At 64.5% G+C, this 55,769-nt stretch carries 59 protein-coding genes and 1 pseudogene (2 of these 60 only partly in view); 30 read left to right on the top strand and 30 right to left on the bottom strand.

The window, feature by feature from the left end:
• Positions 1–911, top strand: partial view of a serine/threonine-protein kinase gene (locus EYZ64_RS16155; RefSeq protein WP_135454702.1) — the end only. It extends 937 nt beyond the left edge of the window; 911 of the gene's 1,848 nt are visible here — the last part of the coding sequence; its start codon lies off the left edge, out of view; its stop codon occupies positions 909–911.
• A 1,148-nt stretch (positions 912–2,059) separates the two neighbouring features.
• Positions 2,060–2,326, top strand: a complete 267-nt coding sequence (locus tag EYZ64_RS16145; protein WP_409544905.1) for a hypothetical protein — start codon at positions 2,060–2,062, stop codon at positions 2,324–2,326.
• A 20-nt stretch (positions 2,327–2,346) separates the two neighbouring features.
• Here the strand turns inward: EYZ64_RS16145 and EYZ64_RS16140 are convergent, their stop codons facing one another.
• Positions 2,347–2,919, bottom strand: coding sequence for a phage baseplate assembly protein V (locus EYZ64_RS16140; protein ID WP_135454699.1), 573 nt, complete (start codon positions 2,917–2,919; stop codon positions 2,347–2,349).
• Positions 2,920–3,163: 244 nt separating this feature from the next.
• On the opposite strand from EYZ64_RS16140, the gene EYZ64_RS16135 reads away from it, so the two are divergent.
• Complete coding sequence (locus tag EYZ64_RS16135; protein WP_135454697.1) at positions 3,164–3,958, top strand: LLM class flavin-dependent oxidoreductase; 795 nt, start codon at positions 3,164–3,166, stop codon at positions 3,956–3,958.
• A 129-nt stretch (positions 3,959–4,087) separates the two neighbouring features.
• On the opposite strand, the gene EYZ64_RS16130 is transcribed toward EYZ64_RS16135, so the two are convergent.
• Positions 4,088–4,861, bottom strand: coding sequence for a TetR/AcrR family transcriptional regulator C-terminal domain-containing protein (locus tag EYZ64_RS16130; protein ID WP_135454694.1), 774 nt, complete (start codon positions 4,859–4,861; stop codon positions 4,088–4,090).
• A gap of 510 nt (positions 4,862–5,371) precedes the next feature.
• Here EYZ64_RS16130 and EYZ64_RS16125 point away from each other — a divergent pair.
• The 4 genes from EYZ64_RS16125 to EYZ64_RS16110 all read left to right on the top strand — a co-directional run bounded on the left by EYZ64_RS16125 (position 5,372) and on the right by EYZ64_RS16110 (position 8,163).
• Positions 5,372–5,551, top strand: a complete 180-nt coding sequence (locus tag EYZ64_RS16125; protein WP_135454692.1) for a DUF6131 family protein — start codon at positions 5,372–5,374, stop codon at positions 5,549–5,551.
• 165 nt (positions 5,552–5,716) lie between these two features.
• The gene (locus EYZ64_RS16120) at positions 5,717–6,121 is read left to right on the top strand and encodes a hypothetical protein (protein ID WP_135454690.1); all 405 of its coding nucleotides are present in this window, start codon (positions 5,717–5,719) and stop codon (positions 6,119–6,121) included.
• Positions 6,122–6,308: 187 nt separating this feature from the next.
• Entirely contained in the window at positions 6,309–7,481 is a 1,173-nt protein-coding gene (locus EYZ64_RS16115) for a carboxylate-amine ligase (protein WP_135454688.1), read from the top strand.
• 136 nt (positions 7,482–7,617) lie between these two features.
• Positions 7,618–8,163, top strand: a complete 546-nt coding sequence (locus EYZ64_RS16110; protein ID WP_167857853.1) for a DUF5994 family protein — start codon at positions 7,618–7,620, stop codon at positions 8,161–8,163.
• Between the two features lie 168 nt (positions 8,164–8,331).
• Here the strand turns inward: EYZ64_RS16110 and EYZ64_RS32445 are convergent, their stop codons facing one another.
• The 3 genes from EYZ64_RS32445 to EYZ64_RS16095 all read right to left on the bottom strand — a co-directional run bounded on the left by EYZ64_RS32445 (position 8,332) and on the right by EYZ64_RS16095 (position 10,205).
• On the bottom strand, positions 8,332–8,535 hold the full coding sequence (locus tag EYZ64_RS32445; protein ID WP_135454686.1) for a hypothetical protein: 204 nt from the start codon (positions 8,533–8,535) through the stop codon (positions 8,332–8,334).
• Between the two features lie 52 nt (positions 8,536–8,587).
• A complete protein-coding gene (locus EYZ64_RS32440; RefSeq protein WP_135454684.1) occupies positions 8,588–9,127 on the bottom strand; it encodes a DUF5994 family protein in 540 nt (179 codons plus the stop codon).
• 223 nt (positions 9,128–9,350) lie between these two features.
• Positions 9,351–10,205, bottom strand: a complete 855-nt coding sequence (locus EYZ64_RS16095) for a phytanoyl-CoA dioxygenase family protein (protein ID WP_135454682.1) — start codon at positions 10,203–10,205, stop codon at positions 9,351–9,353.
• A gap of 45 nt (positions 10,206–10,250) precedes the next feature.
• Here EYZ64_RS16095 and EYZ64_RS16090 point away from each other — a divergent pair, with 45 nt between their 5' ends.
• Complete coding sequence (locus tag EYZ64_RS16090) at positions 10,251–10,826, top strand: TetR/AcrR family transcriptional regulator (protein ID WP_135454680.1); 576 nt, start codon at positions 10,251–10,253, stop codon at positions 10,824–10,826.
• A gap of 27 nt (positions 10,827–10,853) precedes the next feature.
• Here EYZ64_RS16090 and EYZ64_RS16085 read toward each other — a convergent pair whose 3' ends face one another.
• Positions 10,854–11,240, bottom strand: coding sequence for a hypothetical protein (locus EYZ64_RS16085; protein ID WP_135454678.1), 387 nt, complete (start codon positions 11,238–11,240; stop codon positions 10,854–10,856).
• A gap of 156 nt (positions 11,241–11,396) precedes the next feature.
• Here EYZ64_RS16085 and EYZ64_RS16080 point away from each other — a divergent pair, with 156 nt between their 5' ends.
• Positions 11,397–12,482: an SDR family oxidoreductase gene (locus tag EYZ64_RS16080; RefSeq protein ID WP_135454676.1), complete on the top strand. Its 1,086-nt coding sequence runs from the start codon at positions 11,397–11,399 to the stop codon at positions 12,480–12,482.
• A 4-nt stretch (positions 12,483–12,486) separates the two neighbouring features.
• Here EYZ64_RS16080 and EYZ64_RS16075 read toward each other — a convergent pair whose 3' ends face one another.
• The 3 genes and pseudogenes from EYZ64_RS16075 to EYZ64_RS16070 all read right to left on the bottom strand — a co-directional run bounded on the left by EYZ64_RS16075 (position 12,487) and on the right by EYZ64_RS16070 (position 13,694).
• The gene (locus EYZ64_RS16075) at positions 12,487–12,849 is read right to left on the bottom strand and encodes a metallopeptidase family protein (protein ID WP_135454674.1); all 363 of its coding nucleotides are present in this window, start codon (positions 12,847–12,849) and stop codon (positions 12,487–12,489) included.
• Positions 12,850–12,885: 36 nt separating this feature from the next.
• Positions 12,886–12,975, bottom strand: a pseudogene (locus tag EYZ64_RS32435) (phytanoyl-CoA dioxygenase family protein); the annotation flags it as partial.
• Between the two features lie 38 nt (positions 12,976–13,013).
• The gene (locus EYZ64_RS16070; protein ID WP_135454672.1) at positions 13,014–13,694 is read right to left on the bottom strand and encodes a TetR family transcriptional regulator; all 681 of its coding nucleotides are present in this window, start codon (positions 13,692–13,694) and stop codon (positions 13,014–13,016) included.
• A gap of 122 nt (positions 13,695–13,816) precedes the next feature.
• Between EYZ64_RS16070 and EYZ64_RS16065 the strand changes: the two genes are divergently transcribed.
• The 3 genes from EYZ64_RS16065 to EYZ64_RS16055 are packed head-to-tail and all read left to right on the top strand — an operon-like array spanning position 13,817 to position 17,070.
• Positions 13,817–14,845 (top strand): NADP-dependent oxidoreductase, encoded by a 1,029-nt coding sequence (locus EYZ64_RS16065; protein WP_135454671.1) that lies wholly within the window; start codon positions 13,817–13,819, stop codon positions 14,843–14,845.
• Positions 14,842–15,936, top strand: a complete 1,095-nt coding sequence (locus EYZ64_RS16060) for a phosphotransferase (protein ID WP_135454669.1) — start codon at positions 14,842–14,844, stop codon at positions 15,934–15,936. Before EYZ64_RS16065 ends, EYZ64_RS16060 begins: the two co-directional genes overlap by 4 nt.
• 15 nt (positions 15,937–15,951) lie before the next feature.
• The gene (locus EYZ64_RS16055) at positions 15,952–17,070 is read left to right on the top strand and encodes an Rv3169 family protein (RefSeq protein WP_135454667.1); all 1,119 of its coding nucleotides are present in this window, start codon (positions 15,952–15,954) and stop codon (positions 17,068–17,070) included.
• A gap of 27 nt (positions 17,071–17,097) precedes the next feature.
• Here EYZ64_RS16055 and EYZ64_RS16050 read toward each other — a convergent pair whose 3' ends face one another.
• On the bottom strand, positions 17,098–17,697 hold the full coding sequence (locus EYZ64_RS16050; protein ID WP_167857852.1) for a hypothetical protein: 600 nt from the start codon (positions 17,695–17,697) through the stop codon (positions 17,098–17,100).
• A 91-nt stretch (positions 17,698–17,788) separates the two neighbouring features.
• Positions 17,789–18,178 carry a hypothetical protein gene (locus EYZ64_RS16045; protein ID WP_135454662.1) on the bottom strand — a complete coding sequence of 130 codons (390 nt, stop codon included), beginning with the start codon at positions 18,176–18,178 and terminating at the stop codon, positions 17,789–17,791.
• A 371-nt stretch (positions 18,179–18,549) separates the two neighbouring features.
• Here EYZ64_RS16045 and ripB point away from each other — a divergent pair, with 371 nt between their 5' ends.
• Both ripB and EYZ64_RS16035 read left to right on the top strand, forming a co-directional pair.
• Complete coding sequence (ripB, locus tag EYZ64_RS16040) at positions 18,550–19,194, top strand: NlpC/P60 family peptidoglycan endopeptidase RipB (RefSeq protein WP_286174971.1); 645 nt, start codon at positions 18,550–18,552, stop codon at positions 19,192–19,194.
• Positions 19,195–19,236: 42 nt separating this feature from the next.
• Positions 19,237–19,635, top strand: coding sequence for a hypothetical protein (locus tag EYZ64_RS16035; protein WP_286174970.1), 399 nt, complete (start codon positions 19,237–19,239; stop codon positions 19,633–19,635).
• A gap of 2 nt (positions 19,636–19,637) precedes the next feature.
• On the opposite strand, the gene EYZ64_RS16030 is transcribed toward EYZ64_RS16035, so the two are convergent.
• From EYZ64_RS16030 to EYZ64_RS16020, 3 genes are all read right to left on the bottom strand, one after another.
• Entirely contained in the window at positions 19,638–20,576 is a 939-nt protein-coding gene (locus EYZ64_RS16030; protein ID WP_135454658.1) for a M56 family metallopeptidase, read from the bottom strand.
• Entirely contained in the window at positions 20,573–20,962 is a 390-nt protein-coding gene (locus EYZ64_RS16025; RefSeq protein WP_135454656.1) for a BlaI/MecI/CopY family transcriptional regulator, read from the bottom strand. The genes EYZ64_RS16030 and EYZ64_RS16025 overlap by 4 nt, the downstream gene beginning before the upstream one ends.
• Positions 20,963–21,084: 122 nt before the next feature.
• Positions 21,085–22,602: a multicopper oxidase family protein gene (locus EYZ64_RS16020; protein WP_135454654.1), complete on the bottom strand. Its 1,518-nt coding sequence runs from the start codon at positions 22,600–22,602 to the stop codon at positions 21,085–21,087.
• 379 nt (positions 22,603–22,981) lie between these two features.
• On the opposite strand from EYZ64_RS16020, the gene EYZ64_RS16015 reads away from it, so the two are divergent.
• Positions 22,982–23,914: a L,D-transpeptidase gene (locus tag EYZ64_RS16015; protein WP_502702973.1), complete on the top strand. Its 933-nt coding sequence runs from the start codon at positions 22,982–22,984 to the stop codon at positions 23,912–23,914.
• 31 nt (positions 23,915–23,945) lie between these two features.
• Here EYZ64_RS16015 and mgtA read toward each other — a convergent pair whose 3' ends face one another.
• The 5 genes from mgtA to EYZ64_RS15990 form a co-directional block, all read right to left on the bottom strand.
• Positions 23,946–26,567 carry a magnesium-translocating P-type ATPase gene (gene mgtA / locus EYZ64_RS16010; protein ID WP_502702972.1) on the bottom strand — a complete coding sequence of 874 codons (2,622 nt, stop codon included), beginning with the start codon at positions 26,565–26,567 and terminating at the stop codon, positions 23,946–23,948.
• 263 nt (positions 26,568–26,830) lie between these two features.
• Positions 26,831–28,132 (bottom strand): TrpB-like pyridoxal phosphate-dependent enzyme, encoded by a 1,302-nt coding sequence (locus EYZ64_RS16005; RefSeq protein ID WP_135454652.1) that lies wholly within the window; start codon positions 28,130–28,132, stop codon positions 26,831–26,833.
• Complete coding sequence (locus EYZ64_RS16000; RefSeq protein WP_210115516.1) at positions 28,129–28,923, bottom strand: rhomboid-like protein; 795 nt, start codon at positions 28,921–28,923, stop codon at positions 28,129–28,131. Before EYZ64_RS16000 ends, EYZ64_RS16005 begins: the two co-directional genes overlap by 4 nt.
• 43 nt (positions 28,924–28,966) lie before the next feature.
• Positions 28,967–30,337 (bottom strand): bifunctional lysylphosphatidylglycerol flippase/synthetase MprF, encoded by a 1,371-nt coding sequence (locus EYZ64_RS15995; protein WP_135454650.1) that lies wholly within the window; start codon positions 30,335–30,337, stop codon positions 28,967–28,969.
• A gap of 205 nt (positions 30,338–30,542) precedes the next feature.
• A complete protein-coding gene (locus EYZ64_RS15990) occupies positions 30,543–31,067 on the bottom strand; it encodes a CGNR zinc finger domain-containing protein (protein WP_135454648.1) in 525 nt (174 codons plus the stop codon).
• Between the two features lie 64 nt (positions 31,068–31,131).
• Between EYZ64_RS15990 and EYZ64_RS15985 the strand changes: the two genes are divergently transcribed.
• Positions 31,132–32,550, top strand: a complete 1,419-nt coding sequence (locus EYZ64_RS15985) for an MFS transporter (RefSeq protein ID WP_135454646.1) — start codon at positions 31,132–31,134, stop codon at positions 32,548–32,550.
• A 128-nt stretch (positions 32,551–32,678) separates the two neighbouring features.
• Positions 32,679–33,524, top strand: a complete 846-nt coding sequence (locus tag EYZ64_RS15980; RefSeq protein WP_135454644.1) for an alpha/beta fold hydrolase — start codon at positions 32,679–32,681, stop codon at positions 33,522–33,524.
• On the opposite strand, the gene EYZ64_RS15975 is transcribed toward EYZ64_RS15980, so the two are convergent.
• Positions 33,521–33,700 carry a hypothetical protein gene (locus EYZ64_RS15975; RefSeq protein ID WP_135454642.1) on the bottom strand — a complete coding sequence of 60 codons (180 nt, stop codon included), beginning with the start codon at positions 33,698–33,700 and terminating at the stop codon, positions 33,521–33,523. The genes EYZ64_RS15980 and EYZ64_RS15975 overlap by 4 nt on opposite strands.
• A gap of 160 nt (positions 33,701–33,860) precedes the next feature.
• On the opposite strand from EYZ64_RS15975, the gene EYZ64_RS15970 reads away from it, so the two are divergent.
• Both EYZ64_RS15970 and EYZ64_RS15965 read left to right on the top strand, forming a co-directional pair.
• A complete protein-coding gene (locus EYZ64_RS15970; protein WP_135454640.1) occupies positions 33,861–34,382 on the top strand; it encodes a nuclear transport factor 2-like protein in 522 nt (173 codons plus the stop codon).
• A 355-nt stretch (positions 34,383–34,737) separates the two neighbouring features.
• Entirely contained in the window at positions 34,738–35,046 is a 309-nt protein-coding gene (locus tag EYZ64_RS15965; RefSeq protein WP_135454638.1) for a hypothetical protein, read from the top strand.
• Between the two features lie 63 nt (positions 35,047–35,109).
• On the opposite strand, the gene EYZ64_RS15960 is transcribed toward EYZ64_RS15965, so the two are convergent.
• Positions 35,110–35,988 carry an ESX-1 system-associated protein gene (locus EYZ64_RS15960; RefSeq protein ID WP_135454636.1) on the bottom strand — a complete coding sequence of 293 codons (879 nt, stop codon included), beginning with the start codon at positions 35,986–35,988 and terminating at the stop codon, positions 35,110–35,112.
• 408 nt (positions 35,989–36,396) lie between these two features.
• Here EYZ64_RS15960 and EYZ64_RS15955 point away from each other — a divergent pair, with 408 nt between their 5' ends.
• Together EYZ64_RS15955 and EYZ64_RS15950 are read left to right on the top strand one after the other, a co-directional pair.
• Positions 36,397–37,245 (top strand): alpha/beta fold hydrolase, encoded by an 849-nt coding sequence (locus EYZ64_RS15955; RefSeq protein WP_135454634.1) that lies wholly within the window; start codon positions 36,397–36,399, stop codon positions 37,243–37,245.
• A 15-nt stretch (positions 37,246–37,260) separates the two neighbouring features.
• Positions 37,261–38,325, top strand: coding sequence for an isocitrate/isopropylmalate dehydrogenase family protein (locus EYZ64_RS15950; protein WP_135454631.1), 1,065 nt, complete (start codon positions 37,261–37,263; stop codon positions 38,323–38,325).
• A 3-nt stretch (positions 38,326–38,328) separates the two neighbouring features.
• Here the strand turns inward: EYZ64_RS15950 and EYZ64_RS15945 are convergent, their stop codons facing one another.
• Positions 38,329–39,717 (bottom strand): purine-cytosine permease family protein, encoded by a 1,389-nt coding sequence (locus tag EYZ64_RS15945; RefSeq protein ID WP_135454629.1) that lies wholly within the window; start codon positions 39,715–39,717, stop codon positions 38,329–38,331.
• Positions 39,718–39,837: 120 nt separating this feature from the next.
• Between EYZ64_RS15945 and EYZ64_RS15940 the strand changes: the two genes are divergently transcribed.
• The 5 genes from EYZ64_RS15940 (at position 39,838) to EYZ64_RS15920 (ending at position 45,745) form a co-directional block, all read left to right on the top strand.
• Positions 39,838–41,307, top strand: a complete 1,470-nt coding sequence (locus EYZ64_RS15940) for an MFS transporter (RefSeq protein WP_135454626.1) — start codon at positions 39,838–39,840, stop codon at positions 41,305–41,307.
• Between the two features lie 281 nt (positions 41,308–41,588).
• Positions 41,589–42,767 (top strand): ABC transporter ATP-binding protein, encoded by a 1,179-nt coding sequence (locus EYZ64_RS15935; RefSeq protein WP_502703016.1) that lies wholly within the window; start codon positions 41,589–41,591, stop codon positions 42,765–42,767.
• A gap of 61 nt (positions 42,768–42,828) precedes the next feature.
• Positions 42,829–44,022, top strand: coding sequence for a polyamine ABC transporter substrate-binding protein (locus tag EYZ64_RS15930; protein ID WP_135454624.1), 1,194 nt, complete (start codon positions 42,829–42,831; stop codon positions 44,020–44,022).
• 5 nt (positions 44,023–44,027) lie between these two features.
• Complete coding sequence (locus EYZ64_RS15925; protein WP_135454622.1) at positions 44,028–44,903, top strand: ABC transporter permease; 876 nt, start codon at positions 44,028–44,030, stop codon at positions 44,901–44,903.
• A complete protein-coding gene (locus EYZ64_RS15920; protein ID WP_135454619.1) occupies positions 44,900–45,745 on the top strand; it encodes an ABC transporter permease in 846 nt (281 codons plus the stop codon). Before EYZ64_RS15925 ends, EYZ64_RS15920 begins: the two co-directional genes overlap by 4 nt.
• Before the next feature lie 2 nt (positions 45,746–45,747).
• On the opposite strand, the gene EYZ64_RS15915 is transcribed toward EYZ64_RS15920, so the two are convergent.
• Genes EYZ64_RS15915 through EYZ64_RS15900 form a run of 4 tightly spaced genes read right to left on the bottom strand, consistent with a single transcriptional unit; the run spans position 45,748 to position 48,103 of the window.
• Positions 45,748–46,104 carry a hypothetical protein gene (locus EYZ64_RS15915; RefSeq protein WP_135454617.1) on the bottom strand — a complete coding sequence of 119 codons (357 nt, stop codon included), beginning with the start codon at positions 46,102–46,104 and terminating at the stop codon, positions 45,748–45,750.
• 19 nt (positions 46,105–46,123) lie between these two features.
• Positions 46,124–46,957 (bottom strand): EamA family transporter, encoded by an 834-nt coding sequence (locus tag EYZ64_RS15910; RefSeq protein ID WP_135460047.1) that lies wholly within the window; start codon positions 46,955–46,957, stop codon positions 46,124–46,126.
• 35 nt (positions 46,958–46,992) lie between these two features.
• A complete protein-coding gene (locus EYZ64_RS15905; RefSeq protein WP_135454616.1) occupies positions 46,993–47,610 on the bottom strand; it encodes a TetR/AcrR family transcriptional regulator in 618 nt (205 codons plus the stop codon).
• A gap of 19 nt (positions 47,611–47,629) precedes the next feature.
• Entirely contained in the window at positions 47,630–48,103 is a 474-nt protein-coding gene (locus EYZ64_RS15900; RefSeq protein ID WP_135454614.1) for a hypothetical protein, read from the bottom strand.
• Between the two features lie 172 nt (positions 48,104–48,275).
• On the opposite strand from EYZ64_RS15900, the gene EYZ64_RS15895 reads away from it, so the two are divergent.
• The 4 genes from EYZ64_RS15895 to EYZ64_RS15880 all read left to right on the top strand — a co-directional run bounded on the left by EYZ64_RS15895 (position 48,276) and on the right by EYZ64_RS15880 (position 50,962).
• Positions 48,276–49,634, top strand: coding sequence for an aromatic ring-hydroxylating oxygenase subunit alpha (locus tag EYZ64_RS15895; protein WP_135454612.1), 1,359 nt, complete (start codon positions 48,276–48,278; stop codon positions 49,632–49,634).
• Positions 49,635–49,675: 41 nt separating this feature from the next.
• Positions 49,676–50,140 carry a hypothetical protein gene (locus tag EYZ64_RS15890; RefSeq protein ID WP_135454610.1) on the top strand — a complete coding sequence of 155 codons (465 nt, stop codon included), beginning with the start codon at positions 49,676–49,678 and terminating at the stop codon, positions 50,138–50,140.
• Between the two features lie 94 nt (positions 50,141–50,234).
• On the top strand, positions 50,235–50,462 hold the full coding sequence (locus tag EYZ64_RS32775; RefSeq protein WP_502702971.1) for a hypothetical protein: 228 nt from the start codon (positions 50,235–50,237) through the stop codon (positions 50,460–50,462).
• Complete coding sequence (locus EYZ64_RS15880; protein ID WP_286174965.1) at positions 50,459–50,962, top strand: GtrA family protein; 504 nt, start codon at positions 50,459–50,461, stop codon at positions 50,960–50,962. The genes EYZ64_RS32775 and EYZ64_RS15880 overlap by 4 nt, the downstream gene beginning before the upstream one ends.
• On the opposite strand, the gene EYZ64_RS15875 is transcribed toward EYZ64_RS15880, so the two are convergent.
• The 4 genes in view from EYZ64_RS15875 to EYZ64_RS32235 are tightly spaced (each overlapping or abutting the next) and all read right to left on the bottom strand, a layout consistent with a single transcriptional unit that may run on beyond the window.
• The gene (locus EYZ64_RS15875) at positions 50,953–52,170 is read right to left on the bottom strand and encodes an acyl-CoA dehydrogenase family protein (RefSeq protein WP_135454608.1); all 1,218 of its coding nucleotides are present in this window, start codon (positions 52,168–52,170) and stop codon (positions 50,953–50,955) included. The genes EYZ64_RS15880 and EYZ64_RS15875 overlap by 10 nt on opposite strands.
• On the bottom strand, positions 52,167–53,537 hold the full coding sequence (locus EYZ64_RS15870) for an LLM class flavin-dependent oxidoreductase (RefSeq protein WP_135454606.1): 1,371 nt from the start codon (positions 53,535–53,537) through the stop codon (positions 52,167–52,169). Before EYZ64_RS15870 ends, EYZ64_RS15875 begins: the two co-directional genes overlap by 4 nt.
• Positions 53,534–55,243: a dipeptide ABC transporter ATP-binding protein gene (locus tag EYZ64_RS15865; protein WP_135454604.1), complete on the bottom strand. Its 1,710-nt coding sequence runs from the start codon at positions 55,241–55,243 to the stop codon at positions 53,534–53,536. Before EYZ64_RS15865 ends, EYZ64_RS15870 begins: the two co-directional genes overlap by 4 nt.
• A protein-coding gene (locus tag EYZ64_RS32235; RefSeq protein ID WP_135454602.1) for an ABC transporter permease crosses the window boundary here: on the bottom strand, positions 55,240–55,769 show its 3' portion. It continues 337 nt past the right edge of the window; only the last 530 of its 867 coding nucleotides appear in the window; the start codon falls outside the window, past its right edge; it ends in the stop codon at positions 55,240–55,242. The genes EYZ64_RS15865 and EYZ64_RS32235 overlap by 4 nt, the downstream gene beginning before the upstream one ends.

Below are 55,769 nucleotides of genomic sequence, written 5' to 3'. Positions count from 1 at the left end.
AGCGGAGTAGCTCACCGGAGACCAAGCGGTTGGCCATGCTCACGATCCTGGGCACTGCCCAGGGGGTGCAGAAGCAACCGTCCGGACCTGACAGCGACGAGGAGGTCTGGACCTTCCGCGTGGAGCGATACGAGTCGACCGGTGAAGCGCACACCGTCGTGCCGGTCGAGCTACGCGGCAACTCCATTACGGGCGAACTCTCCGACGGGGATGTGGTGGAGGTCAGCGGCCCCTGGGATGACCGAACGCTCTTCGCCGACTCGGTGGTCAATCATTCGGCCGGGACTCGCGGACGCCGCCGGCGCACCTCGTTCGAAGTGAGGTCAGGTAAGCGCCGCCGTGCTTTGACGTCTCGTCCCGTACGCATCGTCTTGGTTCTGGCCGTGATCGCGATGATCGTTGCCATGTCCGTCCTTCTCATTCGCGGTTTGGGCTCGTCGTCGCACAGCGCACCGGGGCCGATCGTGACGCCCGAGACAGCGACGGTGTTCTCCCCCGGCGGCTCACCAGACCATCCGGATCAGGCGGGTCTGGCCATCGACGGCAACCCGGACACGTCGTGGCCCACCGACATCTACCAAGATGCTGCGCCGTTTCCCGCCTTCAAAGAAGGCGTCGGCCTGCTACTTCAGCTCCCCTCGCCGACCGCATTGAGCGAGGTCACGATCGACGTGCCCAGCACCGGAACAGAGGTCCAGATTCGTGCGGCCGACAGTGCCCATCCGAACAGCCTGTCCGACACAACCGAGCTGACGCCGACAGTGGCGTTACAACCCGGGCAAAACACCATCACCGTCGATAATCAGACGGAAACCTCCAATGTGCTGGTGTGGATTTCGAAGTTGGGCACCCTCGACGGGCAGAGCCGCACCAATATCTCAGAGGTCATGCTGCGGGCCCCAGGCGATTAGTGCGCGGCTGCGTGGCTCCGTTGGCCGACGCCGCCCATATCGTGCTGATGACGTTGATCGGCCTCTCGCGTTCCTCGGGGTTGGGCGACGGGCCACCTGCGCGATCACACCTTCGAGGGTCGCCTATTACGTCGCCACGACGAATAGCCTTGTGTTGGCAGGGGTTACCCCAGAATGACGATTCGTCCGCGGTCGACGGCTCGAACCGTGCGTCCACTGGTCTTCGCCATGCCTGGGGAACTGCCGGGGGTTCGTTCCTCACATACTGCCGTCGCGAGGATATTTCGCCTACTGCAGGCTGACGAGGCCGTATTCAACACGGTGATTGATGGATGGCGCGACCAAATTCGCGCTGACCTGCGTTCCCAGGGCACTTCTGACAGAAAACACCGCGGTTCCATATGTTCGACGCTGTGGCAATGTCCACGCGTCTGCAATTCAATGCGAATACAGGTCTGCTGAACCTCTTGATTTGTCAATTCCCCGCCGCGGGATACTCAGCGATTGCACATGAGGTCGACATACGCCGTTGTATAGCGCACGAGATTATTCACCCTGCCAGTCGGGCCCCGCTGCACCCAGGAATGCTTGACGTCAGTGCCCTGCCGCACAGCGGTCACCGTGCACTGGTCCATGGGTGCGTTACCGACCTTGTTGAGGATCACTCGGAATCCCTGTGCCTCTAGCTCACTGATTGTCGCTTGCGCCGATGTCTGACCTGTCGGCGCTGCCAGTGCCGGAGCGGATAAGCCCAATCCCAATGCAGCCGCAGCTGAGGCAACGACGACGCTCCCTACGATCCTGCCGCTCGACAATGTAATTCCCTTTCCAGCTTTCGTGAAGTGCACGCCTATTCCTGCGCTCCGCCTTTCTCTTGAGTTTAGTCGCGGTTGAATATAATGCGAGGAATTCATATGTGACGCATAAACGTCCACATAGACAATGCATAGCAAATTCATGTTGATTTCAGGTGCGACTACTGAACTGTGTGATCGCTGCGGCTGCGGTGCGAGACAGAAGCTGCCGGTAGAGCGCCGGTGATAACGTCGTGGCCCTCTACTTGACGAGGAGTCGGCCAGATGCCCACGGAGGCGCGACGGATACACCAGTGCAGCGCGCTGTACGTGCCGATCGCGCTCGTCTTGGCAATGACCGTGGGCTGCAGTGTCGAGTCGAGTCAGTCGGTCGCATCCAACGACTCGGTGACGACACTGCCTGTTCCGCCCAACATTCCACCCGTGCCGTTGCCCAGCGACATTCCGCCGATTCCGTTGCCGAGCGCCGTGCCCAACGTAGAGATGCCGAATGCGATCCCGCGTGAGCAACTTCCGGCCGACGTGCCGCATATCGAGTTGCCTGCCGATATCCCCGAGATCCCGCTACCTTCAGCCATTCCCCCGATCCCCTTCCCGTAGAGCTCCATGCCATCAATTCGTCACCGTGACATATCTGCTTCTACCGCAACGGCATTCGTGCGTAGGCGGCTGGCCTTGGGCCACATGATGTTGCCGACGCCGGGCGTGTAGGACGGTGATATCACGCCGTTGGTCGCGACCAACGTCGTGCAGGTGACCGTACCGCTGAAATTGGCCGCTGCTGCTTGGACGTTGACCACCGGCGCGGTAATCGTCAGGCCGCCATTGGATTCCAGGACGAGCTCGGTGCCGTTGGGGTGAAGCAACCGCACTTCCTGCGCGGGCTCGTCGATCACCACCTGATGCCCACTGCGCAGCGTCAAGGTCTGGACGGCAGGCATCGGCGGTTCTCGCCACAATCGACCGATCACACAGGGACGATTGGGATCGCCCGCCTCGAGCGCGACAAGCACCTCCGTTCCCACGGCCGGCGCCTCCTGCGCGAAACTCACGCCGAGCTGCGCGATTGGCGCCCACAGCGCCTGCCCGCCGGCATCGGCGGGCAAGGTGACCTTGACCCGTCCGGCCAGTTCCGGATCGACGTTCTCAGCTACGAGGCCGCGGTAGACCCCGAACACCCGGTTGTTTGTCATGTGATCGATGATCACGCGAGCAGTGCCGACGGGGCCGCGTCTTGCCCGAATTCGATGGAGGAAACGACAATTTGGTTTCTTTCCAGCTTGAGCGCCGCCTCTACGAGCGTCGAAACGTCACCCTGACCGTTCTCCCCCGGCATTTGTCGCATGTGTTTCGTCAAGTCGCTTAGCGCCGGCTGTAGTCACCAATTCTGGCTCCGCACTGTCCTGAGTTCCGGTCATCCACGGTTACGGTGGATCGGTGCGTCATGCGATTTATGTTCCGCTGTTCGGTGCGCTGTCTGATCCGTGTGCCCTTACGGAGATCGCGGCAGCTGCCGAACAGAGCGGCTGGGACGGTCTGTTCGTGTGGGATCACGTGTTGAGCCCGGTCGAGGGGCGATGGGAGATTGCGGATCCGTGGGTCATGCTCGCCGCTGCAGCGACGGTGACTGATCGAATCCGGTTGGGCCCTATGGTGACTCCGTTACCACGGCGGCGTGTGCTCAAGCTCGCACGCGAGACGGTAACCCTCGACCGGCTTAGCCGTGGACGCCTGATAGTGGGCTTGGGCACTGGTGGCGACATCGCGCGGGAGTATTCGGCGTTTGGCGAGGATGCTGATCCACGTCGGCTTAGCGATGTGCTCGACGACGGCACCGCGGCGCTGACGGCGTTGTGGGCAGGCGACACGGTGACTCACCGCAGGGCGATGATCGTCGAAGGTGTGGAAGCGATTCCAGGACCGGTTCAGCAGCCGCGCATCCCGCTGTGGTTCGGCACCGCACGCACCACAGGTAAACCGATCGATCGCGCTGCTCGATACGACGGCGTGTTTCCGCTCGGAGCAGACGCGGACGCCATCGGCCGTGTCGCCGACGCAATCGAGCACGCGCGTGGCGGCCGTGAAGGCTTCGACATCGCCGTCGCGGTTCGCCCAGGTGACGACTTGGACAGGTTCGCCACCGCGGGTGCAACCTGGGCGATGCACGCCTTTTGGCCCGGGCATCGCCCAGATCAGGTGCTGCGGGTCATCGACCGTGGGGTTCCTGTCTGACAGAAGCGGGCATATCCCCGACCTCTGCTATTGCCATCGTCGTCTTACCAAGTCCGTAAAAAGCCTGTGGGTCATACCTATTCGCACAGGACGAGGGTCAGTTTGGAACGATCAAAGTGCGGCATCGAGTCACGTCCGCCCGTGGTCGTTCTGCGGAGGCTCAGGGGTAGGCGCGGGGGCTGCGCCGGGGACGGTGAGTCGAGCGGCAAGTCCGCTGAGCAGAATGTCGAGTCCGCGGTCTAGTTCGGCCAGTCCGTCGTAGGAGGCCCAGGTTGGCGCAAGCTCACGAAGGTGCCGAAACTGGTCGATCGGAAGTCGGTGCAGTCCTAGCCGCAGGACGTGGTCGGTTTCCTCGGGGCGCTCGACGATTTCCTGCAGTTCGGTAAGTACGTGCCCGTACAGGAACCCGAATAACGCCCGGTAGACGTGCAGCGCATCCGCTCCGGTGAACCCGGCACCGATGAGCAGGGTGAGGACCGCTTCGAGGTGCCGCAGGATTCCTGGCGGCCGCATCCCGAGCGGTGTAGCCAGCGGGCGGGTGACCAACAACGGCACCACATTGGGGTGCGCGCGCGCCAGATCGCGGAACTCGTGGCCGAGCTTGCGTAATGCAGCGGCCCAATCCGGCGTTGTGGTGTCCAGCGGAAGCTGCTCGAAGACCATCTCGACGACCCCGTCGAGCACTGCAGCCTTGTTGGGCACATGCCGATAGAGAGCCATCGGGTCACGCCCGACCGCCTCGCCGAGCCGCCGCATCGAGAGCTTGTCGATGCCGTCGCGGTCGATAATCTCCAGGGCGCTGGCCAGGACCGCTGCGCGGGTGATCGGCCTGCTCTCACCGTCTGCCTCGATATTCCGAGCGGCGGGCGCGGGACCTGATGGACCCGCTGGCGGTTGGGCCATGGAACTGCCACCTTCCGGTATGTCTCCAGTGTTGACATCCACTGTAGGACTACGCCGTAGACATAGCAATCGGGAAAGCATGGATCTCAACCTGTCGACAGCATAGATCTATGACGTAGATATACGCTGTTGACAACCCCGTGGATCGGGCGTGTACTGGACTTCTAAGCATCAGTAGAGGCGCCGCCATGACCGTCATCGTTGGATGGTTGTTCTGCTTGCTCCGGTGTTCGCGGGGTCCACCGGGGCGCTGACCAACGCGGGGCCTACTCACCTATCGACCGCGAATCTCTCCGCTTTCGGCGACGACATCACGGGGCCGACGGGCACACCGCTCCTCGCGAAGAAATTCTCTGGACGCATGACCGGCAACACCCCCTGCGCGTTGAAGGGCACGCCGGCCAGGTCACAGGAATTGCAAAATTTGCAAGGGCAAAGGTCAAGACGCGTTTGAACACTGACCCCGGAGAACGTTCTCCCAAACATCTACACCGAAACTAGGTAAAGGCCATGATCATCCTCGGAATCATCATGATTGTTCTGGGGCTCCTCCTCCCCGGCCTCGTCCCCACATTCGCTTTCGCCCACGTTGTCCTGGTGATCGGGGTCATCCTGCTGGTCGTCGGCCTGCTCATGATGCTGATGGGCCGGACGGGTCACGCCATCGGCGGCCGGCGTCACTACTACTGACCGACCCGTGGGTCATGGCCGACGACATTGAGCCGAAGGCCGTGATTGCCCCCGCCCCCAACAGTCGAGGGCATGCCCACTTCGAGACTGGTCAGGCGAGATGCCCTCGGCCAAACCGTCACGCTGCGTGCAGAACACACGTTTCACTAATCCCAAGGAGCCGATATGGCTACCAGCAGTATCGTTTTCGTCGCCCTCGTAGTGTTCGCGACGATGGTGCCCATCGCTGTCTTCGCGTGGGTGGCGGGCAACAAACGCGACAAAGATCAATCTGCGACGCCCGACAACATCGACCAGTCCGTCAAACAGGGCCCACCGCAATTTCGACAGCGCGAGGGGTGGGCTGACGAGGCCACCGCCGCCCGTAACGCTCCGCGCAGTCCGAAGCCATCGTCTGGGCGGCCCCAGCACGAGGTCTGTCACGGCGGGACGGTCTCCAGCGCAACGAGGCACCGAACTCCCCTCAGCAGCTCAACGACCCAGTGGGACCGGGCGGACACGATGGATACCGTCCCCCAGGCATCGCACGCGCATATGAATGCCGACAGCAAGAAACGCCAAGACAATTGACAGTCTCAAGCCCAAGGCCTCGCTTGAAACAAACGTCGAACTCCGAACCTTGGCCGCGCAACGACTGGCTGATCCCTGGGTCTGAGCCTGCCGCCAGCCCCGGCCCGATATTGGTTTATCGGCGCGCGCAACGGCTATCCCATGGGATGTCTTCAGCGTCATTTCCGTTGCGTAGGCAGGAGCGGCGATGCCCCGGACCGTCGGCATAGAGGAAGAGTTCCACCTTGTCGACCTCTCGACCAGACGGCTGGCAACGCGGGCACCAGAGGTGCTGCACCTGTTGCCTGACGGTTATGTGGCCGAATTGCAGAGCTGTGTCGTGGAGGCGAACGGCAGTGTGGTCAGTACTCTTCCGGACCTCCGGGCTGATCTGACAGCGCGGCGCCGAGTCCTCGTCGATACCGCCGCCACTCTCGGGTTGGGAGTGGTTGCCGCAGGCGCGGTTCCGTTGTCGGTGCCCAGCGAGATGCAGGTGACCCAGACTTCCCGTTATCAGCAGATGCTTGCCGACTATCAGCTGTTGGCACGCGAACAACTGATCTGTGGGACCCAGATACACGTTGGAATCGACGACCGTGACGAGTCTGTCCTGGTGGCCGGCCGGGTGGCCGCCTATGTTCCCACTCTGCTTGCGCTGAGCGCGAGTTCGCCATTCTGGTCCGACGGATCTGATACCGGCTACAGCAGTGTCCGCACACTGGTATGGCAACGATGGCCCACCACTGGATTGGCGCCTCCGGCCACGTCAGCCGCGGAGTACGACACGTTGATCTCCAATCTCGTTGCGACCGGAGTGATCACCGATGCGGGGATGTCGTATTTTGACGTTCGCCCCGCCCTGCGAACTCCTACCTTGGAGCTGCGCGTATGCGATAGCTGCCCACGTGCCGACACCATCGTGCTCATCGCGGCGCTTTTCCGCGCGCTCGTCGAACGCGAAATCGAGGGACTACGCGCCGGGGTGCCTGCCGCCACAGTGGTCCCCCCGCTCGGCCGCGCCGCGCTGTGGCGAGCTGCCCGGTCAGGGCTGGAAGGCGACCTCGTGGACTTGATACATCCGGCGAGTCGCCCCGCGGGCGATGTGGTTACCGACTTGGTCCAGATGCTCCGCCCACAGCTGGAGGCATCCGGAGATTGGCAAGCCGTTGAGGAGTTGGCGCGCCAGGCGCTGGCAGACGGCAGCTCGGCGGCCCGGCAGCGTCGCGTCATGCGCATGAGCAACAGCCTGTTCGACGTCGTGGATCACCTCATCGCTGAGACGGCAGACATCGCGCCCCGTGCCCAAGGTGCGTGGGCAACACGGCATGACACGACTGACAGTGGTGAGAGTCTCGGCTCGCCTTTCCCAACGATCGCTTGACCGCGACCTGCATTCAGACTGGATCAGCGTAGGATCACAACTATCGGCGGTACTTCGTACACGCAACCATTTCGAGTGTGTCATCGCTGATTTGAAGGACAGGGCCGCGCCACGCGGTCCAGACGGGAGCGTCTCCATGACGCCACAGCAGACACGCAGAAATGATCAGAACTCCACCGTGCCGGCGCGTACGCCGCGCCTACGGTTAAAGCCCAAAGCACCACAAAGTGGCTATGTCGACGGGGCGTGGTGGCCGCACACAGATGACCTCAGCGCAGAGCTGCCAGACCTGCTGGCCGTGCTCTCGGTGCGCCTGGGCCGCATCGACCGGGTGCTGTATCACCTGAGCGCATGGGCGAACGCGCCACGAAAGCTCATCACCGGAGGGCGGGCGGTACGCCTGGATGGGTATCGGCGACAGCCGATCAACACCGTTGAAGTTCTCGGGCTCGACGGTGACCGGCTCACGCTACTGGTGATCCCGCCTCACACCGACGCCAACGACGCACACCGCACCATGATGACCGCGGCGCAACCCCACAATGCCGCGACCGTCGACGGATTGCTCATGATCAGCCAACGAGACCGGGACAGACGCACCCAAGCTTCCACTGCTCAAGAACGCTGGGAATCAGAAGGTGGAACTACGGTTTCCCCAGAGTTAGCGCAGCTACGCGGCTGACACCGAAACTTCCCAGGGGCCGGCATTCACCGGATGGCAAATTGCCTCCGGCGATGGATGTGTTGTGACGCATCAGGTTTGGTGGTCGAACTCTGACTAGGATCAGGGTCGGTCAAAGGAGCGAGCGAATCTCGAACCTGACTCAAGGCTCGCCTGGCAGTAGTCGAACTATGAGCGGTGATGAAATAGCCTGTGGGGCTTTCGCTTTTCGTCTCCGGCCACCTCAGTCCAGCCGCCCACCGGATAGGTCGCGGCCGGCATAGTTTCGGCTCGGATAACTTCTAATGACCCGTCGTTGTGTTTGACATAGCGATCGCCGAAGCGTGCAAACTCATCAGTGACGCCGTCGTTGCGGGTTACTTGTACAGTCATGGTCAAATCCGATCCCTGACGATATCGCCAGCGTCTTGTTCTTCAGAAGCCGTCACCGGATGGGCATCCGGGAACGCGCTGCGTGGTTTGATGTCTCTGATTCCCAGCGCTGCTGGGCAACGCTGGCCCGGTCCAAGCTGATCCGGACGCGCGGTTCGATCCCGAGAAGGCGGTCCACACGGGTCTCGTCGCTGGGATGCGCAGCCCTCATCATCGTCGCGTGCGCATCGGAGGCGTCCGCGTGCACAGCTATGACCAGCAAATCGAGTCGACGGAATCCAGGGCCTAGCAGACTGATTGTTGAAATCGGTTGGCGCTCATATCCGTCCAGCTTGACTGGAACGCCACCGGTGTCGAGCTTTCGGGGCGCGGGCCGCCAGTCAGACAATCGGTAGAGTACCCGTTCGACGTGTCCCAGCCTGACGGACAGCACCGCTAGTAGGTCGGGAAGTTCAGCGCTGAGGTCATCGCCGCGAGGCCACCACGCCCCATCGACAAACCCATTGCGTGGCGCCTTCGGTTTCAACCGCAATCTTGGAGTACGGGACGGGCCTTGCACCCGGTCCGAATTCTCAGCCGCTTGTAGCGTCATGTGGACGCTCCCATCTATGGCCGAGCCAAGCGGCCTATTGAATCGGTGCTCCAAACCCGGATGGGCAATCCGTATGACGGAACACCAACACGTTTAACGATACTCGCAGTCACACAAAAAAGCGACAGCCATGACCGCGTTCAGCCCGGTGCATTGGCATCTATCGATGCCCGCAGCGAAAACGCGTGGATCATAAAGTGATCGAACAAGTTTGGTGGCCACATCAGACCGACGGGGCGCCTGGTTCGAGTAGCCGCTTGGGGTGCATGCCATCGACCTGGCCGATGAACGGCGGGTGGATGCTGTAGCCCAGCATGCGCCGGATGTCCTCGGACACCGCCCGCACGGTGTCGCGGGTCATGGACAAGGTGAATGCCTCCTGCGGGCGCAACCACGGCTCGCAATACTGCGCCGTCAGCGCCAGGCGTGCGTTCGCGGATCGGTTGGCACCGCCGCCGTGCCACAGCGTCCCGAGAAAGAAGACGCACGACCCGGCGCTCATCACCACCGGTTCGCGTTCGGCGGGCTCGGGCTGCCGATCACCCCACTCATGGCTGCCCGCGACGATGTCGGTCGCACCGTTGTCGGCTGTGAAATCATCGATCGCCCAGATGGTGGCCGCGCCCAAGGCTTTTCGCGGTCGGGGCAGCGGATAGAAGCTGTCGTCGGTGTGCAACATCTGTGCCTGCTCCCCCGGCAGGATCCTGATGACCTGCAACATCGACAACAGGTAGTTCGGCATGAATAGCCGGTCCAGCAGTGCCAGCACGCGTGGATGATCGGCGATCCGGTCACAGCTGCGGGTCTTGTTCAACACGCTGTACACCCGCTGGGTGGCGTGGCCTTCGAACCCGTTGCGGCCCCGCCGATCCAACAGCGGCCCCACAGACTCCCGAATCGCGTCGAGTTCGGCAGTAGTGAGCAGATCAGGCAGGATCACGTAGCCGTCGCGCAGGACCGCCGCCAGATCCGCCTCGGCCACCGCATGGTCGACCTGCTCACCGCTGCTGCGGGTGCGCCGATAGGTGCCGGCCAGGTCGCCGGCCAACTCCGTCAACGAGGTCACTTCAGTGCTCATATCGCCCTCACCGAGACATAACTGACTTCTGTTATTCTTCGGACTATGGCACGGGCCCCAATCGGACGTCAACAACTACTCGATGCCGCCCGCGACGAACTCGTCCAGGAAAACGGTGTCATCGAGCTCAGCGGACTGACGCGCCGCGCCGGGCTCAGCACCGGCGCCCTCTATCACCACTTCGGATCGAAGAGTGGTCTCCTGACGGCGATCTACGACGGCTTCTACGACGGACTGCGCCACGCCATCGCCGACGCCCACCTCCCCACCGGCGACTGGGCCACTCGCGAACGCGACCGCACCCATCGCTTCGTCGCCTACCACCTCGCCGACCCGCTGGCGCCGATTCTTCTCAACCGCACCGCCAGCGACCCACAGCTCACCGAACTCGAAGCCGCCTATATTCACGACCTCATCGACAACGCCGCCACCAACATCCGCCACGGACAGCAACTCGGTGAACTGCCAACAGATCTGGATGCCGACAGCGCTGGTGCCTATGTCATCGGCGGCCTGCGCCACGGCATCGCACAACAACTCCGTGTCACCCCGACACCGAACCCCGACCAAGCCACACAAACACTTTGGCGCTTCACCGCCGCCGTCCTCGGCATCACGTAGCCCGACGGGACTGCATTACCAACCGCGTCAGCTCCGGTCGTCCTGACCGCGTCCGGTAAAGCGGTTCAGGGTGGAGATGCCCGGGATGTTGGTCAACATCCGGAAGACGTCGTTGCCCGTGTTGATCAACGATTCGAGTTGCGGCAGGAGGCGGTCCACCGTACGGAACATCGGGTCGGCCATGGCCATATACCGTTCGGTCCGATCGATCGTGGTGTTGAGCCGTTCGGTCGCGACGGCGAGGTTCTCCAGCAAATCGGGCAACTGCGCGGCGAGTTGAGCCGACGCCGGCGGAATACGCAGCGCACCGCTCGCCACCGCCTGTGCGGCTTCCACGGCGGACTGGGCCGTGCCGACCGCGGCTTGAGCGGCCGATTTGAGGTCGCTCGGTTTCGGTACCTTCTGGCTACTCATACTGGCAACTGTGCCCCACATCGGCCGCACAGTGGCCGATAACCAGCAACATTGAGCACTGTTGTCACCCTGTGCTCGCCGAAGGGCAAACTTGATCAATGGCGCCGCGGCGCTGAGCCCGCACACCGCCCGGATGTCCGAACGGAAGGAACCCCCATGAGCGCACCCCGGACCCCGATCGACCCGGACGCACCGGTGCTCGTGACAGGCGCCAGTGGTTACATCGGCAGCTGGATCGTCCGGTATCTCCTGGAGGCCGGCCACACGGTGCACGGCACAGTGCGCAACCCGCAGAAGACGTCCGGACTCGAGCACCTACACAAGCTTTCGGCTGACCATCCCGGCCGGTTGAAGCTGTTCAAGGCCGACTTGCTTGAGCCCGGTAGCTTCGACGAGGCGATGGACGGGTGTGAGCTCGTCATGCACACCGCGTCGCCGTTCCTGCTCTCTGGCTACAAGGATGCCCAGGAAGCGCTGATCCGCCCGGCGCTCGAGGGCACCCGCAACGTGCTGGACGCGGTCAACCGCACGGAGAGCGTCAAACGCGTGGTGCTGACCAGCAGCGTGGTCGCGATCTACGGAGATGCCCGTGAGACACGGGACGTGCCCGGAGGTGTCTTCACCGACGAACACTGGAACACCACCAGCAGTGTCGACCACCAGCCGTACCCCTATTCCAAGACCGTGGCGGAGCAGGAGGCCTGGCGGTATCAAAAGGCGCAGGACCGCTGGGACATGGTCACCATCCACCCGGGCCTGGTGCTGGGTCCTTCCCTGACCAACGCCAGCGACTCGGCCAGCCTGAGCACGATGAAACAGTTCACCGATGGCACCCTGCTCGCCGGTGCTCCCGCGTTGACCATGGGCGTGGTGGACGTGCGTGACGTCGCCGATGCCCACCTGCGCGCCGGGTTCACCCCGGAGGCCCACGACCGCTACATCGTCAACGCCGACTCGCTGAGCCTCCTGGAGATCGGCAAGGTGCTGCGCCGCCGTTTCGGACCGTTCTACCCGTTCCCGAGGATGACCGCACCCAAGGTGCTCGTGAAAGCCATCGCTCCGGCAGCCGGGCTGACGCGAAAGTTCGTCGATCGCAACATCGGATACCCGTTGGCATTCGACAACAGTCGTAGCCGCAACGAGCTGGGACTGGCCTATCGGCCGGCCGAGCAGACCGTCACCGATCATTTCCAGCAGATGCTCGACGACGGACTGGTGCGCCGGATGCCCGGCGGCCAGTGACACATCAGTAGCGATCGATCTCGATCAGTCGTTTGTCGCTGATCCCGAAGTGATGTGCGATCTCATGGAGCACGACGTGCCTGATCTCGAGGCGTAGACGATCCGCGTCGCCGGCGGCGAGTCGCGTGATCGGCCCCGTGAAGATGCTGATCTTGTCGGGGAGCGCTCCGCTGTAGGTGCTGGTCCTTTGTGACAGCGGTACGCCGCGGTACAGGCCGAGCAGCGGCTGGCCGTCGGGAGGCTCGTCCTCGACGACGATCTCGACGTTGCTGATTGCCGCACGCAGATCGGCCGGAAGCGACCTCAGCGCGGCGTTGATCGCCTCATCGAACAGGTCATTGAGACCCAGTCTCGAATCCGCGTCCATCTCTCCAATGGTGCCAGAATCGCGGCAACCATCACATCAGACGGGCTGGGCTCCCGGTTCGGGCAGTCGGTTGGGGTACATGCCGTCGACCTGGCCGATGAACGGCGGCTGGATGCTGTAACCCAGATGCTCGACGACGGGCCGGTCCGCCGGATGCCTGGTAGCTAGCCCGCGGGCTCCGACGGTAGTCCATATTGCACTGCAATGCCGTTGAGCAACATGGTCATTCGCTGTTGGAAGGTGGCTTCGCTGAACGGGTCATAACCGGACTGGGCGACGGCACGCAATGTCGGATAGTCGGTGGCGGGACGCTTGGCGAGAAGTTTGAAGATCCGGGCCAGCCACGGCTGTCCGCTTTCGGCATGAAGGTGTTCGCGATGCGCCTCGGTGACACTGCCGATCGCCATCGCGCTCACCGCCGCCCACACGGCCATCGCGTCGTCGGGCGCCAGTCCGTGCCCGGCGAGCGCCTCGACCGCATCGCCGTTGCATTCCATCTCCATTTCGTCGCGCACCCCGCCCGTGACGAACTTCTCCACCAATGCCGGCTCCGACGCCAGCACAGTCCGGATGTAGGACGCGTAACTGCGCATCCAGGTTGCCCAGTGCTCGCCGGCGTACCGCGGCGGCGGTGACATGACGAGTGCGCGCTCGGCGGCGAGGCGCAGCAGATCGTCCTGGTTCTTCACGTGGTGGTACAGCCCGGGAAGGCTGATGCCCAGATGCTCGGCGACCCGGCGCATGGTGACGTTCTCGCTACCGATCTCCAACACCGCCGCCACGATGGCACTCTGGTCGATTCGAGGCGGCCGGCCACGCCGCGGCGTTAGGTCGTTGGAGGTCACGGAATCCTCCTACCAGGCGGGACACTCTCGATCTGGGGGTTGACGTTAATCCATATGAGTTCTAAGAATCAATATGAAAATTCAGTCGACCACCTTGATCTGTCACAGAAATGAGCAGCAACATGACTGACGCCGCGCACCGCCAGAACCGTCAGGTCCTGTTGCGCCGCCGCCCCAATGGCCTGGTGTCTCCCGATGACACCGAGATGGTGACGGTGCCCGCTCCAGTACCCGCGGAGGGCGAGGCGCTGCTGCGCACCACCTATGTCGGCATCGACGCCGCCGCTCGCACGTGGCTGGACGGCGAGCCCGGCTATCTTCCACCCCTCGAGCTGGGCGAGGTCGTACGGGTGGCAGGTATCGGCGAGGTCGTCGAATCACGTTGTGATGCCTACAAAGTCGGTGATCTCGTCACCACCCTGACCGGACTGCAGGATTACGCGATCATCCGCGATGACCTGTTCAGCACGCTGGTGGTCGGATACACCGATCCGCTGGCCGTGATGTCGATCTACGGGCCGACCGGCGCGACGGCCTACTTCGGCATGAAGGGTGTCGGCAATCCGCAGGCGGGCGAGACCGTCGTCGTTTCGGCGGCCGCGGGTGCCACCGGGTCGGTGGCCGGCCAGATCGCCAAGATCGCCGGTGCTCGGGTGGTCGGTATCGCCGGAGGCCCGGAGAAATGCCGGGTCGTGGTCGAGGATTTCGGCTTCGACGCCTGCGTCGACTACAAGGCCGGCAACCTGACTGCCGCGCTGAAGGAAGCGTGCCCCAACGGGATCAACGTCTACTTCGACAATGTGGGCGGGGATGTTCTCAATGCGGTGCTGGCCAACCTTGCGCACAAGGCGCGCGTGGTGATGTGCGGCCTCATCTCCAGCTATCTCAACGGCGATCACCCCGGGCCGTCCAACTACGTGAACCTGCTCGCCACGGCCTCGACGATGCAGGGCTTCATCGCACTCGAAGAGTGGGCGCGCTTCGATGAGGCGTTCGCCGCGCTGCAGGGTTGGGAACAAGCGGGGCTGCTGGTGCACCGCGAAACCGTTTACGAGGGGCTGGAATCCAGCGTCGAGGCCCTCAACGGCCTGTTCAACGGCGCCAACATCGGCAAGATGCTGGTGAAGATCAACGAACCGGGCCAAGCGTGACGACGACGGATCCCGACCGGAGCGCGGTACCTGCACCGGGAGTTGTCGATACTGCCGACGAGGTCGACACGCACTGGCTCACCGCGGCACTGAACTCGTCCGGCATCGCTGCGACCGTGCGGCAGGTGACCTCGGAACGCGTTGGGACCGGTCAGATGGGTTCCTGCTCAAGACTGCTCATCGACTACTCCGACGGGACCGGGCCCGACCGGCTGATCATCAAGCTGCCGGCTACCGACGCCAACAGCCGGGCAGCCGGCACGCTCAGCTATAGCTGTGAAACCAGCTTCTACCGCGACTACGCACACCGGGTCGGTGCGCGGCTCCCCCGCTGCTACTACGTAGCCTCCGACGCGGAGGCCAACGGCTTCACGCTGTTGTTGGAAGATCTGGCCCCGGCCGAGCAGGGTGATCAGATCGCCGGCTGCACAGTGGATGAAGCCCTGGCCGCGGCGGTCAACGCCGCCGGATTGCACGCCTCCACCTGGAATGACCCCGCGGTGCGCGAGCTGGACTGGCTGATCCCCGACCTGACGGCAATGCCCGAGTTCGCAGCCGAGCTGCTGGCCAACGCCACCGACCAGTTCCTGCAGCGGTACACCCTGCAGCCCGAGACCGCCACGGTACTGCAGCGGTATTCCGACGAGTTCATGTCCTGGGCGGCCGGACGCCGAGAACCGTTCGCGCTGCTGCATGGTGACTATCGCCTGGACAACCTGCTGTTCGCCAAGGCGGGTGCCACCGATCCCGTGGTGGCGGTGGACTGGCAGGTCATGTCGACCGGCCTACCCCTGCGGGATGTCGCGCTGCTCGTCGCACCGGGGCTGTCAGTACCCGACCGCCGCGCCGGCGAGCGTTCGATCATCGAGGCCTACCACCGACGGTTGGTCGAACTCGGCGTCACCGGATACAGCCTCGAAAGTTGCTGGGACGATTATCGTTACGCGCAGTTCCAGGGGCCTTTCGTCACGGTGCTCGGTGCGCTGGTAGGCCAGCCCTCCGAGCGCGGCGACCGGATGTTCACGGTCATGGCCGAACGGTCGGCCACCGCGATCACCGACCTCGACGCGTTCTCCCTGCTGGGCAACTGAACAGAAACAGGACCGATGCTCACACCGTTTGACGACTTCCCCATCCATTCCTCGGCCGAGCCGGTCGCGACGCCGGCAAGCGCCGACCCCAACCACTACGACCGCTACTGGTTCAACGGTCATCAGCGCGACGGCGAGTTCTACTTCGGTGCGGCGATGGGACACTATCCGGTTCGTGGGGTCATCGACGCGGCGTTCAGTCTGGTCAAAGACGGCGTGGAACACTCGATCTTCGCCTCCGGGGCCATGCCGCTGGACAGGTCGGCAACCGTCGGCCCGTTCCGCATCGAGGTGGCCGAACCGCTGCGGACCATCCGGTACATCGTCGACTCGAATGAACACAACATCGCCTGTGACCTGACGTTCCGCGCCACCACGGTCGCTATCGAGGAACCACGACAAACGCGCCGAACCGCCGAAGGCATCATCCTGACCGACCACACCCGCCTGACCCAATGGGGTACCTGGGAGGGGACGATCAGCGTCGACGGTGAGGACACCGCCGTCAACGCGGGTTCGGTGCCCGGGACCCGGGACCGTTCCTGGGGAGTTCGGCCGGTCGGCGAGCAGGTGCCGGTGCTCCGGCAACCGATGCCGTTCCAGGTGTTCTGGCTTTGGGCACCACTGCATTTCGAAGATCGCTTCACCCACTACGCCTTCCACGAGCACGAGGACGGGCGCCGATGGTTGGAGACCGCGCAGATCCTGGATCCGCTGCCGGCGGGGGCTTCACCGTGCAGTCGGGTCGGTGTGCGGGAGTGCTACGACATCGGCTACGAACTCGACTGGGAGCCGGGGCGACGCGAAATCCGGTGGGCGCACCTGTGGTTCACCGATCCCGTCGAGGGCGAGACGCATATCGAGGTGGAGAAGCTGTTCACCTTCCGGATGCGCGGCATCGGCTATTGGCATCCGCACTGGGGACACGGTTCCAACCACGGACAACTCGAAATCGGCCGGGAATCCATCCGTCTCGACGAGTTCGACCCGACCGACTTCGCTTCGATCCACCTACAGAACGTCGTCAAAGCAACGATGGGCGAGCGCACCGGAATCGGCGTCGTCGAGCAGATCGCCATCGGCCCGCACGCGCCATCCGGGCTCACCGGATTCCTGGACGGCCACCGATCCTGAGGCACGTTCTGTCGTCGCGGAACTTCGCTAGCTGATTCGCGGATCGGTCACCTCGTCGACCAGTTCATTCGTCGCGGGGTCGAGCCGCTGCAACCGAGACACAACATCGGCATCTGTCGTTACTTTCATGATCAGCTCGGCTGGGTCGAGACCGAGCGATTTCAGTGTCGCCGTTGCGGTCTCGACAGCTTCGTGCTCGCTGATGTCGCGCCCACCGGAATAGACCTTGGTCGTGTGCGCGTACGCAGTTGTTCCGTTCACCGGGCGGTGAAACGAGATTCGCCGGACACTGACGGCCGGAAGTGGCGGGCCGGAGAAGGTCCCGCTGGTATCGAACTGATTGACGACCGACACCGATGCGCCGTTGTCCGTCATGAGGTCGAAATGCAGCTCGGTCACGCCGACCGCGACAAGAGACGGTCCGTTCACGGTGACGGCTGATCCACCGACAACGGCAGTACGAAAGAACCCGAAGCTCCGGAAAATCGGTTTGGGCGGAAGATCTACGTTGAACTCCATGTGCAACGCAAGGTTCGATTGAGCGACGACGGAGCGCGGCGCGTGCGAGTAGTGAACGGTGGCCGTATGGCCCCAGGTTTGGACGGTATCCGTCAAGACGATCATCACCGGCGTCCCTTCTGCATCCCGATGTCCACAAGCGTATGGAGCGGCGGTGCAGGTGCCATGAGTAATCCGCTACCTGTTCTGGGGCACCCGGTCATCGGGGACTGTCCACCTGGCCCCGGTGCATCAGGAACGCGGCCGGCTCGAGTTCGGCCGCCCCGTGAAAGAACTTGAGCTCAAGCGGCTCCCCACTCTGCAAGATCCGCATCAGCGATTCCAGCAACTCGGGGACCACATCCATCACCACGTAGCGATCGAGCCCCAGGTAGCAGCTTTGCACAGGCCGCCGGATGTAGATGTAGCCCGCAGTGCGGTCCTCATTCACCAGTTCGATCCAGCCGAGGAAATCCACGTCGGTACCAGATCGGTACAGCACGGTGCGGTATCCGGTGACGGGATTGACCTGCCTGATCGGGTAGTCGGCTTCCTCGGCACGCAGCCGGCGATCATCCCGCAAGTCTTCGGGCAATAGATCGGGATTCATCGCTCCCCCTTGAATGGTGTCGCCTCCTCTCCAATTCTGATTGGCCGAAACCGCGGCGTACCGCGTAGTCGACTACGCCATTCGGGGACCCGGCCGTCGCCGGGCTCGATACCAAACCGCAACCTCTACAAGGAATTACAGAAGTGCAATTTTGTTGCGAGTGGGACTCACGTGATTATTGTGATGTAGAGTACGTACGTACGTAGTTACTACGTAGTTATTGAATGGTCCGATACCAGGTCAGCCACGCCTGATCCAGGGCGGAAAGGAACTGCGGGGCCATGCCTTCCATTCCGCGCGCAGATCGTTCTGCCTGGGAACGTCGAAAGCTCTTGCGTACAGGGGTTTTAACCGCAGCATCGCTGGTTGTGATGAGAGCGCCGCTCGCATATGCAGATCCCAACGCCGGCCAGTGGGATCCCACCCTGCCCAATCTGCTCAGCGCGGGTGCGCCCGGCGATCCGGTGGCCATCGCCAATGCGTCGTTACAGGCAAGCGCTTTTGCGGCGCAGACAACCTTTGACATGGGGCGAAAATTCTTGGGGAGCCTGGGACTCGCACCGGCTGACACCGGTGCGGCGGCTCCCGTACTCCGCGGCAACCGTGTGTACGGCAGACAGGCTGTCGAGTACGTCATCCGGAGGGCCGGTACCCAACTCGGAGTGCCCTATTCCTGGGGAGGCGGCAGCTTGACCGGGCCCAGCCGAGGGGTCGATTCTGGAGCCGGCACCGTCGGGTTCGACTGCTCCGGACTGACCCGTTACGCGTTCGCCGGCGTGGGTGTGCTGCTCCCCCGCTATTCGGGTGATCAATACACCGCGGGACGCCAACTCGCGCCGTCACAGGCCAAGCGGGGCGACCTCCTGTTCTGGGGACCCGGCGGCGGACAACACGAGGCGCTCTACCTCGGCAACGGTCAAATGATCGAGGCCCAGCAGACAGGTGTCCCGGTCAAGATCTCGCCGGTCCGCAAATCGGGGATGACACCCAATGTCACCCGCATCATTGAATACTGACGCGATAATCGCCAGGTGAGCATGACCGGTCGACGAGTCCCGTTGTGGCTACTGGCGCGTGCACTCATTTTGGGCGTCGTCGCTGTGGTCGCCGTGAGAACACATGGCTTTGGTCTCGTGGACGCGGCGGGTCGCGAGGCTCAGGATCGTTGCGAGACCGACGTGCGCGGCAAGCTGGTGACGCCCGCGACCGCACAGCTCACCGACGTGGAGTCGAAGCTCAGTGACCTCGAGCCCGACAGTCGGGACTTGTTCCCGCTGACCACCGACGAGCCGCTGAAGGGCGTCGAGCACTCACGTATCACCGTATGGAACGTGTCAGGAACGGTCGACGCCCAGACCGAGGCCGGCAGTACGATTTCGGATCCCTTCACCTGCCGGGCGTATTTCGTCGACGGCCACCTGGCGGACACGCTCGTTGTGTTCGAGCGCGAGCACTGACGTCAGCGACAGAACTGGCCCGATGCCCCCAGCGCGAACGTTGCGATCGGGGCGAGTGCGATCACCGTCATCGCCCCGAAAAGACCCGCACGCGAACCGAGCCGGGTCCACGGTGCGGGTGGCAGCGCAAGACGTTCAGCGCGGTTCAGCAACGCCACATCGGCGGCCCCGAGTGCCTGGGCAGGTGTGGCTCCGGCGAGAGCCATCAGTCCGGTCAGCAGGGTGTGCTCCCCAAAGCGGCGCGCCGCGGCATCGTCTGCGCACATCTCCAACAGCCGAGCGACATCAAGCGCGCCTCGGGTCATCAGCTTCACCCTTGGGAACACCATCGCCAACCCGCGCAGCGCCGTCACGATCTTCAGATGATGCCCATCCAGGTGCGCTCGCTCATGGGCGAGCACGGCAGCCAGCTCATCGCTGCCGAGCGCGGCAATTGCCCCGGTGGTGACCACGATCGCGGGCGGCGCGCCGGCCACACAGTACGCGGTGCGCTCGCCGGCGTCGACGATGAAGACATCACGCGGGCCTGCCGGACGTCCCACGAGCCGAACAGCTTGAGCGTGACTATGGGCATGGGCGCGCAGCCGCCGAATGGTCCGTAGCGCCTGCATCCCGAAACCACCAACCGCCACGATCAGCGCAACGGCGACGACGACCACCGTCGCCTGCGCCACGATGCCGGCGCGGCCGGCCGCGATATCGCAGAGCAACTCCACACAGGACGCCAACAGAGATCTGCGCTGGCCTCCGTGGAACACCACGTCGCCGATGACCAGTATCGGAATCAAGATCCAGGTCGCCAATACGCTCGCGATGGCGGTCAACCACGCCGCCACACCGAATCTCGGGGCTGAACCGCCGCGGGTGAGGGCGCTGAGCAGCATCGGTGCCAGCAGCACCACCGCCACGCTGTAGATCAGCAGGCCCGCGGCGACGTTCACCGCTTCTTCGCCCTGGCGGAGCGGCGCGCCAATGAACGTAGCGCGGCACGCAATCGATCGGAATCCTCCGGGTCGATCTGCTCGATGAAGTAGCCGAGCACCAAATCGGAACGGCCACCGCCGTCGAGTGCCGCACGCATCAACTGAGCCGAGTGCTGCTCGCGGTTCAACGTCGGCCAGTACCGATAGGCACGCCCGTCGCGGTCGCGCTCCAGCCAACCCTTTGTGTGCAGGTTGTCCATCGTCGACATCACTGTGGTGTAGGCGATCCGGCGCTCCTCGGCGAGCTCGTCGAAGACCTCGCGGACCGTGACCGCGGCGTCACCGCGATTCCAGATGCGATCCATGATGTCGGCTTCGAGTTCGCCGAACCCTCGTACGCGCACTGCACCCCTCCACGATCGGTGAACTGAGCGTACCTCGCGTCGAGGCTCGTGATGCGCCTCGACGTGAGCTCCGTATCTACTACTTAGGCTAGTACGTAGTACTCCCCCGGCTTCAACACCGGTCAGGTGGTGTAGGAGAGGCTCGTCATCATCCCGCCCTCCTGGTGATAGGTGTTGTGGCAGTGCAACATCCAAACTCCCGGGTTGTCAGCGGCGAATATCACGCGTTGTCGCTGCATCGGCAGCACGATGAGCGTGTCCTTGCGGGCACCCGGGCGTCCGTCGTCACCCAGAACCTGAAAAGTATGCCCGTGCAGATGCATCGGATGCCACATCATCGAAGAGTTCCGGAATGTCATTGCGACACGTTGCCCTTCGCGCACGGGCAGGGGCTGAGCGTTCGCGAACGTGCGGCCATTGATCGTCCAGTCATAGGTGGCCATCGAGCCGCCCAGTTCGACGGGCAGTTCGGCATCAGCGGCTGCCGAGTCGAAGGTGGCGTCCGGGGTGGCGGTGAAGGAACTGACCGTACCGAGCCGGCCCTGCAATTCCGGCGGCGCATAGTCGGGCGGCGGGGTCGAACCTTCGGCGGTCACCAACAGCGCCCGCGTCGACGCATCCTTCCCCTCGGCGACCGCGACCAGTGGGAATACCCCGTCTCGCGCCGTGACCACCACGTCATAGCGCTCGCCCATCCCGATCAGCAGGGCGTCCACCTCAGCGGGAACCACGGCGAATCCATCGGTGTGGGTGACGGTCATTTGATGCCCGGCCAGCGCGACCCGGAACGCGGTGTCGGAGCCCGCGTTGATCAGCCGGATCCGCACCCGCTGGCCAGGGCGCACCCGGACGCTGGTGGGGTTCTTGGCATTACGGCCATTGACCACGTACATCGGGTAGTCGACGTCACCCGCGTCGCCGCCGAGCGGTGAACGGTCGTGGGCGCCCATCGAGCCCATCCCCGCCTCACCGTCCATGCCCGGCATCGCGTGCCCTTCTCCCGACGGCATGCGTAGCCGGTCATAGATCTGAGCGGGTCTCAGACCGACACCATCCGTCCAATCATCAAGCAGCACAACCCATTCGGCCTCATATCGGCCCGGGTCATTCGGGTCGTCGACGATCACCGGGAAGTACAAGCCGGTGTCCGCATCAAGCCCGGTGTGTGGATGGGCCCAATACGTTCCCGGGTGGGGCACCGAGAACCGGTAGGTGAAGTCGCGGCCGTCGGCAATATCGGGAGTGGCCGGCGACGCGCCGTCCATGTCGTTGCGTAGCGCGAGGCCGTGCCAGTGCACCGAGGACTCATGGCCGAGCCTGTTGCGTACCGTGACCTCCAGTTCATCACCGACCGATGCCCGCAGGAGCGGCCCCGGCACCATGTCGTTGTATGCGATGGTGTCGGCGATCGTGCCACCGAGGTCCACCCGCGTGCGCTGGGCGGTCAATGTGGTGGAGACGGTGCGTCCGCTGTGCGGACGACGGGCTTCGGCCACGGCGATCGCATCTCGGGAACCCGCACTGGCTGACGTGGCACCGGTGTCGCGCTGACACCCCGCGATAGCTGTGGCGCTCAGAGCAGCAGAGGCCGCAAGGAATCCACGCCGACTGAGCGGTGGCGGGTTCGCGATGTCAGGCATGCCCCCACTCTGGCCACGGAGATCGGTGAATCGGTATGGGTTTTGTGAAGGTTCGTTGAAGATACCCGTCCATCGCGCTTGTCGTGCGGGAGCCGAAACTCATATCGAACACACAACAACCTACGCATTAACCCCGTATTGGATAACTACGTACGCTCTGATCTAGCAGGTCAGAGCTGTGGCGGTTACGTGCAGAGCTTTACGGATTCTTCACAAATGCTATGGCAAACAAATATTTTCGGCGGGCAGGCTCGACGGCGAGCAATCGCCCCCGGCCCACGCTATCTACTATCCCCGTACGTAGCTAGTAGACTTGGCAGCGTCATGAATCCGCCCAACCGGGCGCGGTCATCAAGGACACATCGTCGATGGAGGCCTAGTGCAGCACCGCACCAGACACCTGTGGATCACCGCGATCGCGGCGACCGTGATGGTCACCGCGTCAACGGTCGCCGGCACTTCCGCCCTGGCGGAGCCCGCGGGCCCGCCTCAGCCCGTCGAACCAGCCCCGCACCTCGACCCGGCGCCGATGCCCTGGCCTAATCCGTTCGGTGAGGTAGCCAATGTCGGCACCCCGGCTGGACAGAACCCGTTGCCGTTCAGCGGCGAGCCGCCGTTTCTGCCACCGGCGTTCAATCCCGCGAACGGGTCGGTGGTCGGCGTCGCCAAGCCGATCTCCATCACGTTTCAGCGGCCGATCGCCGACCGCCAGATGGCCGAGGACGCCATTCGCGTCTCATCCAACCCTCCGGTGCCCGGCAAGTTCTACTGGATGAGCGACACTCAAGTACGTTGGCGGCCAATTGATTTCTGGCCCTCGGGCACCGTAGTGAACGTTGACGCCGCAGGCACGAAGTCCAGTTTCCGGGTCGGCGATGCACTCGTGGCCACCATCGATGACGACACTCATCAGATGCAGATCCACCGTAACGGCGTTCTGGAAAAGACGTTTCCCGTCTCCCTGGGAAAGCCAGGCTATGAAACCCCCAACGGCACCTACTATGTGTTGGAGAAGTTCGCCGACATCATCATGGATTCGTCAACGTACGGAGTCCCGGTGAACTCGGCCGAAGGTTACAAGCTCAAAGTCGAGAATGCTGTCCGCCTCAGCAACACAGGGATTTTCGCGCACAGCGCCCCCTGGTCGGTCGGCGCTCAGGGCAAACGCAATGTCAGCCACGGCTGCCCCAATCTCAGCCCTGCGAACGCGCAATGGTTCTTCGACCACTTCGGCAGTGGCGACCCCGTCGTCGTCAAGAACTCCGTCGGCCTCTACAACCAGCCGGATGGCGCGCAAGACTGGCAGATCTGATCCACGTGCCGAACCCCAGTGCGGCAGCCCATCATCGGGTGGCCGAACTCGGATGGTGCACGAACCTGGAGGCTCGGCGTTCGATGCGATGAAGACGCCCGCGGGTACGAACCGGCGCACCCGCAAGATGCAGCGGATCGGCATAGAACACCTTCTTGGTGAACTCGACCATGATCAGGTAGGCCACGGTCAGTAGCACCAGCGCAGCAAAGAACTGCCACGGCAACGGTGCGAAACCCAAGCGAGATGCCAACGGCGACAAGGTCACCGCGATCCCGATCGCGATCGCACCAAAGGTCGTCGCAACCAGCGGACCGCTCGGCACGCTGCGGAAGAACGGAATGCGCCGGGTCCGGATGACGAAGATGATCAGGGTCTGGGTGGCCAATGACTCCACGAACCACCCCGTGCGAAACTCGTCGGGCGCCGCGTGCAGCACGCCGAGCATCAATCCGAAGGTCAGGAAGTCGAACAACGAACTGATCGGCCCGAACGTCAGCATGAAGCGTTTGATGAACGCGATGTTCCAGTGTGACGGAGCGTGCAGTTGCTCTGGATCGGCGTGGTCGGTGGGGATGGCCAGCTGGGAGCTGTCGTAGAGCAGGTTGTTCAGCAGGATCTGCCCGGGCAGCATCGGGAGAAACGGCAGTACGGCGGAGGCCGCGGCGGCGCTGAACATGTTGCCGAAATTGCTTGATGTGCCCATCAATACGTACTTGATCGTGTTGGCGAAGATGCGTCGTCCTTCCGACACACCATCGGCGAGAACGCCGAGATCCTTCTCCAGGAGCACGACATCGGCAGCGTCCTTGGCGACGTCGGTCGCCGAGTCCACCGAGATACCGACATCGGCCGCGTGCAGGGCCAGCGCGTCGTTCACACCATCACCGAGGAAACCGACCGAGCGTCCCTGTTTGCGCGCCGAGGCGATCACCCGTGCCTTCTGTTCCGGCGTGACTCGGGCGAAAATGGTTGTCTGGGTGACCATCCGATCGAATTCGCGGTCGTCGAGTTTGTCCATCTCGACGCCGGTGATCGTACCTTTCGACGCCAAACCGAGTTCCGCACAGACTTTTTCGGCGACCCGCGGATTATCTCCGGTGGCGACTTTCACATCGATTTCCAGTTCGGCCAATTTGGCCAGCGACTCTCGCGCGGCCGACTTGGGGTTGTCGGCAAAGGACAGAAACCCGGCCAGCCGGAGGTCGGATTCATCGGACGGGGTCACCGTCTCCAGTCCGGACGCAGGCTTGACCGCGACTGCGACTACCCGTCGGCCTTCGGCGAACAGTCGATCGAGTGTTTCGTGAGCCGATTCCGGCACCTGGGCGCACCTGGCCAGCACCTGCTCGGGTGCCCCCTTGGTGATCAGTGTCTGCTGGTCGCGACCGGGGTCGTCGACAAGCGTCGTCGCGGACCGTCGCGTGTGATCGAACGGAAGAACCGCGATCTGGCGGACGCCCGCGGTCAACGCCGCGGCGTCGACACCGTTCGCCCGCCACAGTGCAGCGTCCATCTCGTTGCCGCTGACTCCCCCGGCCGCCGGGTCCACGTCGGTCGCCAGCAACCCATCACGCAGGACATCTTCGGAATGGGCACCCGCGGCGTCAACGGCATCGATGAAGCTGATGCGGCCATCGGTCAAAGTTCCGGTCTTGTCGGTGATCAGGACATCGATGTCACCGAGATCCTCGATGCTCACCAAGCGCTTGACCAAGACTTTGCGTTTGGCTAGTTCCCGCGACCCGGCGGCGAGGCTGCTGCTGACCACGGCCGGCAGCAGCTGCGGGGTGATGCCAACCGCGATGGCCAGCGCGAAGAGTACGGAGTCGATAATCGGCCGGCGCAGCATCACGTTGGCCAGCACGATGAATACGGTCAGCGTCAACGCCACGTAGAGCAGCAGATAGGAGAACTTCCGCAGACCCGCTTGGAAGTCGGTCTCCGGCGCATTCTGGCTGAGTCCGACCGCGATCCGGCCGAACTCAGCGTCCGCGCCGGTCGCGTACACGACACCGATGCCGGTGCCCGCGCTGACGATGGTGCCCATGAAGGCGAGATCCGTCGCATCGGCCAGCGCGGTGTCCATCGCCACCACATCGGCCGACTTCTGTGCGGTCATCGACTCACCGGTCAGAATGCCTTCGTTGCACTCGAGACCGTTGACGTCGAACAGCCTGACATCAGCGGGCACCGCCTCGCCCAGGGTGAGTTGGATGACGTCACCGGGCACCAACTCGGTCACATCAACCTTGACGGCCTTCCCGTCACGGCGCGCGACTGCGTTGTGCTGCACCCGTGAATGCAGGGCTTCGGTGGCCCGTTCTGCCCGGTACTCGTTGACGAACCCGAGCCCGATGCTGATCACCAGGATGATTCCGATGATGATCGACTGGGTGGCGTCGCCGAGGAAGGCCGAGGCCACGGCGGTCACGGCCAACAGGATCAGCACTGCATTGTTCAGTTGTCGTCTGAGCACTGCCCAGGCACTGACGTGATGCGTGCGAATGATGTTCGGCCCGTGCTCGGACAGACGTGCGGATGCCTCCGCCGACGACAGGCCCTCAGATTGCGTATGCAGCGTCGACATCAGCTCCGACAACGGGGCTGATGCGGCCTGGCTCGCGGTCACCGTATCGATGCTGCCCCCCACAGTTCGTCACCAGTGGATGCTCGGAGCCTAATCCGCCACACCGGTTTGCTGCACCGGTTTTGACGTGAGCGCAACGCAACAAGTCAGTGGTCACACCGCCTGGTCGCGTAGCCGACTACTCGTGTGTCTGCCGGCCACGTCGTGTCTCCGAGCTTCGGCCAGCCGGCCGGGACCCTCGGCGGCACCGGTTGGCAACTCGAGCTCAAAGGTGCGGCGGCCTATGGGAATCCGTTCGCCCGACGGTCAAGACCCCTCGGGCAGGCTCAGAAATTCCCGTCCAAGAACTCCGCATACGCCGGCAGATCGAGTTGGCCGTGACCCGAAAGCCCGATCACGACCACCTGCTCGGCCGGATCATCGGCCACGTGTGCGGCGGCGGCGGCGATCGCGTGCGTGGCCTCGGGTGCGGGCACGATGCCCTGGGTCCGCGCGAACAGCACCCCCGCAGAGAACGCATCATGCTGCCCGACAGCGACGCCTTCGACCAGACCCAGCTCGACGGTATGGCTCAGCGCCGGCGCCATCCCGTGGTAGCGCAGCCCACCCGCATGGATCGGGTCGGGTACGAAATCCATTCCGAGCGTGTGCATCTTGAGTAGCGGGGTCAGGCCTGCCACGTCGCCGTGGTCGTAGCGGTACTCGCCCTGTGTGATCGACGGACACGCGGCCGGCTCCGCGGCGATCACCTTCGGGTTCGACCGGCCATGGATCTTCTCGCGCAGGAACGGGAATGCCAGGCCGGCGAGGTTGGATCCGCCACCGGCGCAGCCGAAGACGACGTCGGCCCCGTCCGGCTCGACGGCGGCGAGCTGCGCAACGGCCTCCAGCCCGATCACGCTCTGATGCAGGACCACGTGGTTCAGCACGCTGCCGAGGGCATAGCGGGTGTCGGCGTTGGCTGCCGCCACCTCGACCGCCTCGCTCACCGCCATCCCGAGACTGCCGGTGGTGTCGGGCGTCACCGCGAGGATCGCGCGACCCGACTCGGTGAGATTCGACGGGCTCGAGTGCACGGTGCCGCCGTACGTGCGAATCAGATGACCGCGGTAGGGCTTCGACTCATAGGATGCACGGACCTGCCATACCTCGACCTCGAGGCCGAACTGGGCTCCGGCGAACGACAGGGCGCTACCCCACTGCCCGGCACCTGTCTCGGTGGTCAGCTTCCGGACTCCGTCGATGCTGTTGTAATAGGCCTGCGCCACCGCAGAATTGGTCTTGTGGCTGCCGACCGGGCTGACACCCTCGTACTTGACGTAGATGTGGGCGCCGGTGTTCAGCGCCTGCTCGAACCGACGGGCCCGGATCAGCGGCGAGGGACGCCACATCGAGTAGATGTCGCGCACCACCTCCGGGATCTCGATGTACGGCTCGGTGGATACTTCCTGGGCGATCAATCCGCTCGGGAAGAGCGCCGCGAGGTCATCGGGGCCGACCGGTTCCTTGGTGCCCGGATGCAGATGGGGCGGGATCGGCTGGTCCAGCTCGGCGGCCAGGTTGTACCAGTGCGTCGGCACCCCGACGGAAACCAGATCCGGATGAGTAGCGTCGGCGTGCAAAGTCATGCGGACACTGTAATCAGGCGCGCGTCGCCGGGCTTCGACGCACCGAGCCACCGCCACCAAGCCCATGTCGCGATCGCGGCGACCACAACACCCGCGGGCAGCGCGATCGGCGCCACCGAAAAGGACACTCCAACCAGAAGCAGCAGTCCGAACCCGACACCGATGGCCAGCAGCACCAGCCGGGCCGGTGTCCAGGTCGAGTCAGAGCTGAACCGGGTCGACAACACGATCCCGAGAATCAACGCGATGGCGTGTCCGACCGCAGTGAAATCTGTCCCCGATACCGCGATCACCAGGGCAATTGTCACCCAGCCGGCAATCCACGCCGCGCGCCACCGCATCGGTATCGCCGCGGTCAGGGTGCCGAGGACGGCGATCGCGCCGTAGCTCAGCCCCACGTCTTGGGCGTGGGCAACCGAGATCGGCAGCCAGCCGAGCTTGATCGCGGCGGCCAAACCGGCCGCGACGATCAGGGTGGCTCCGACATGACCGAGCGCGAACGCTTGGATCAACCGCCTGCTGCACCACACCAGCTCTGCCAGCGCCAGCAGGCACACCAGTCCTGGCAGCAACAGGTACGTGTATCCCTCGGCGGTGACGAAGGCACTTCCCAGGAGTGTTCCCAGGTGGCCCTGCCCCAGGTTCTCCAGATTGGTGCTCAGATGACTGACCACGCGGTCCTGCACCTTGGGCCCCAAGATGAGCAGCAGGGACGCGATCGTGAACAGTGCCGCCGCGTAGGCCAGGGTGACACGCACCCGGACCAGACTGGAGAACACTCGCGACAACATCCCGATCCAGCATACCGACCTGGTGGGCACCGAAAAATGCTGGTCAATCGGCTGCTGAGGTGCGGTGCGGAGCTAGTTCAAGTATCAAGAACACGGCAGCCGCCGGAAGCGCGTCGACCACCGGCAATAACACGTACCGATGCTCAGCCATCGCACCGAACTTGCGCACATATCGATACAGCGACTCCAGCTTGATGAGCCGATCCCCGACATGAGCGAGTGTCCGCAGCACTCGGACAAGAACCTCCCCGCTGCGGTCATTCCCGAAGAGATCGGGAAACGGGGCGAATGCCAGCGAGACCCGCTCTCCCCCGTGCGATCGTGCCCAGTCGATCATGTCCACGGTGAGCCGCTCGTCGATCCCATTCGGGGCGCTCAGCCGGCGCCACGGGAGATCAAGACTCAGTTCGGTCCCGCCACCCGCGCCGGCAAAACGCTGGAACGCCTGTATCCGTCCCCCACGGTCCCGTCCGACGATCAGCCACACACCGGGATAGCGGCCGGACAAGGTGTCACCGAGCATCATCGAGAACCCGCGCTCGGCGCCGACCGCCTTACCCGACTGCCGCATCACATCGACAAGTTCAGCCCGAAGCGTCTCATCGACGTCCGACTCAGCGATCACTTCGCTAGTGACGCCCGCATTGCGAGTTCGCTGGACAGCCTGCCTGAGATTGCGCTTGGACCGGCCGGCCAAGTCGAAACGGTCGACCTCCACCACGACGTCACGTCCGATGGGGATGCCCCGCAGCGCGGTGCCGATCACCGCACGATCGCGCCAAAACGTCAGGCTGCGCTCCGAAGCGCCCAGCACCAGGATGCGCCAGCCCTGCGTCCGACACAGGGCAGCGAATGTGGCGACAACCTCCGGGTAACGGGCCTGGTCTCCGATCGGATCGCCGCTGGCCACCGCAAAACCGGCCACCGTCCGATAGGCCAGCGCAGCCGTGCCGTCCGCTGAGAACACGTAGCTTTTGCCCGCAGCCATTGCGAAGGGCGCCAGTGGGTCGCCCTGTGTGTTGTCGACCAGAGCGGCCACCGAACGTAAGGCATCTGGTTGAGCCGTCGACCTCCGCGGTCTGATCAACATCGCGGCGGAGAGGACGAGGCAGATCCACGCGTCTGCCGGATGCCCAAGCATCACGGCGAATGTCGCCAGCAACAGGGCCGCCGCGGCGGTAGCCCCATGAGCCAAGGTCAGCGGGCGTCCGAGGAGAAGACCGTGCAGCAGAATCGTCGCGGCCAATGACACCGCGACCAGACTCGTCAGCACCGACTCGTGGCCGACTCGGCCGGTGTTGTGCTCGAGAACCAGTGCCGTCGCACTGCCCGCGAGGGTCACTACCACCACGCACAGCAGGATTCGCAACCGGAACCTGCGGTACGTGTCGGTCCCGGCAGGATCGGTCGTCACGCCGGAATGTGGGCGTGATGAGGGTGCCGGTGACGTAGTCACATCTGCGGTCTTCCCAGTGTTGACCGGAACGCACGGATCGTTCGCTCTACCACCCAATATACGAACCTGGCCTGCCGCGTGCTGACAAGCCGCTGACGGGCGAACCCGACAGAGCTCAGACCGAGTCCGCCCTCGGCCCGGCGCCGGGGTCGCTATCCGATCGTCAAACGGCGCGGCCCTGCCTGCGAGGAGGTTTCAGCGGCGCGCCGCGGGCGGGATTGGCTCGGTGTCTCCTGACCGCATCGCGATTGGCGCAGCCGTGACTGCAGTACTTCTGTGTGCCGGGTCGGGTGAAGTCGACGAATGCCGTGGTGCATCCTTCGCGGGCGCAACGCCGGATACGTTGCATCCCGCGTTCGGTGAGGAACTGAGCCGCCGCAGCGCTCGTGGCGCCGGCCAGCGTTGCGGCGAAGCCGGCGTCGGCATCGCGGTAGTGCAGATGCCAGCCACTGCCATCGTGATTGGTGATCGACGGACTGGTGGCGAATCGAGCCAGTAGCTGGTTGAGAAGCGTGACCCGGCTCTCTTCAGTGTCGGCATCGACGACATCCGCCCAGATTGCCAGGAAATCCCTCACCTGTCGTACGTCGGCGCGCGTGACGCGACAGTGGATGGGCATGTCACGAGCCGTCCAGCGCTGTTCCAGGTCGGCCGGTGTGGAGGCGGGCCGATTGACCAGATCGGTCACGTTCCGCAGCAAGGGCTCCATGTAATGGTTTACATGCACAAGACCATTACATCAGGGTCAGACCATGCCCACGAGCTCCCCCAATTCCGCCCCCGTTCACGACGTTGCACCCGATCGACACCGGGATTGGCGCCCGTTGGTGGCCTGTTGCCTGGCGACATTCCTGTTACTCGCGTTCACCACCGTCGTGACGGTCAGCGCCGGGAACATCGCAGGCCGGCTCGGTGCCGGATTCGCAACAGCCCAATGGATCATCGACGGGTACACCCTCGCACTGGCCGCGCTCGTGATGGCCATGGGAACCCTCGGAGATCGGTGGGGACACCGGCGGCTGTTCTTGGTCGGGCTGATCGTTTTCGGGGTGGCATCGGTGGGATGTGCGGCCGCCACGAACGGTGGCGTTCTGGTTGCGGCGCGCGTCATCCAGGGGACGGGCGGCGCGGCGATCTTCGGAACGGTCGTTCCGCTCTTGACCGAGCATTACCGCGGTCGGACGCGCGGAATCGCGTTCGCTGTGTGGGGTGCGGTCGCGGGAATCGGCAGCACCATGGGAACGATCGCCGGTGGAGCCGTGACCCAATTCATCACGTGGCGCTGGTTGTTTCTCGGTGCGGTGCCGATATGTGTGTTCGCCGTGATCATCGGCGTGCAATCGCTGTCACGGGCGCACTCGGTGCACGCACGACTCGACGTCGTGGGAATGGCCCTCATCACCACGGCGATGACAGGGACCACATTCGCGGTGATCAATGCCGGTGAGTCCGGTTGGACGTCGGCCGGGACCCTGGGGGCGGGCGCGGTGAGCCTCGCCGCGGTCTGCTTGTTCGTCTCGGTCCAACGCCGCGCCGCCCATCCGCTACTACCGCCGGACCTTTTCGCGACACGAGGATTCATCGCCGTGCTCGTTGCCGGATTCGCTTACTACTTCGCAGCTTTCGCCGCATTACCGGTCCTGTCGTGGTGGTTGCAGACCAACCGTAGCATGCAGCCCCTGCAAGCCGCTCTGGTGCTGACGGTACAACTTGCCGCGTTCATCCTGGTGTCGCTGACCTTGAGCGCGCGGCTGCACCATGCACCGCGCAGCTGGGTGCTCGGCGGCGGAACGTTGCTCACCGGACTGGCCTGTCTGCCCGGTGCGACATTGATGTTGCACCCGGATTGGACTTCACTGATCGCGATGCTCATCGGGACCGGCATCGGTGCCGCGATCGTGTCCCCCGTGCTGCCCGCCGTCGCGGCGACGTCGGTCCCGCCGGCACGGGCGGGAGTGGCCGCCGCAGCGGCCAATGCCGCCCGGCAACTCGGGCTGACCATCGGCATCGCATTGTGCGGCACCATCAGTCAGGCAGCGCATGTGCGCGACGGAGCGTCAACATTCGCGGTGGTGGTCGCCCTCCTTACTTGTGGCGCCGTTGCCCTCTGCGGCGGGGCGATCAGCACCGTGCTGTTCCGCCGCGAAAGATCCTGCAACGTCGTTAGATAAGGCGGTGACGGATTCCGATCTACTCCCACGGCAAACCGGCGGAGCCGTGACGGACGCCTCACGAGATCGTGTTCCACGGGGCGGGACCGCCGACGAGCCGGTGGCCAGACACCCGTAGGTTGGTCGGCATGACCGAGCTGGAACTGAGGGAGATCGAGACATCCGCAGGCGTCTTGCGGTATTACGACACCGGTGATGGACCGGCGCTGTTGTTCCTGCACGGCTCCGGGCCCGGAGTGACCGGCTGGCGCAATTTCCGGGGAATCCTGCCCACCTTCGCCCAGCAATTCCGTTGCCTGATACTGGAATTCCCGGGATTCGGCGTCACCGACGATATCGGCGGCCACCCGATGGTGACCGCGCAGGGTGTCGTGGCCCCCTTCGTCGACGCCCTCGGCATCGACCGTGTGCACATCGTCGGCAACTCGATGGGCGGCGGTGTGGGCATCAACTTCGCCATCCGGCAGCCGGACCGCATTGGCAGGCTCGTCACCATCGGTGGCATTGGAACCAACGTATTCAGCCCGGGCCCCAGCGAAGGCATCCGGCTGCTGCAGGAATTCACCGAAGACCCGACCCGCCAGCGCCTGATCGATTGGTTGAACTCGATGGTGTTCGACCCGGCACTGGTCACCGACGAACTCATCGAACAGCGGTGGGAACTGGCAACCGACCCCACGACGCTGGCCGCGGCCAAGCGGATGTACGGCAAAGCGGCTTTTGCGGGAATGATGGCCGCGATGCGCTCGTCCGATGCGCCGATGCCGTGGGCACAGATGCACAGGGTGGCCGCCCCCACGCTGCTGACCTGGGGCCGCGATGACCGGGTCAGCCCGCTCGATATGGCACTGATCCCGATGCGGACGATCCCGAACGCCGAACTGCACGTGTTCCCGAACTGTGGACACTGGGCCATGATCGAGGCCAAGGAGGCCTTCGAGCAGACCGTGCTGGGGTTCTTGACCCGGGCCTAGGTCTCGAGCACGGTCGATTCCGCGGACTCGACGTTTACCACCACCATCTCCACGAGCGCCCGGTAGAGGTCCTCGGAATCGATGGGGCTGCCCAGCGTGATTCCCACGTTGGCGGCGATCAGCGCCTTGGCCGGCAGTTCGGCCTGCACCCGCTGCCGGGTCCACCGTTCAGCCACGACCGCATCCGCCCAGGGCGGACACAGGTTCTCGGCAACCCCCACCAGCCAGAGAATTCATCGTTGAATCTCTGATACAGGTATGTATATTACTTGTGTGGGCCACGCCACATGAGCCATTTGACTGGCCCTACCGCTCCCCCAACGGATAAGGACCGCAATGGATCTGGTCGATCGAATCGCCAAACACCGCCGCATGGCGGAGAGCTACCGCGACAAGTACGTGCTGCGGAAAGTGCAGGAAGGCGAGTCATACGACGAGTGGGAGTTCACCGACGACGCCGTGTACACCTCGCCCTACTTCGTGGCAGGGCAGGAACTCGTGCTCAAGGACGTGGCGACCTCCTTCGACGTCGCGGCCACCGTGGAGGCCAAGGCCTATTCGGTGGTTTTCCCCGACTGGAAGCCCATAGACCACAAGTTCTGGCCTGCCGAGAACGGCCTCGTCATGCGCTACCGCTGGGAGGGCACGACAGCAGATGGCGAGAGGATGGGCTTCTACTCGATCAGCTTCATCGACACCAACGACGACGGGCAGATCACCCACTGGTCTACCTACGTCAATGACGAGGAGTACGGCCCGTTCCTGGAAAGGGCAATCGGCGCCCGTGGGCCCTTCCACGGTGACGAGTACATGGAGGCGTTGGCCCGCCACTTCGAGAAGCACAACCTGACCTGGTGAATGTGGGTCCCCGCGCACGGGACCGGAATAACTGTTGGCACCGCGGTTACTTCCTGGGAAATGCCTTGGCACATCACGAAGGCGGCTTCGCTGTTGCTGAGAACCCCAGCCGCCTTCCCGGTTGCGGGGTTGACCTCGACAAGGCCGTCGTCTCGCCCGCATTGGCAGCGCTCGGCCGGGTCGGGTCTGGGAGTTGCCTGTCAGCATCCAATATCATTGAGTCCAAGCAGTTTTCATCCCGTTACCGACCACACAGCACGTGCCAACCGTCAGCACAGGGCAAACACATCCCACCGAAATAGCTTTGCTCTCCGTGCGGCACCGTCGTCACACTGGTCAGAAACGGAGTAAAGCAATGCCTTTCAAAAAATCCGTGGGCATATCGGCGATGGCGGTAGGTATCGGCATCGCCGGGTTGCTGGGCCTCGGCCTCGGCACCGCCAACGCCGACCCGGGCCCTGGTTGCGACCGTCCGGGTGCGCCGCAGTGCGACCGTCATGACGACCGTGGCTTTCGGCCCGACGACTGGCACGGTCGCGACATCGACGCCGCGCGTCGCGATCACCAGCCGTTCGAGTGGAATGGCCAGCGGGTGACCCCGATGCCCTCCGGCGACGGCCGCGGCTGGGGCTTCTGGTTCCTCGATCGTTGGGTTCCGATGTAACCAAACCGATTTCTGGTGGGGCACTCATCCCCAAGTGCCCCACCAGATACCGGGCCGCGACACTCAACGTGGCGTTGAGCAAACCGCTTTCACCGCAGCGTCCATCGCAGTGGCCGCTGTCCAGTTCGCATGTTGCGCCGGCTCGAACTTCGGCAGCTTGGCGGCGTAGTTGTCCACGTACCGGGACTGAGCCCGCAGCAAACCTGCCAGAAGCGGATCTGTGGCCTTGTCGGCGAAGGCGCGCAATTCAGCGGCCTCCTGGCGCATGACCGGGACGACAGCCAGCGTCACCGACCGTTGCTTGGGTGACCATCGCGAGGCCGGCACCCGATGATCTGTCTTGACCCAGGCCTGTTGCTTGCCGTCGTACCCAGCACTGACCCGCTGCCACTGGGCGCAGACCGGATCCGGCTTGGCCGCGGCGAATGCCTGGGCGGGCTTGGCGCCCGGTTCGTCACGTACGGTTGACGCAACCACTTCGGCAGGAACGGGTTTCGCCGCACTGGCACGTGTCGGTCCGGCAGCGGTCGCCTCATCCTCATGCCCTGACAGCGTGACCGCCATGACGCCGCCGACGAGTAACGCGGTGGCGGTCGTCACACCGATCGCCTTCCACACTCGGGTCCGGTTACCGGTGAGCTTCGGACTCAGAGGCCACCGACTGGCACTGCCGCCGCCCCGAAGCGCCACATTGAACGCCGCGTCCGGGCGGGCCCGCAATTCGGCCACAGCCACTTCGACGGCGGCGGTCGGTGTTCCCAGATCGGTGAGCACCTTGACGAATCGGGCCACCGAAACGAGATCGCGTCCGTAGAGGTTCTCCTGTGGTTGTCCGGCCGGCAGGAATCGCTCGACCAAGTCCTCTCGAAGCTGCGATGCCCGGGCGACTTCTGCCGCGGTCAACCAGTGCCCTGGAACGTCTTCTGCCCCAATACCGCTCATTCAGATGATCCTTCCCGCGCACACCTGATGATTGGTACAACAATCTGTGCACGCGCTGCAACCGGGCAGGCACCCGACCGCCGCCACGTTGCCGTTACAAGTTGGCCACCGAAAGGTCACGGCCGACGAAGTCAGCGGCTACACGGGATCGCCTGGCAAACAACCACTCTCGTCAATGCCGCCGTACTCACGACAGGAAGTACACCATCTGACCGGAGAAAGCTCGTGGCGACGGCCGATGTAATCGGCTGGACCGGCAACGGCCGCGCGGGTCGGCACATCGTGGCCGCCGGGCCACCGGACGTCCGGCCCGTCGCGAAGCGCTCCCCTGCGCCGGCATCGCCGGGGACGGGGTCAGCCACACCCCAACGCCCACGTGTCCACCGAACGGCTTGGCATGATGCACGTATGGATCAATACCGCCGCGGGGAGTTCGTCTTCGATGTCATCGATCACGGTCCCGCCAACGGTCCGGTGGTCGTGCTGCTTCATGGCTTTCCGCAGCAGAACATCAGCTGGGAGCCGGTCATCTCTCTGCTCACCGCCAACGGGTTCCGGTGCCTGGCGCCCAATCAGCGAGGGTACTCGCCCGGCGCCCGGCCGACCCGCCGCCGCGACTACCGCTCGGCGGAGTTGGTGGAGGACACCCTCGCGCTGATCGATGCCAGCGGCGCCGACCGTGTCCATCTCGTGGGCCACGACTGGGGCGCCGCAGTGGCCTGGAGCGTCGCCGGCCACGCACCCGAGAAGCTGGCATCGTTGTCGGCGCTGTCGGTGCCCCACCCGATGGCGTTCCTGCGGTCCCTGCTGACCAGCAGACAGGGACTCGCATCGTGGTACATGTACGTCAATCAACTGCCGTGGGTGTCCGAACGGTTGATGCTCGGGCGCGACGGCAAGGGCGCAGCCATTGCGAAATCCTTGATCCACAGCGGGCTACCGCCCGAGGCCGCCGAACGCGACGCTCGGGCCATGGCTGAGCCCGGTGCCCTGACCGCCTCGCTGAACTGGTATCGCGCCATGCCGTTTAGCCGGTCCGGCCTGAGCGCGGCGGCCAAGATCACCGTGCCGACGCTGTATGTCTGGAGTGACCGCGACATCGCGATCACCGCCAAACCGGCGCACGACACCGCGAATTACGTCGCTGGTCCCTACCGGTTCGAAACGCTCCGCGGGGCCTCACACTGGCTTCCGGAAGAGAAACCGGAACAGATCGCGGAAATGTTGCTGCAGTGGTTCGCAGCCCATCCCGTTTGAGCGGAAGATGACAGTGTGCTGACTCTGGGAGTACTTCTCGGCGACGGGATCGGGCCTGAGATCGTGGATTCGGCCACCAGCGTCGCTGAACGGGCCTTGGCCAGTGTGTCGATCGGCGTGCACTGGCGCGAACTGCCGTTCGGCCTCGAGGCGATCGGCGAGTTCGGAACCCCGCTGCCAGAACCGACGCTGGCCCAACTCGACGGGCTGCCCGGATGGATCCTCGGTCCGCACGACAACGCCGGCTACCCCGAGCAGTTCCGCGGCACACTGTCACCCGGTGGGGCAATCCGCAAGCGCTACAACTTGTTCGCCAACATCCGGCCGGCCCGCACCCTGAGTGCATCCGTCCGCGCGGTCTGCCCCGATCTCGACGTGGTCATCGTCCGGGAGAACACCGAAGGGTTCTACGCCGACCGCAACATGTACGACGGCGCAGGCGAATTCATGCCCACACCCGATGTCGCGCTGGCCGTCGCCGTGTTCACCCGGACTGCCTGCGAGCGGATCGCCCATCAGGCGTTCCAGTTGGCGACCGCTCGGCGCAAGTCGGTCACCATCGCTCACAAGACGAACGTCCTGGCCAAGACCACCGGGCTGTTCCGTGACGTGTGCCTGGCGGTCGCAGAAAGTTACCCCGACGTCGAAGTCCGTGGAGAGCACATCGACGCACTCGCGGCTCGATTGGTGAGCCACCCCCGCGACTTCGATGTGATCGTCGCCGAGAACATGTTCGGCGACATTCTGTCCGACCTCGCCGGCCAGTTGAGTGGCTCGCTCGGGATGGCGCCCTCCATCAACGCCTCGCACACTCACGCGATGGCGCAGGCCGCCCACGGGTCCGCGCCGGACATCGCCGGACGCGACATCGCCAACCCGGTCGCGATGATCCTGTCCACCGCGATGCTGCTGCGTTGGCTGGCCGGCCGCGACGGTGGCACGCCAGCGCTCGGTGTCGCCGCAGATCGCATCGAGGACGCCGTCCGGCGGACCCTCGATGCCGGTGTCGGTACCGCCGACATCGGGGGCAGCGCGTCCACATCAACGTTCACCGAGCACGTCCTGGCCGCGCTTACCTGACCGCTAGGACCGATCCACCCGCCGTGTCAGCAGTCGGTAACCACCGTAAAGAACCAGCGCTACAAGAAAATTGACGAAGTAGGCGAGGTCGGCCCCGTGCCATGCGGTGGCCACCGCACCCTGGATCAGCGTCGTGTTCATGAACGGCACGGCGATTACATAGGCCACCAGGAAGGTGATCAGGGCCGCCACCGCGTCGCGGCGCCCGGTGGATTCGGCGCTGGGATCGATACTGCTGCGTCCACGGGTACGGATCGCCCAGTCCACCACGACCACGGCGACAAACGCCGGAATCCAATAGCTGACCAGCAGCAGGACATCGGTGAACCTGGTCGCGGTGTCCGCGGCGTGCAACCACAGGATCAAGCCGAAGGCCAGTGCCGTCACGATGATCGCCGACACCGGCCGACGCACCCGCACACCGATGGTCTGCAATGCCAAGGAACCGCTGTAGTCGTTCATCACACCCGAGCCGATCGCCGCGAGCGCGATCACCAACAAGGCCAGGCCGCCGAGCAGGCCCCCGCCCATGACGGCGTGAACACCGTCGGCGGTGTGCTCACCGATGACCGACGCGGCCGCGATCCCGATGCCCTGAACGAATATGTAGCCCAGCACGATCCCGGCGAACGAGTATCCGAACACCTGCCAACGCGGCGAGTCGCTCGGGAGATAGCGACTGAAATCGGCGGCGTAGCTGGCCCACGAGATCGCCAGGCTCAGTGCAATGGTGACCTCGAAAACGAACGCTCCGGCCAGATCGGCACCTGCCACCGACGGCGCCACGACGATGTCATGTCCACCGACCAGCTTGACGGTGAAGACCGCGAAGGTGATGAAGAGGATGACGGTCAACACCGCCTGCAGGCGGTGGATCAACTCGTAGCCGAAGAACCCGACCACGCCCTGGACAGCGAGGACGATCAACACCGCGCTCCAGAACGGGATGCCCAGCAGCGCCGCGAGCGCCTCCCCGCCGAACAAGCCGACAAGCGCGTCCCAGGCGATCGACGATCCCCACTGCAAGATGCCTGGCACCACTACCAGCCCGCCGAATGCCATGCGCGCGTTGGGAAGTTGACCCGCCCCGGTGCGCGGCCCCCACGTCGACAGGTATGCCACCACGGCGGAGCCCAGAACCGTGCCGATGACCATGGCCAGCAGTCCCAGCCAGAAGCCCAGCCCGAGGGTGATCGCCAATGTCCCGGTGAATACTCCGGTCATGTTCACCTGCGGCGCGAACCACACCGTGAACAGCCGGGCGGGGTGTCCGTACCGTTGGTCGGCGGCCAGGGGTGCGATCCCATGGGTTTCCACGGTCAGATCACCCGAGCCGGTCGGGCGGCGCCCGCTGAACGTGGACGCGTTGAGCGCACTGACTCCGAAAGCCATTCGTCTATTCGACCACGGTCCCGACGATGTGGCGCTGAGCGATCACCCCGGTGCGCAGGCCCGTGACAACCCAAGGCCATAATCGAGAAACACAAAGATTAGCTATGGATCGGAGCGGTAGTGGCGAGGACCGAAACCGACCGGTCCGCCTCCCCCGCGGTCCCGGGGGCACCACGCCGCCCCGGCGTCCTGATCGCCGGCCTGAGCCTGGTGGCACTCACCGTCGCCATCCTCCAGACCGCGGTGGTCCCGATCCTGGGCATCATCGCGCGCCAGCTGAACACCTCGGGAGTGGCGGTCAGCTGGGCCGTCACCGCCAACCTGCTGGCGGCAGCGGCCTCGACCCCGCTGATCGGCAGACTCGCCGATCTCTACAGCAAGAAACGCGTCCTGCTCGGCGTGCTGGTGGTGGTGCTGGCAGGTTCAGTGCTGGCCGCGGTGACCGCGTCGGTGCCGCTGCTGGTGGCGGCACGCATCCTGCAGGGCGCCTCCTACGCGCTCTACCCCATCAGCATCGCGATCCTGCGGGAAGAACTCGCTGAAGATCGACTGGTCGGCGCGATGTCGGTGTTGTCCGGAACGCTCGGTTTCGGCGGCGGTGTCGGCCTCGTCGTCACCGGCCTGCTGATGTCGGGCGACGCCGGGTATCACCGCGTCTTCTGGCTCGCCACCGCTTTCACCGCCATCGTCATCGTGGTGGCGGTCGCGATTGTGCCCAACCGCAAGCCTGACGCCGGCGGCACAATCGACTGGCTGGGCGCCGCGGGCCTGGCGATCGGCCTGTCGTCGGTGCTGCTGGCGATCACTCAGGGCAACTCATGGGGATGGACCCATCCGGGGACGATCGGCTTTCTGGCCGGCGGTGTCGGCGTGCTGGTCGGCTGGTGGTGGTGGGAACGACGGGCCGCCGATCCTCTGGTCTCGACCACGATGCTGGCCCGGCGCCCCATCCTGCTGACCAACCTGGCCACGATCCTGGTCGGCATGGGGCTGTACTTCGCCTTCCTCGGCCTCACCCAGTTCGTCCAGATGTCCCATCAGGCCGCCGGCTACGGATTCGGGGCCAGCGTGCTGCAAGCCAGCGTGTATTTCCTGCTCCCCGGAGCGCTGACCGGTTTTGTGGTGGCACTGGTCAGCGGCCGGTACATCGACCGGTACGGCGCGCGTCGAGTACTGGTGGTGGCCGCGGTCGCCGGAATCGCCGGATTCGTCATGCTCGCCGTCGCCCATGACCGGCCCTGGCAGGTCGTGGTGGCCGGCGTGCTGGCCAACGCCTACATCAGCCTGGGATACGGCGCGTTGCCCGCGCTGGTTGTCAGTGAGGTGGATGCCGGCGAGACAGGCATCGCCACGAGCATGAACGCGATCGCGCGGACCATCGGCAGCTCCGTGGCGGCGGCGGTCGTCGCGGTGCTGCTCGGGCATCGCATGGTGCCATCGGAAGGCAGCTTCGTGACGATCTTCGTCGCCGGCGCGGTCACCGCAGCTTTGGCGATGGCCCTCATCGCGGTGTCCCGCGCACCCGACCGCCACGGCGAGTCCGTGCACACCATGTCTGAGTCCCGCGCGATGAACCACGAGTGGGGCTGATTCCTCCGGTCGCCGGTTTCCTGCCGTGACAACCCGCTGAGCTGCGAAACTTGAGTCCAGCCAGTGACCGCCCCCTCCGGACCGTGGACCGACCAGACCCGCCGTGGCCGCTCGACTGCCGCGCTATGGAATCGCGCTGTCAACCCGGTTCAAACGAAGGATTCCATTGAAAAATTGTTAATTCATTGCGGAAACGGTTGCGAAGGTCGGCACAATCCGCGATTGTTTACCGACAGCTTCCGCGGCTGTACTGGAGGAGGATTCCGCTGACCGGCCCAGATATCACCGCCGTCGACAAGTCGACGGGACACGACGGCTCGCCACGCAGTGGCGCGCCGGTCATAGAGATCGACCACGTCACGAAACGGTTCGGCGACTACGTCGCCGTAGCCGAGGCGGACTTCACCATCGCATCGGGTGAGTTCTTCTCGATGCTGGGCCCCTCGGGCTGCGGGAAGACCACCACGCTGCGCATGATCGCCGGATTCGAAAGCCCGACCGAGGGCGCCATCCGGCTTGAGGGCGTCGACGTCTCTCGCGTGCCACCGCACAAGCGCAACGTCAACACGGTCTTCCAGCACTATGCGCTGTTCCCGCACATGACGGTGTGGGACAACGTGGCCTACGGGCCGCGCAGCATGAAGAAGGAAAAGGCCGAGATCAAACGCAGCGTCGACGAGCTGCTGGAAATCGTCCGGCTCACCGACTTCGCCAAGCGCAAGCCCGGCCAGCTCTCCGGTGGTCAACAGCAGCGGGTGGCACTGGCCCGCGCCCTGGTCAACTACCCCAGCGCACTCCTGCTCGACGAGCCGCTCGGCGCCCTCGATCTCAAACTGCGCCATGCGATGCAGTTCGAGCTGAAACGTATCCAGCGCGAGGTCGGCATCACGTTCATCTACGTCACCCACGATCAGGAAGAGGCGCTCACCATGAGCGACCGGATCGCGGTGATGAACAACGGAAACGTTGAGCAGATCGGCAGTCCCACTGAGATCTATGACCGCCCGGCGACGGTGTTCGTCGCCAGCTTCATCGGTCAGGCCAACCTGTGGCCGGGCCGGCAGACGGGGCGGACCAACCGGGACTTCGTCGAGGTCGACGTGCTCGGAACGACGCTCAAGGCCAAACCTGGCGATACCACCATCGAACCCGGCGGTCAGGCCACCCTGATGATCCGTCCCGAGCGGGTCCGCGTCTCCATGGATGTTCCGACCGGGGACGTGGCCACCGTGCCTGCCACCGTCAAGGACCTGACCTTCCAGGGTCCGGTGCTCCGGCTTTCCCTTGCCGCACCGGATGATTCGACGATCATCGCCCATGTCGGGCCCGAGCAGGACCTGCCTCTGCTGCGCCCGGGTGACGCGGTGCATGTCAGTTGGTCGCCGGAAGCTTCGCGCGTACTGCCGGCCGCAGACATACCCACCGCCGAAGACCTCGAAGAGATGCTCGACGACACCTAGACACTCGCCAGCCTCCACCCCTCATTCACGGAAAGCGCCCGAATTCCCCGAAAGGTCGCCCATGCCCGACAACCTCGATCCCCGACTGCTCGCCCGGCTTACCGCGAACCGCACGTCACGCCGTCGATTCCTGGGCGGCGGTGCAGCTGCCGCGGCGGCACTGGCGCTGGGGCCCTCGGTCCTGGCCGCCTGTAGCTCGGGTGAGAAATCCAGTGCTCCGGCCACCTCGGCTGCACCCGACGACGGCTCGCCGGCCACCGGCACCCTCCGCGTCTCGAACTGGCCGCTGTACATGGCCGACGGGTTCGTCGCCGGATTCCAGACCAAGACCGGTCTCACGGTGGACTACAAAGAAGATTTCAACGACAACGAGCAGTGGTTCGCCAAGGTCAAGGAACCATTGTCCCGTCAGCAGGACATCGGCTCCGACCTCGTCGTGCCCACCGAGTTCATGGCGGTGCGGCTCGCCGGACTCAAGTGGCTCAACGAGATCAGCGAGTCCCGGGTCCCTAACAAGAAGAACCTGCGCCAAGACCTCCTCAATTCGAAGGCCGATCCGGGACGCAAGTACACCGCGCCGTACATGACCGGCATGGTCGGCCTGGCGTACAACCGCGCCGCCACCGGACGCGACATCACCAAGATCGACGATCTGTGGGATCCCGCGTTCAAGGGTCGGGTCAGCCTGCTGTCCGACACCCAGGACGGGCTCGGCATGATCATGCAGTGGCAGGGCAACTCCGTTGAGGAACCGACCACCGACGCGATCAAGAAAGCCGTCGATTTCATCCGCGAACAGAAGGACAAGGGCCAGATCCGCCGGTTCACCGGCAACGACTACGCCGACGACCTCGCGGCTGGCAATATCGCTGTCGCCCAGGCGTATTCGGGTGACGTGGTCCAGCTGCAGGCCGACAACCCGGACCTGAAGTTCATCGTGCCCGAGACCGGCGGCGACTGGTTCATCGACACCATGGTGATCCCCTACACCACACAGAACCAGAAGGCCGCCGAAGCGTGGATCGACTACGTCTATGACCGGGCGAATTACGCCAAGCTCATCGCGTTCACCCAGTTCGTTCCGGTGTTGTCGGACATGACAGACGAACTGGCCAAGATCGACCCCAAGCTGGCCAGCAACCCGCTGATCAACCCGCCCGCCGACATCATTGCCAAGCTCAAGTCGTGGTCGGCCCTCACTGACGAGCAGACTCAGGAGTTCAACAGTCTCTACGCCGCAGTGACCGGAGGCTGACGCCGATGGCGGGAGTAGCCACCAGTAGCCGGCAGCGGAGCAAGATCGCCCCGTATCTGATGATCCTGCCGGCCCTGGTGTACCTCGGGATCTTCTTCGTGGTGCCGTTCTTCTCATTGGCACGCACCTCGTTGTCGACGTCGGGCGGTTCGGTGTATCTGCCGACGCTCGAGTTCGACTGGAATTTCGGCAATTACCTGCATGCATTCAGCGAGTATCAGGACCAGATCCTGCGGACGTTCGGCTACGCATTCGTCGCCACCGTGCTGTGCGCGCTGCTGGCGTTTCCACTGGCCTACGTCATCGCCTTCAAGGCCGGCCGGTACAAGAACCTGATCCTGGGCCTGGTGATCCTGCCGTTCTTCGTCACCTTCCTGATCCGCACCATCGCGTGGAAGACGATCCTGGCCGACGACGGGGTGGTGGTCAACGCGCTCGGGGCCATCGGATTGCTGCCGAGCGAAGGCCGGCTGCTCTCGACGAGCTGGGCGGTGATCGGCGGCCTCACCTACAACTGGATCATCTTCATGATCCTGCCGCTCTACGTGAGCCTGGAGAAGATCGATCCACGCCTGATCGAGGCGTCCAAGGACCTGTACTCGTCGAACACCCGCAGCTTCACCAAAGTCATTCTGCCGCTGTCGATGCCGGGTGTGTTGGCCGGAAGCATGCTGGTGTTCATCCCCGCGGCCGGCGATTTCATCAATGCCGATTACCTCGGCAGCACGCAGACCACCATGATCGGCAACGTGATCCAGAAGCAGTTCCTGGTGGTCAAGGACTACCCGGCAGCCGCCGCCCTCAGCATGGTGCTGATGGCGATCATCCTGGTCGGGGTGCTGCTCTATACGCGGGCGCTGGGCACGGAGGACTTGGTATGACATCGACCGCGATGGCGGAAGCCACGAGCCCGGCCGTACCGACGGTGGTCAAGGGATCACCGAGGTGGGGCGATTGGACGCTGCGGATCGTCGCCGGTCTGGTCTTGCTGTACCTGTTCCTGCCGATCTTCGTCATCGTGCTGTTCTCGTTCAACAAGCCGGCGGGCAAGTTCAACTACACCTGGCAGGGATTCACCCTCGACAACTGGGCCCACCCGTTCAAGTACCCGGCACTGACCGAGGCGCTGAAGCTCAGCCTCAATGTCGCCGCAGTGTCGACCGCCATCGCCTTGGTGCTGGGCACACTGGTGGCAATCGCTCTGGTGCGCCAACGATTCCGCGGCCAGAAAGCGGTCGACACCTTTCTCGTGCTACCGCTGACCGCGCCCGAGGTGGTCATGGGTGCGTCGCTGCTGACCCTGTTCCTCGATCTGCACTGGGCCACCGGCTACGCCACGATCGTGCTGGCCCACATAGCCTTTCAGATCAGCTTCATCGCGATGACGGTGCGCGCCCGGGTACGCGGCTTCGACTGGACGCTCGAGGACGCGTCGATGGATCTCGGGGCGAGCCCGACCAGAACGTTCTTCAAAGTGACGCTGCCGCTGATCGTTCCGGGCATCGTGGCCGCGGCGATGTTGTCGTTCGCCTTGTCCCTGGACGACTTCATCATCACCTATTTCGTCAGCGGCTCCACGGTCACCTATCCGCTGTACGTCAACGCGGCGGTCAAGGCCGCGGTACCCCCGCAGATCAACGTGCTGGCTACGGCGATCCTGGTGGTGAGCCTGTTGTTGCTCATGGTCGGAACGCTGTACCGGCGCAAGCGTATCGACGCCTGAGCTCAGGGTGCGTCGAGTTGCACCGTGACGGTCACTTTGCCCTGGCCGTCACGGTAGGCAACGGCGTGCCCCGCACGGTCACTGCCGTCCAGGTTCAGCAAGGTGAGCCGGCCGCCCCCGCCGAGGAAGTTGCGCCACCAGTTCTTGCTGTCCGGCGTCATCACGTTGATGGTCACCTGGTTGCCGTCGCGCGTCACGGAAACCGGAGTCTCGAACGTGCGGCCCGACCTTCGGCCGGTGTACCGGATGACCACCACACCGTGGCCGATCCATCGGCCGAGCACCGGGACTCGGGTGAGGCCCACGGCGGCCGCATTGAACCACCGGGCGACTGGGGAATTGAAGACTCCACGTGACATTGGCGCCAGCGTAACCTGATCAGCCGATCTCGGCGGGGACCGGTGTGGCACGAGCTCCGGTACGCGCCGCGCCGACGCCTGCAGCCACCACGAGGCAGATGCCGATCACGGCGGCCGGAGCCGGGACCTGGTGGAGCAGAACGAAACCGACCAGCATCGCGAATGCCGGCTCCAGGGCCATCAGCGTGCCGAACGCGGCGGTGCTCAGATACCGGAGCGCAGACATCTCGAGGGTGAAAGGGATCACCGGCAGTAGGATCGCGAGCCCCACTCCGATCAAGAGCAACTGCGGTGTCAACTGAGGAAATACCGACGGCCCGACAACCGCGGTGCCGACCAGGCCGGCGACCGGCATGGACACCGCCAAGCCCTGGATACCGGCCACCTCGTCGCCGACGCGTTGCGTGAGCAGGATGTAGCAGGCCCAGCACAGTGCGGCGCACAGCGCGTAGAGCACACCGATGAGGTCGACGTCGCCCGACCAGGGTTCGGTGAGTAGCACCACGCCGGCCGCTGCCAGCCCGGGCCACAGAATCCGATTGCGCCCCTTCCCGTGGGCAACGGCGACCCCGAGCGGGCCGAGGAATTCCAGCGCGCTGGCCGTGCCGAGCGGGATCCGGGACAGGGCCGCCATGAAGAGCATCGTCACTCCGGCCGTGACCACACCGAGCGCGACGCACGTCCAGAATGCGGATTTGGTGAAGGCCGACGGGCGCGGCCGCACGATCACGAGCATCAGAACACCGGCCCACGCCAGGCGCAGCCACGCGGCACCCTCGGCTCCGATGTCATCGATCAGGCCGACTGCCACCGCCAGCCCAATCTGCACGCACAGCATGGACGCCATGGCCATCAGCGCGCCGGTGCGCGCCGGATGTCCGGTCTTGGTCACAAGTTGTTCCCCTTGGGGACAACGATATTGGCCAGAACCATGCGAAGGAACGGGCGGTAGACCGCCTGGTCGTCGAGCAGGCTGTTGAGGGTGACGCCGTCGTTGGCGGCCAGAATGACCCGGGCCAGGTCCAGCGCCGGGATACTCAGGTGGCCGCCCAGGCGCGCGGCGCCCTTGGAGATGTAGTCGGCGAGGGCGCGAGCGGTCTCCTCTCGCTGTGCTGCCACTCGTTCCCGCGCGTCGGGATTGCGCAGCAGGAACAGGGTGTACTCGCATCCGAGGACGGCGCGGTCGGGCCCCTCGGCGGCGACCAGATCCCGCCAGCGGTCACCGAGTTCATCGGCATCGAGATCGTCGAGTCTGTGAAATGTGGCGATGACGTCGGCGAAGCCGTCGAGGAACTGTTGGCGCTGTCGTTCGACCACTGCCAGGAACAACTCCGCCTTGCTCCCGAAGTGGGAGTAGATGGCGCCGCGGGTGTAGCCCCCGACCTCGGCGATGTCCTCTAACGCGGCCCCGTCAAACCCCTTGCGCGCAAATACCTCTTCGGCAGCGTCCAGCAGAACGTTGCGCGTGTGTTCCAAGCGGCGTTGCTTCGTCCAGCGTTCGGCCATGGCCCCATCCTGTCAAACGTTAGCCAACGGGCGTGGCGGCGACCGCCGGCCGCGCCACCCACCCCCGGTCGGCGGGTCGGAAGGCTTCCGTCTTTCCGACATCCGCGGGACTTCCGCAGGCGTTCAGTGCCTGCGCCTTGAAGGCGCGCGCGGCACCGCTGAGTCGATGCTGAAATGCGCTGTCAGCGCTCACCAGGCAAATCCCTTCACTCGGCGGGCCATCAGAGGCCGGCACGTCGCAGACATACGTCTGAATCCGCGGAGCCCCAGCCTGTGAAATCCGCACCAGCGGCGCCCCGGCGCCGGTCATCTCGGCATCCAGGGCGCAAACCCGCGTCTGGGCGCCAACGATCTCCAGCGCCGGCGTCGCGGCCAGTTCAGGCAGCCAGACGACCACCGCCCAACCCTCAAGTGCTCGGTCACAGATGAGTCCGCCGGCCCAGATCACCGCTTGCTCCGCACTTTCGGCCATGACCTCCAACAGAGACCGCACCAGAACACCTCCCCGATCGCCATGACTCGATCCGATATATGCACCGTTGTATTAGCTATGCATAAATGTATAGTAGTGATCGCAGTCACAAACTACTTCCTGGCGCCGACAAGGCCGGGCACACCGGCCGTCAGCACCTCACCGCCCAGTGATCGATAGAGGAGGTCCGCCCGTGCCGACAGCACGCCCCGGAAATTGGGTCGAGAACGCCACCGGCCTGGATGACATCGCGCCCGATGCCTATCGGATGCAGATTCCGACTAGTCGCTATGTCGCACCGGAATTCGTTGCTCAGGAACGTGATTCGATCTGGAAGAGAGTCTGGCAGGTGGTCGGCCGGGCGGACGAGTTGACCAAAGCCGGCGACTGGAAGCAGTACCAGATCTTCGATCAGTCCTACATCGTCGTGCGCGGCAAGGACGACACCATCCGAGGCTTCGTGAACGCATGCCGGCACCGGGGCAACGTGCTGTGCCGTGACGCCCGCGGAAACGCCAAGCGCGGCTTCCTGTGCCAGTACCACTTGTGGTCGTACGACCTCGACGGGCGGCTCAAAGGAATGTTGCGGGAGGCCCTGGCCGGACCGATCGACAAGGACACCCACGGGCTGATCGAGGTTTCGGTGGGCACATTCGCCGGGTTCATCTTCCTCAATCCTGATCCGACCGCCGAACCCCTGGCGGACTTCATCGGCGAGGAGGTCGCGACCATGCTGGCGCCGTATCACCTCGACGAGATGGTCACCGTGATGGACGTGACCGAGGCCATCGACTGCAACTGGAAAGTGGTCCTGGACGCCTTCCAGGAGGGCTACCACATCGACGGCATCCACCCGCAGCTACTGCGGGTGATCAACATCGACCCGGCCACGAGCCGGTACCGGTTCTTCGACCAGCACAGCGTGTCGATGGCCCCGTTCGACGTCGTCGGCGCCACCCCGGAGCAACAGGTCGACGGCATCATGGACCTACCTGAGACGTTCCCGTCCACCGTCGCGGTGCTCCCCCGCTTCTCCGAACTCGTCGCCGGGTACCGCGCCGACGACGGATCGCTGACATTTCCCGACGGGGTCACCGCCCGCACACTGCTGCAGACAGCGACACGAGACACGTTGACCGGCATGGGGCTTGACGTCAGCGGGCTGACCGACGCCCAGATGAGCGACAACCACGGCTGGGTATGGTTCCCGAACTTCTTCATGACCATCCGCGCCGGAGAGGCGACGATCATCATGTCTCTGCCCCACCCGGACGGTGACCCCAACCGGTGCATCTGGCACGTCGCCAGCTACATGTGGTTGCCCGACGAGATGAAGGCGGCTTTCGCCGCCGAGGCGATAGTGGTCGACGAGGCCGGCAGCTACAAGTATTTCGAAGCGCTACAACAGGATTACGAACAGATGCCGCGCCAGCAGATCGGGTTGCGCAACACCGCGCTGAAGCACATGGCCCTGGTCAAGGAAGAGGTCGTGATCGCGCACTTCCATTCGGTCGTCGACAAGTACCTCGCTGCCGCAGGCGCCGGGTCCTGATCTACCAGATCTCGAAAACCACCACAGAGAAGGAACTTTGCGTGAAACACGTCCATGAGGTTGTCGACGACTACACCGGCCGCTGTCGCGCAGTGGTGCAGTACGCGGTCACTACCAAGCAGTTGGTAAACGCTGCAAAACAGCCAGGGTTCGGGATCGACGGCTGGGCGCCGCTGGCGGCCCTGGTCGCGGTCGACGAGTTCGAACGGATCGGCAACTTCAAAGAGGTGATGAACTGGGACGAGTACACCGATTTCATGACCAACTGGGCCTCGGCCTCGGAGTGGGACGGCCTGTTCAAGCGAGTCAGCGAAGTCGACGGTGTGGTGTACCTCGAACTCGAGGAACACACGAAGATGGGCGATTTCGAGTCGGTGGTCAACTCGATCTCGGTATACGAGTTCACCGCCGAGGACAAGATCCGTCATATCGATCTGTACCTGCAGATGGCGCTGCCCAACACCGAGATGTTGACCAGCTATGAGGGAGTTGAGATCTCGGAGTGAGTATCGAAATCACTCGCGGCGACGTCGATGCGATCGACTTCTTCACCGACAACACCCGCTGGTCCGCACCGAAGGCCTGGTCAGCCTGAACCGATTGCTCGACCGGACCGAGCGCATCTGGATCGACGAGGAGGTGCACGGTCCTGCGGACGCCCGCAAGTACCGCTATCTGCCCACATTCATCCTGCGCGGGCTGACCCGCCTGAACATCAGATACATCCCGGCCCGGACCGGGACTGATGCGCGGGACCGCCAGGGCTCCATCGAAGTTCGCTCGGCGCTCACGCACCTGACACCTTCCGATGCCACGGTGTCCATGTGAGAGACGAACGAAGCCGGGTATCCACCGCTGAGCGGTTCCACCGGTTGTGCGTACTGGTAGTGCACGCCCTGCCGGCGCCTCTGAATTCTCTTGTGGCCCCGACATTCCTCGGCTTTGTGGTGATCAACACCTTCACCTTCGGCGTCGATCTCACGATTCTGACGGTCCTGCACGGCTTCTTCCGGGCTCCGCTACCGCTCGCGGTGACCGTGGGATACGCCGGTGCCTTCAGCCTCGCGTACTACTTGAACCGGACACTGAACTTCCGCTCACACGCCGCTGTCGGTCCTCAACTGACGGTGTACCTGGTGGTCGTCGTGATCAACTACCTGGCGTTCATCCTGGGTGTATCCAGCGGGCTGGCGGCCGTGGGTGTCGAGTACCACCTGGCCCGGATCGTTGCAGGCGGCTGCGAGGCGGTGTACATGTACAGCGCGATCCGGTGGGTGGTGTTTCGTGCTGATCCCGCCGGCCCGCGGGCCCGGTCGGATCAGAAGTAGCCACTGCCCGGCAGCCGAGTGCCGCGGACGTGAAGGGCACCGAGCGCCTGCGCTTTGTACGACGACGGGTTGTGTGAGGCCAGCGTCCGGATGTTGCGCCAATGCCGATCGAGCAGATGCGACTGCCGCACCACCGATGCCCCGCCGACGTCGAAGATCTGCCCCGCCGCCTTCTGCGCCAGTGCATCGACCACGATCTTGGCGGCCGCGGCCTGCGCGGACGCCTCATGGGCGAGTTCGAGGCCCGGGTCGGTCCCGTCGGTGTCGGCTTCGAACGCCAGGGCCAGGGCATCGGCGGCGGCCAGCACCGTGGCCTGCCCGGCGTACGCGGCGGCCGCGATCTCACCGATCTCGCGCTGCAACAGTGGGTCATCGGCGGCCGTGGGGGTCGGCGCCCAGGCGAAGCTGCGTGGGCGCTGAAGCACATGCGCCACCGCATCATTGCGAAGTGCGTGCACCACACCGACTTCCAGTGCCGTCACGTACAGCTGGAAGAACGCGCCGGACAGGTACAGCGACTGCTCCTCGTCGTCGGCGTTCGGCGGGGCGAACTCCAGCACCTCGTCAGCGGATACCGCGATGTCCTCGAAAGTGGCAGTACCGGTTCCGGTGGCGCGCTGCCCCATGCCGTCCCAGTCGTCGACCACCGTGAATCCGGGCCGGTCGGTGGGAACGAGGGCGATCACCGACGCCCCCTCGGGATTGCTGGCCAGCACCTCGGCGTAGTCGGCGTACAGCGTGCCGGTGGTGAAGAACTTCTTGCCGTTGAGCCGATATCCGTCGCCGTCGCGGGTGAGCTTGGTCTGCCAGGTGAACCCACCGGCCGGGGTCGAGCCCAGTTCGGTCGAGGCATTACCGACGATCGCGCCGGACAGCGCCAACTCGGTCACCCGGCGGCGCTGCTCGGCATCGAGCCGCAACCGCTCCTCGACGTGGGAGAAATGTCCGCGCAGGATGTGTGCGACGTTCACGTCGGCGGTGGCCAATTCGATGACCAGGGCGAACAGTTCACGCAGGCTCGCCCCGCCGCCACCGTCGGCGCTGGGCACCCGCAGCGCGCCGAGCCGCTCGGCGCGAACGAGATCGATTGCGGCGAAGGGTCGTTCGCCGGTCCGCTCGCGCTCCAGCGCGCCCTCTCCGATCGCGGCGATCAGGTTGGCGAGCCGATCGGATCCGTAGGTGACGGGCTGAGCAGTGGTGGATGTCATCGGATTGCCTCCTGGTTGGCGTGGCGGTAGTTGGCGGCGCGGTGGGTTTCGGGCAGGCGGGGGCCGCGGCCGAACAGCTTGTGGCGCAGGGTTCCCTCGTCATACGAGGTCTTGTACAGGCCGCGCCGTTGCAGCTCCGGCACCACATGGTCGACGAAGTCGACGAACGAACCCGGGGTGATCACGTTGGTCAGGTTGAACCCGTCGACATCGGTTTCCTCGACCCACTCCTGCAGCTCGTCGGCCACCTGGGTCGGGGAGCCGACGGTGAATCCGCCCTCGGCGTCGATCGCTTTCGCGTCGACGAAGTCCCGCAGCGTCCACTGCCCCTGGCCGAACATCTCCACCGAGGACTTGAGGAACTCGTTGTCGGTGACCGCAACCGGGTCGTCGAGGTCGAAACGCGACAGGTCGGTTCCGAGCCACCCGGACCACAGGGCAAGGGCGCCTTCAGGATCGGTATAGCGGCGGAACTCGTCATAGCGGGCCTGGGCGGCCCGTTCGGTTGCCCCGGTCACCACCACATGGCCGTTGACGATCTTCACGTCATAGGGGTCACGCCCGGCCGCGGCAGCGCGGGCCCTGATGTCGGCCACCGCCTCACGCAGTATTTCCTTGGTCGGTGCGCCGATGAAGATCACCTCGGCGTTCTCAGCCCCGAACTGTCGGCCCCGGTTGGATGCACCGGCCTGATAGAGCACCGGTGTGCGTTGAGGCGACGGCTCGCACAGGTGGATGCCCGGAACTCGAAAATGCTCGCCGTCATGGGCGATCGGATGCACCTTGTCCGGGTCTGCATAGGTGGCCCGGCCCGGATCGACGCCGACGGCGTCGTCCTCCCATGAGCCCTCCCACAGTTTGTACAGCACCTCGGTGTACTCGTCGGCGATGTCGTATCGATCGGCGTGCGGGGTGATGGTGTCCAGGCCGTGATTCCGCGCGGCGCTCTCCAGGTACCCGGTGACGATGTTCCAGCCGACCCTCCCCTTGGTGAGGTGGTCCAGGGTCGACATCCGGCGGGCGAACGAATACGGATGCTCGAACGATGTGGCTGCGGTGATGCCGAACCCCAGGTTTTTCGTAACAGTGGCCATGGCGGGTACCACGAGCAGCGGATCGTTCACCGGCACCTGGGCACCGGAGCGCAGCGCGGCCGCCGGACCACCGCCGTAGACGTCATAGATGCCCAGTACATCGGCGATGAACAGCCCGTCGAACAGACCACGCTCGAGCACCTTGGCAAGATCCAGCCAGTAGTCGATGTCCTTGTAGCGCACCGCCTGCGACTCCGGATGCCGCCATGTTCCGGCGACAATATGGGCGACGCAGTTCATGTCGAACGCGTTGAGCACGATCTGGCGGGTCATGGTAAACCTCCGGCAACGGATTCGGGCTCGCCCGTCGGGAGACTCGCGAGCAGCTCAAGGGTGTAGGGATCCTGCGGATTGTCGAAAATGTCTGCAGCCGGGCCTGACTCGACGACACGCCCTTGACGCATCACCAGGACCCGGTCGGCCATGTGGTGGATGACACCGAGGTCGTGCGAGATGAACAGGTAGGACAACTTGAGTCGGTCCTGCAGGTCGGTGAGCAGATCCAGCACCTGAGCCTGGATGGTGACGTCGAGCGCCGACACCGGTTCGTCGCAGACGATCACGTCCGGCTCGGCAGCAAGCGCTCGGGCGATCGCGACCCGCTGACGCTGGCCGCCCGAGAGCAGGAGCGGCCGACGGTCCAGGTGTTCCGGGCTGAGCCCGACATCGGCGAGGAGATCCTCGGTGCGACGGCGGCGGGCGTCGGCATCCGGGAACCGATCGGCGGGCAGGGCATCCTCGATGATCCGGCGCACCGTCCAACGTGGATCGAAAGATCCGAGCGGGTCTTGGTAGATCACCGAGATGCGGCGGCGCCGGGGCCGCCGTTGAGCTTCGGTCGCCTCGCTCCACGGTTCACCGGCCAACTGCACGGTGCCCTCGTCGGGATCCAGCAGGGCCAGGGCCAACCGTGCCGTGGTGGTCTTGCCCGATCCGGATTCTCCGACGATGCCGAGTGTCTCGCCGACCCCGAGGCTGAACGAGACACCGTCGACGGCGGTGCGGGCCACGCCGTCGGGGCCGGTGAACTTCTTCACCAAACCGTCGGCGCGCAGCAGGACCCCGTCAGCGGGCGGTGCGCTGCGAGGCACGGGATGCACGGGCCGCGGCGGCATATCCGACAGCCGGGTGCCCTTACGATGCGCGGCGGGCACCGCGTCGAGCAATGACCGGGTGTAGGGATGCGAGGGCGTCGAGAGCACCTCGGCCACCGGCCCCTGTTCCACCACTCGTCCGTTGCGCATCACTGCCACCCGGTCGGCCAGCCGGCTCACCACAGCCAGGTCATGGCTGATCACGATGAGGCCGGTGCCGCGTTCCTTCATCTCTGCCAGCAGGCCGAGGATCTGGACTTGCACCGTGACATCCACTGCGGTGGTCGGCTCGTCCGCGATGAGCAGCGGCGGGTCCAACGCGATCGCCGATGCGATCAGCGCCCGCTGGCGTTGACCGCCCGACAGCTCATGCGGGAGCTGCCGGGCCCGCAGCTGCGGCTCCGGAACGCCTACCGCGGTGAGTAATTCGATGACCCGGGCAGCACGCCGCGCGCGGTTGCCGAAGCGATGCAGCCGCAATGTCTCGGCGATCTCCCTGCCGACGCTGCGCAGCGGATCCAGGGACACCAGGGCGTCCTGCAACACGAAACCGACCTTCTTGCCGCGGACGGCCCGCCAGTCCCGGTCGCGGTATCCCAGTACCGATTCGCCCACGACCTCAAGCCGGTTCGCCGTCACCTGCGGCGAAGCATTCGGGCCTGAGCCGGTCAAGCCCAACAGGGTACGCGCGGTGACGCTCTTGCCCGACCCGGATTCTCCGACGATGGCCAGGCATTCCCCCGCATCGACATGCAGGGATACCCCGTGGACCACCTGGCGGCGACTCCCCCCGGTGCCGAAGCTGACCTCGAGATCTGAGACGTCTACCAACCGGGCCACCCTCCGATCAGTCCGCTCGGCCCGTTCCGGCAATACCTCGGTCATGTCGGCCGTCCTTCCAGACGTTGCTGTAGATAGCGGCCGACGACGGTGACCGCCAGCGTGCAGCCGACGATCGCCAGTCCCGGAAACACTTCCAGCCACCAGGCGGTGGAAACGAAATCTCGCCCGGCGTTGAGCATGGCGCCCCACTCCGGCGCCGGCGGCGCGACACCGAGCCCAAGAAAGCTCAGCGACGACGCCCACACGATCGACTGGCCGACCCCCATGGTTCCCAGCACCACCAATGGGCGCATTGCGTTCGGGAAGATGTGGCGGGTGATGATGCGATGTTGGGAGTGTCCGAGAGCGATTGCTGCACTGACATATCCGGAATCCTTGACGGCCAACACCTGTCCCCGGATCATCCGCGCATAGCCGGCGGCCGAGCCGATCGCCACCGCCAGAATCTGGGTGGCCGCGCCCGGGCCGAGCATTGCGATGAACAACAACGCGACGAGCATGCCCGGCAGCGCGAGCACGACCTCCAGGAACCGGCTGATCGCACCGTCGGTGAACCGGCCGCCCAGCC

It is taken from the genome of Mycobacterium sp. DL99 (assembly GCF_004762045.1).
In the GTDB taxonomy this organism is placed as follows: domain Bacteria; phylum Actinomycetota; class Actinomycetes; order Mycobacteriales; family Mycobacteriaceae; genus Mycobacterium.
This window is presented reverse-complemented; position numbering and strand designations above follow the sequence as displayed.

Excerpts from the sequence above, each read along its gene's own strand:
- EYZ64_RS15985 (WP_135454646.1), top strand. The coding sequence starts at position 31,132 with ATGCCCACGAGCTCCCCCAATTCCGCCCCCGTTCACGACGTTGCACCC.
- EYZ64_RS15970 (WP_135454640.1), top strand. The coding sequence starts at position 33,861 with ATGGATCTGGTCGATCGAATCGCCAAACACCGCCGCATGGCGGAGAGC.
- EYZ64_RS15875 (WP_135454608.1), bottom strand. The coding sequence starts at position 52,170 with ATGACATCCACCACTGCTCAGCCCGTCACCTACGGATCCGATCGGCTC.
- EYZ64_RS16120 (WP_135454690.1), top strand. The coding sequence starts at position 5,717 with ATGGCTACCAGCAGTATCGTTTTCGTCGCCCTCGTAGTGTTCGCGACG.
- EYZ64_RS15920 (WP_135454619.1), top strand. The coding sequence starts at position 44,900 with ATGACATCGACCGCGATGGCGGAAGCCACGAGCCCGGCCGTACCGACG.
- EYZ64_RS16045 (WP_135454662.1), bottom strand. The coding sequence starts at position 18,178 with ATGAATCCCGATCTATTGCCCGAAGACTTGCGGGATGATCGCCGGCTG.
- EYZ64_RS16000 (WP_210115516.1), bottom strand. The coding sequence starts at position 28,923 with ATGTTGTCGCGAGTGTTCTCCAGTCTGGTCCGGGTGCGTGTCACCCTG.
- EYZ64_RS15915 (WP_135454617.1), bottom strand. The coding sequence starts at position 46,104 with ATGTCACGTGGAGTCTTCAATTCCCCAGTCGCCCGGTGGTTCAATGCG.
- EYZ64_RS15965 (WP_135454638.1), top strand. The coding sequence starts at position 34,738 with ATGCCTTTCAAAAAATCCGTGGGCATATCGGCGATGGCGGTAGGTATC.
- EYZ64_RS32445 (WP_135454686.1), bottom strand. The coding sequence starts at position 8,535 with ATGACTGTACAAGTAACCCGCAACGACGGCGTCACTGATGAGTTTGCA.
- EYZ64_RS16125 (WP_135454692.1), top strand. The coding sequence starts at position 5,372 with ATGATCATCCTCGGAATCATCATGATTGTTCTGGGGCTCCTCCTCCCC.
- EYZ64_RS32440 (WP_135454684.1), bottom strand. The coding sequence starts at position 9,127 with ATGACGCTACAAGCGGCTGAGAATTCGGACCGGGTGCAAGGCCCGTCC.
- EYZ64_RS15980 (WP_135454644.1), top strand. The coding sequence starts at position 32,679 with ATGACCGAGCTGGAACTGAGGGAGATCGAGACATCCGCAGGCGTCTTG.
- EYZ64_RS16095 (WP_135454682.1), bottom strand. The coding sequence starts at position 10,205 with ATGAGCACTGAAGTGACCTCGTTGACGGAGTTGGCCGGCGACCTGGCC.
- EYZ64_RS16055 (WP_135454667.1), top strand. The coding sequence starts at position 15,952 with ATGCTCACACCGTTTGACGACTTCCCCATCCATTCCTCGGCCGAGCCG.
- EYZ64_RS16145 (WP_409544905.1), top strand. The coding sequence starts at position 2,060 with ATGACCGTGGGCTGCAGTGTCGAGTCGAGTCAGTCGGTCGCATCCAAC.
- EYZ64_RS16065 (WP_135454671.1), top strand. The coding sequence starts at position 13,817 with ATGACTGACGCCGCGCACCGCCAGAACCGTCAGGTCCTGTTGCGCCGC.
- EYZ64_RS15865 (WP_135454604.1), bottom strand. The coding sequence starts at position 55,243 with ATGACCGAGGTATTGCCGGAACGGGCCGAGCGGACTGATCGGAGGGTG.
- EYZ64_RS15945 (WP_135454629.1), bottom strand. The coding sequence starts at position 39,717 with ATGGCTTTCGGAGTCAGTGCGCTCAACGCGTCCACGTTCAGCGGGCGC.
- EYZ64_RS16115 (WP_135454688.1), top strand. The coding sequence starts at position 6,309 with ATGCCCCGGACCGTCGGCATAGAGGAAGAGTTCCACCTTGTCGACCTC.
- EYZ64_RS15910 (WP_135460047.1), bottom strand. The coding sequence starts at position 46,957 with ATGGCCATGGCGTCCATGCTGTGCGTGCAGATTGGGCTGGCGGTGGCA.
- EYZ64_RS15960 (WP_135454636.1), bottom strand. The coding sequence starts at position 35,988 with ATGAGCGGTATTGGGGCAGAAGACGTTCCAGGGCACTGGTTGACCGCG.
- EYZ64_RS16130 (WP_135454694.1), bottom strand. The coding sequence starts at position 4,861 with ATGGCCCAACCGCCAGCGGGTCCATCAGGTCCCGCGCCCGCCGCTCGG.
- EYZ64_RS15930 (WP_135454624.1), top strand. The coding sequence starts at position 42,829 with ATGCCCGACAACCTCGATCCCCGACTGCTCGCCCGGCTTACCGCGAAC.
- EYZ64_RS15925 (WP_135454622.1), top strand. The coding sequence starts at position 44,028 with ATGGCGGGAGTAGCCACCAGTAGCCGGCAGCGGAGCAAGATCGCCCCG.
- EYZ64_RS15955 (WP_135454634.1), top strand. The coding sequence starts at position 36,397 with ATGGATCAATACCGCCGCGGGGAGTTCGTCTTCGATGTCATCGATCAC.
- EYZ64_RS15870 (WP_135454606.1), bottom strand. The coding sequence starts at position 53,537 with ATGACCCGCCAGATCGTGCTCAACGCGTTCGACATGAACTGCGTCGCC.
- EYZ64_RS16085 (WP_135454678.1), bottom strand. The coding sequence starts at position 11,240 with ATGAGTAGCCAGAAGGTACCGAAACCGAGCGACCTCAAATCGGCCGCT.
- EYZ64_RS16140 (WP_135454699.1), bottom strand. The coding sequence starts at position 2,919 with ATGACAAACAACCGGGTGTTCGGGGTCTACCGCGGCCTCGTAGCTGAG.
- EYZ64_RS16090 (WP_135454680.1), top strand. The coding sequence starts at position 10,251 with ATGGCACGGGCCCCAATCGGACGTCAACAACTACTCGATGCCGCCCGC.
- EYZ64_RS16075 (WP_135454674.1), bottom strand. The coding sequence starts at position 12,849 with ATGGACGCGGATTCGAGACTGGGTCTCAATGACCTGTTCGATGAGGCG.
- EYZ64_RS16080 (WP_135454676.1), top strand. The coding sequence starts at position 11,397 with ATGAGCGCACCCCGGACCCCGATCGACCCGGACGCACCGGTGCTCGTG.
- EYZ64_RS16020 (WP_135454654.1), bottom strand. The coding sequence starts at position 22,602 with ATGCCTGACATCGCGAACCCGCCACCGCTCAGTCGGCGTGGATTCCTT.
- EYZ64_RS16110 (WP_167857853.1), top strand. The coding sequence starts at position 7,618 with ATGACGCCACAGCAGACACGCAGAAATGATCAGAACTCCACCGTGCCG.
- EYZ64_RS16005 (WP_135454652.1), bottom strand. The coding sequence starts at position 28,132 with ATGACTTTGCACGCCGACGCTACTCATCCGGATCTGGTTTCCGTCGGG.
- EYZ64_RS15905 (WP_135454616.1), bottom strand. The coding sequence starts at position 47,610 with ATGGCCGAACGCTGGACGAAGCAACGCCGCTTGGAACACACGCGCAAC.
- ripB (WP_286174971.1), top strand. The coding sequence starts at position 18,550 with ATGAGAGCGCCGCTCGCATATGCAGATCCCAACGCCGGCCAGTGGGAT.